The organism is Streptococcus sanguinis (assembly GCF_020729765.1).
Lineage (GTDB): Bacteria > Bacillota > Bacilli > Lactobacillales > Streptococcaceae > Streptococcus > Streptococcus sanguinis_Q.
In genome coordinates this window covers 1-45,105 of record NZ_JAJEPD010000011.1, presented here as the reverse complement: position 1 = coordinate 45,105, position 45,105 = coordinate 1, and the positions used below count along the sequence as shown (strand labels likewise).

Sequence of the window (45,105 nt, the reverse complement as noted above, 5' to 3'; positions counted from 1 at the left end):
TCCGATAAAGATCAAGGGATTGAAACTTCAAATGTTCCAATGGTTGTATGGAAAAATTCTAAACATCCAGAAGTTGCAAAAGCATTTTTAGAATATCTGTATGAACAAGACAACTATGTTGGTTTCTTAGATTCTACTCCAGTTGGTATGTTGCCAACGATTAGTGGTATTTCTGATTTACCAGCTTATAAGGAAAATGAAACACGCCAAAAATTCCAACATGCTGAACAAGTAATCAACGAGGCTGTTCAAAAAGGTACTGCTATTGGTTATGAAAATGGCCCAAGTGTTGAAGCTGGTATGTTGACAAACCAACACATTATTGAACAAATGTTCCAAGATATTATCACAAATGGGAAAGACCCTATGGCTGCAGCAAAAGATGCTGAAAAGCAATTAAACGATTTATTTGAAACGGTTGCAGTTGATGTGAAATAATACCTAGATTATTAGGGCTATGGTGCAGTAGCGCTATAGCCTCTTATTTTAAAGAAAGGGGTAAGAGATGGTCAGAGATCGTAATTTGACGCGTTGGATATTTGTACTACCAGCGGTGATTATCGTAGGATTACTCTTTGTTTATCCATTTTTTTCAAGCATCTTTTATAGCTTTACCAATAAGAATTTAATTATGCCCAACTATCGTTTTGTTGGTTTGGATAATTATAAAGCAGTATTGTCAGACCCTAACTTTTTTAGTGCATTTTTTAATTCAATAAAATGGACTGTCCTTTCCTTAGCTGGACAAGTTATCATTGGATTTATTCTGGCTCTTGCTTTGCATAGAGTGCGACGATTTAAAAAACTTTATCGGACGCTGCTAATCGTACCGTGGGCCTTTCCTACAATTGTTATTGCTTTTTCATGGCAATGGATTCTAAATGGTGTCTATGGGTATCTGCCAAATATCATTGTTAAGCTTGGTTTAATGGAGCATGCTCCAGCTTTTCTGACTGATAGCACGTGGGCCTTTATTTGCTTGGTGTTTATCAATATCTGGTTTGGAGCTCCAATGATTATGGTTAATGTTTTATCTGCACTTCAAACAGTTCCTCAGGAGCAGTTTGAGGCAGCTAAAATTGATGGTGCGACAAGTTGGCAAGTGTTCAGACATATTACTTTTCCGCATATTAAGGTCGTTGTAGGATTGCTAGTTGTACTGAGAACGGTTTGGATCTTTAACAATTTTGATATTATCTACCTCATTACTGGTGGTGGTCCGTCTAATGCGACTATGACCTTGCCGATTTTCGCTTACAACTTAGGTTGGGGAACGAAGTTATTAGGACGAGCTTCAGCAGTCACAGTATTGCTCTTTATCTTCCTATTGACAGTTTGCTTCATTTACTTCTCTGTAATTAGTAAATGGGAAAAGGAGGGTAGAAAATAATGAAGAAAAAATCAAATTTCTACTTAGATATCGGAGCTCATTTAGTTTTGATAATTGCAACAATTGTTGCAATCTTCCCGCTTGTATGGATTATTATATCTTCGATTAAAGGAAAAGGGGAGTTGACACAATTCCCAACTCGCTTCTGGCCTCAGACTTTTACGCTAGACTACTTTACGCATGTTATTAATGATTTGCATTTCGTTGATAATATCCGAAATAGTTTAGTAATTTCTTTGTCCACAACAGTTATTGCAACGATTATTTCTTCCATGGCTGCTTATGGTATTGTTCGTTTCTTCCCTAAACTAGGAGCAATAATGTCACGGCTTTTGGTAACAACTTATATTTTCCCACCTATTTTGCTAGCAATACCTTATTCTATTGCAATTGCAAAAGCAGGTTTGGGAAATAGCATCATTGGCCTTATCATCATTTATTTGTCATTTAGTGTACCTTATGCGGTATGGCTGCTGGTTGGCTTCTTCCAAACGGTTCCAATTGGGATTGAAGAGGCAGCCCGTATTGATGGAGCAAATAAATTTGTTACTTTTTATAAAGTGGTATTACCAATCGTTGCTCCGGGAATTGTTGCAACAGCGATTTATACCTTTATTAATGCGTGGAATGAATTCTTATATGCATTGATACTGATTAACGATACAAGTAAAATGACCGTTGCAGTAGCACTTCGTTCATTGAATGGGTCAGAGGTGCTAGACTGGGGAGATATGATGGCGGCATCTGTGATTGTTGTATTGCCTTCTATCATCTTCTTCTCAATCATTCAAAATAAGATTGCAAGTGGTCTTTCAGAAGGGTCTGTAAAATAGACATTTCGAAACAATATTTAAAAATAGGATATTGTATTAAACAACAGGAGAATAAAAATGGTTAAATATGGCGTCGTAGGAACAGGATATTTTGGAGCTGAATTGGCTCGTTATATGCAAAAAAATGATGGTGCAGAGATTACGATTGTTTATGATCCAGAAAACGCGGAAGCAGTAGCTGAAGAGTTAGGAGCGAAAGTTGCAGCTTCGATAGATGAGTTAGTGGCTAGCGATGAAGTTGACTGTGTTATTGTAGCTTCTCCAAATAATCTTCATAAAGAGCCGGTTATCAAAGCAGCTCAGCATGGAAAAAATGTTTTTTGTGAAAAACCAATTGCTCTTTCCTATGAGGATTGTCGCGAAATGGTAGACGCTTGTAAAGAAAATAATGTGACCTTTATGGCGGGGCATATCATGAACTTCTTTAATGGTGTTCATCATGCCAAAGAATTAATCAATCAAGGTGTGATTGGGGACGTTCTATATTGTCATACAGCTCGTAATGGATGGGAGGAGCAACAACCATCAGTATCTTGGAAGAAAATCCGCGAAAAATCTGGTGGTCACTTATATCACCATATCCATGAATTGGACTGTGTTCAATTTCTTATGGGTGGGATGCCTGAAACTGTTACAATGACTGGCGGCAATGTAGCTCATGAGGGAGAAAACTTTGGGGATGAAGATGACATGATTTTTGTTAATATGGAATTTTCAAACAAGCGTTTTGCTTTGCTAGAATGGGGTTCTGCTTATCGCTGGGGTGAACACTATGTCTTGATTCAAGGGACAAAAGGTGCGATTCGTCTGGACTTGTTCAACTGTAAAGGAACTCTCAAATTAGATGGCCAAGAAAGTTACTTCCTAATTCACGAGTCACAGGAAGAAGATGATGATCGTACTCGTATTTACCATAGTACCGAAATGGATGGAGCGATTGCTTACGGAAAACCTGGTAAACGTACCCCATTGTGGTTATCATCTGTTATTGACAAGGAAATGCGTTATCTTCATGAAATCATGCAGGGAGCACCGGTAACAGAAGAATTCAAAAAATTATTGACAGGAGAAGCAGCTCTGGAGGCTATTGCAACAGCAGATGCATGTACTCAGTCTATGTTTGAAGATCGTAAAGTTAAATTATCGGAAATTGTAAAATAAAAGATGTGGGGATGAAACAATAATTTTCATCCCTCTCATTTCTAAAACATTAGGAGAAAACTATGTCAGATTTAAAAAAATACCAAGGTGTCATTCCTGCTTTCTACGCTTGCTATGACGAGGAGGGTGAAATCAGCCCGGAGCGGACTCGCGCTTTAGTGGAATATTTCATCGCCAAGGGCGTGCAAGGTCTTTATGTCAACGGTTCTTCGGGCGAGTGTATCTATCTGAGTGTAGAAGACCGAAAACGGGTTTTAGAAGAAGTGATGAAAGTTGCTAAGGGGCGTCTGACTATCATTTCCCATGTGGCTTGCAACAATACTAAGGACAGCGTGGAGCTGGCTCGTCATGCGGAAAGTTTGGGAGTCGATGCTATTGCAGCTATTCCGCCGATTTATTTCCGTTTGCCAGAGTATTCGGTTGCCCAGTATTGGAATGACATTAGTGCGGCAGCGCCTAATACTGATTTCGTGATTTACAATATCCCTCAGCTGGCTGGTGTAGCCTTGACTCCTAGCCTTTATAAGGAAATGCTCAAGAATGAGCGCGTGATTGGTGTGAAGAACTCTTCAATGCCGGTACAGGATATTCAAACCTTTGTAGCTCTTGGGGGAGAAGATCATGTAGTCTTTAATGGTCCAGATGAGCAATTCTTAGGTGGCCGTCTTATGGGTGCTGCAGCCGGTATCGGTGGTACATACGGGGCTATGCCAGAGCTCTTCCTCAAACTCAATCAACTGATTGCTGACAAGGAATTGGAACGTGCTAAAGAGTTGCAATATGCGATAAATGCTATCATCGGAAAATTAACCAGTGCCCGCGGCAATATGTACGCTGTTATTAAGGGTGTTTTGGAAATTAACGAAGGCTTGGCCATCGGATCTGTCCGCTCTCCTCTGACACCGCTACAGGAAAGTGATCGGCCAATTGTGGAAGAAGCTGCTCAATTGATTAGACAAACCAAGGAGCAATTTTTATAAGCAACAGGATAAACACTAGAGAGAAGGTGTGCTATGAAACACTATGTTGCTATTGATATTGGCGGTACCAATATCAAGTATGGCTTAATCAACGAGGCGGAAACCTTGGTGGAAGCACATGAAATGCCGACGGAGGCCCACAAAGGCGGTCCGGGAATTATGCAAAAGGTTGAAGGAATTGTTGCAGCCTATTTAGAAAAAGGACCTCTGGCTGGGATTTGTATTTCTTCGGCTGGTATGGTGGATCCAGACAAGGGTGAAATTTTCTATGCTGGGCCACAGATTCCTAATTACGCTGGCACCCAGTTCAAAAAAGTGCTGGAAGAAAAATTCTCCCTGCCTTGTGAGATTGAAAATGATGTCAACTGTGCTGGTCTGGCTGAGGCTATGTCAGGCAGTGGCAAGGGAGCCAAGATTGCTCTTTGTTTGACAATTGGTACAGGTATCGGAGGCTGTCTGGTCGTAGATGGTCAGGTCTTCCATGGCTTTAGTAACTCTGCCTGTGAGGTCGGTTACCTGCATCTACCAGACGGAGCCTTTCAGGATGTGGCATCTACAACCGCTTTAGTCAACTATGTGGCTGAGCTACACGGAGAAGACGCAGAACATTGGAATGGCCGGCGGATTTTCAAAGAAGCAACCGAGGGCAATAAACTCTGTATCGAGGGCATCGATTGCATGGTTGGCTATCTAGGTCAAGGAATTGCCAATATCTGCTATGTCGTTAATCCGGAAGTTGTTATCTTAGGAGGCGGAATTATGGGACAAGAAGCAATTCTTAGACCGCGTATTCAGGCGGCTTTGCAGGATGCTTTGGTTCCAAGCATTGCTGACAAAACCAAACTAGCCTTTGCTCATCATCAAAATACTGCAGGTATGTTTGGAGCCTACTATCATTTCAAAAATAGACAAGCTTAACCTGAGATTTTTCTCAGGTTCCTTGTCTTTCAAGAGGAAAATCAAATGGCAGAAAGAAGTTTCATTCAGGAAGCTGCTCAGCTTCTAGGTTCTTTGATGGAAGATTTTCAAAAGAAGACAATTCAATCAAGTGATGAAATCCGCTTTTACGAGTGCTTGGCAGAAGTTTTAAGGAGTTTGGAGAAAACCAAAGCTCTGGATAACCGTCTCCTCATTGCTCTTGAAAGATTTCATAAAAGTGCTAGTTTTTTAATTGGTCTTAGTAGCCTCAAACTGGATCAGTCTACTTATCAAAAGTGGCGTGCCTACGATGCTTTTCATATGGAGAAAGTTCAGCCCCAATTAGAAATCTACGGGCCAATCCTTCCCTTGTAAAAGAAAGAGGAAAAAGTTAGACCAAAAAAGAAAACGAGTCAGAAAATCCTGATTCGTTTTTATCGTTTGTGGGTATTGCGACGGTAGTAGCCATTCAATTTCTGGTTTTCCCAATAGCTGTTAAAGATTCTTTCTTTCTTTTCACGGTTAATCTCTAGGAAAAAGGCATAGATGAGGTCAATCATGAGAAGCATGGGGAATTGTGCGGAAATTCGCAGGATAAACTCAGGCTTGCTTTGAAGGGCAACAGGAACGACTTCAGTGAAGTCTACTTGAATCTTTTCGGGCTGTCCTGTTACCAAGATGGTTTTTGCTCCCATATTTTTAGCGTCAATCAAGCTGTCAATGATGGACTGGGTCTGTCCGGATAGAGAAAATCCGATAACGAGGCAGTTCTTGTCCAGAATACTAGTTGTCCAAGCGAAGCCATCTTGGTCAGTTAGGGCTTCACAAACGACTCCCAGTCTCATGAAGCGCAGCTTCATATCACGTGCTACTAAGCCTGAGCTCCCTGTTCCAAAGAAATAAACTCGATCTGCCTCTTCTATGATTTGAGCCACTCGCTCCAGCTTTTCCTCATCTATCAGTTCTTTTGTCTGCTGGTGGATTTGATTGTAGTTGTACAAGACATGACGTGATAAGCTGCTTTGCATATTATCCGAATCGGTTTGCGCCTTTTGTAGGTCCTGTAAATATTGAAAGCTAAATTCCCGATAACCTTTAAAGCCGCATTTTTTGGCGAAACGGGTCAAGGCTGCTTGAGAAATGTGCAAGGTTTGAGCGACTTGCAAAGAGGATAAATCCTCTTGAATACTATTTGGATCCAAAAAATAGTGACCAATCCTCTGTTCCAAGTCGGTCATCTTGTCAAGATGGCTTTCAATGATGGCCAAGATATTCTGCTGACTCATAAAATCACTTTCTTCATGGGTGTAATATTTATTAAAAGTTTAAGGGCTGTTCTGGCTGGAAAGTACATTTGAAACCACTTTTACTTTTCTGCTATTCTATATTTGTCTTAGAATTTGTTTATATTATAACATAGTTATAGACAAATAAACCGTTTGCAAGACTGAAACTTATCAAGAGTGTACAGCTGAGACTGATTTGTAAGTATTGAAATGAATCAAATCTATATTGACTTTTCTTATCAGTTTGAGATGGCTGTTTAGCAATCTCTGACTGTTTTTCTGAAAATATGTTATAATTTATGCAAGTACGAAGCTGTATTCCTGAAGATAACCTTGCCAGATGGTTGGACAGTCAGCCAGGAATGCAGATTTTAAAATCCGTTTTCGAAAGTTTTTGAAAACGAGGGGGTGAATAGATGGCCAATGAAACACTTGAAAAAATGCAGGAAATTGAAACTGCTGCAGAAGAAGTTTTGATGGGCTACAGGACGCAGGCTCAGGAGCTGCGACAGCAAGTAGATGAAAATCTCAGGCAACTGGGGCTGAAGTATGACGATGAAACGCAGAAGCTGGCAGAGGAATTAACCGCGACTTCCCAGCAAAAGTTGGTGCTCCTGCAGCAAGACTTGGAGCAGACAACCCAGCAAAATGAGGACAAGGTTGCGGCTGCGCTGACAGATAAAAAAGCAGACTTGGCGCGAGCCATTGTAGAGAAGGTGGTAGAAGCCTATGGCCATTAGTCAAATGCGGCAGCTGTCTCTGCTTTTGCCCAAGGAACTGCTGGATCAGCTTCTCTTTTACCTACAGGGGTTAGAGTCAGTTCAGATTCATGACTTACGGCAGGAAGAGGACTGGCAGGCAGCCTTTGAGCAGGCTTTAGTCGGCCAGCCGAATCAGCAGTTATCTCAGCAGGATTTGCTCCGTCGTCAAGAAAAGCTCGAGAGGCTAATTGCAGAGCTGGAGCCTTTTATGCCCAAAAAGAAACTGCTGGAATCCTTAAAAGAAGAACCTTTGGAATTATCCTTTGCTGCTTTAGAGCAGGCAGGGAAGGCTCGCGATGAGGTGGCGCTGTTAGAAGGAATCAGCAAGCAGCTCAAGGTCTTGCAAGAAGCCAAAGCTCAGATAGAAGCTGACCGCTTGGAAGTGGCTGCGCTGGAGAAGTGGGAGCCTTTGGAGCTAACACCGCAAGCAGCTGCGACTTTCAGTCATCTGGGAGCTTTGATCGGGACGATTCCCAATACAGACGACGATGCTCTGCGCCTGACTCTAGGAGCACATCCCGATCTGAAGTTTCAGGAAGTCTTTACCGATGATACTGAGCATGGGGTTCTTATTTTTTACAAGACAGGCTCTCTGGAAGAAGTACGCAAAATCTTGAAAGAGTATGGCTTTAAGCCTTTTGAGTATGACCGTGAGAAGCTACCTGCTGAGCGGGTAGCCCAGCTCAAGGCCAACATTCGACAGCAGGAGGCAGTGGCAGAAGCTATGACCAAGAGTCTGGCAGCTTCCAAGAATGAACTGGATCAGCTCAAAGTTCAGCTGGACTATCTCTGCAATCTCTCCTCTCGCCAAGAAAGTAAAAATCAGTTAGCCAGTACGCAAAATCTGGCAGCCTTGGAAGGTTGGATAGAAAGCAATCAAGTTCAAGCTCTTGAGGCTTGCTTGACAGAGCAGTTTGGCCAGAGCATTCTCATCCAGACCAGAGAGATTAGACAGGACGAGGAAGATAAGGTTCCGACCAAGCTTAAAAACAATGCCTTGGTGGAGCCCTTCGAGCTAGTGACGGAGATGTATTCCCTGCCTAAATATGGTGACAAGGATCCTACCCCTGTCGTTTCCCTCTTTTATTTTGTATTCTTTGGCATGATGGTTGCCGACATCGGCTACGGCCTCTTGCTCTTTGTAGGCACCAGCCTGGCGCTGCACTTTTTGCATGTCAAGTCGGGGTTGGCTAAGAATCTGCGATTCTTCCGCCTGCTGGGTGTGGCAGTCATCATCTGGGGACTGGTTTATGGCTCTTTCTTTGGCTTTGAACTGCCCATTGCTTTGATTAGCACCAGTTCCGACGCCATGACGATTCTGGTTATTTCGGTCGTCTTTGGCTTTGTTACAGTGCTAGCGGGCCTCTTCCTCAGCGGTCTGAAAAATATCCGCCTCAAGGATTATGCAGAAGCTTATAATGCAGGCTTTGCTTGGGTGCTGATTTTGCTGGGGCTGCTACTCTTGGCCTTGGGAAATTTCTTCCCGTCCTTGGCCTTTGCTGCAACGATTGGTCAGTGGCTGGCCATCATCAATGCTCTGGGTATACTGGCAGTATCCATTGTCAGTGCTAAGAGTTTGGCAGGCTTAGGGTCAGGTCTCTTTAATCTTTACAATGTCAGCGGTTACGTGGGAGATCTTGTCAGCTTTACGCGGCTGATGGCTCTGGGACTTTCGGGAGCCAGCATCGGCTCGGCCTTTAACCTGATTGTCAGCCTCTTTCCACCTGTCGCTCGCTTTAGCATCGGCATTCTGCTCTTTATTGCACTGCATTTAGTCAATATGTTTCTATCTTTTCTGTCCGGTTATGTACACGGAGCGCGTTTGATTTTTGTGGAATTCTTCGGGAAATTCTACGACGGTGGCGGCAAGCCTTTCACTCCGCTCAAGCCTAGTGAGAAATACGTTCAGCAAAGCAAGAAATAAAAATCAGAAAACTATGGTAAGAGATGAGGAGCTCATCTTTAGAAAAACACTTTCTACAACATCAAAACAAGTATTATTCATTCAACTAGCTGTTGGTTTTACGACGATTACAGCATTTTCATAGGAGTAAATCATGGAACATTTAGCATCATATTTTGGAACTTACGGCGGCGCCTTTTTTGCAGGTCTGGGAGTAGCTTTGGCGGTCTTTCTCAGTGGAATGGGCTCAGCGCTGGGTGTTGGAAGCACTGGTCAGGCAGCGGCAGCCCTCTTGAAAGAGCAGCCGGAAAAATTCGCTCAAGCTCTGATTCTTCAGCTTTTGCCAGGTACCCAAGGTCTCTACGGCTTTGTTATCGGGATTACCGTCTTCTTTAATATCAAGCCAGAATTGGCTCTGCAATCAGGCGTGGCTTATTTCTTAGCTGCTTTGCCAGTTGCGATTGTTGGTTACTTTTCAGCCAAGCATCAAGGACGAGTGGCGACAGCTGGTATTCAGATTTTGGCCAAGCGTCCAGAAGAGGTCATGAAAGGGGTTATCCTAGCGGCCATGGTTGAAACATACGCTATCTTGGCTTTCGTTGTTTCCTTCATCATGGTTCTGAATGTGAAGTAAGGAGGCTTTTATGTCTGACATATCAGATCTCAAAGCTTCTGTCTTGGAGCAGGCTCACGAAAAGGGGCGTCTGCTTTTGGCCGAGGCTACTGAGAAAATAGAACAGGAAGCCAAGGAACGTGAGACCCAACTGGTTCGGCAAAAGCTTGGACAGCGGGAGCAGCAGCTGAAAGAAATCAGCCGGCGCAGCCAGCGCGATATTCAGCAGCTGGAAAATCAAAAGCGCCAGTCTACTCTGGTCATCAAGCAGCGGGTTCTCAGAGAGCTTTTTGAGGAATCTTATGCTCAGATGGCGGCTTGGTCACCAGCTGAAGAAGAGCAGTTTCTAAAGAGTGTCCTGGCTAAATACCCAGAGGAAGAATTGACACTGGCTTTCGGTGCTCTGTCAGCTGAGAAATTCAGCTCCAGCCAGTTAGAAGACTTGAAAAAAGCCTTTCCGCAAGTACACTTTTCAGACCAGTCCATAGCCGGTCAGGCAGGCTTTGTGCTGAGCCAAGGACGGGTGGATGATAGTTATCTCTATCGTGACTTGCTGGACTCAGTCTGGCAGGAGGAAAGCTACCGTCTGGCTCAGGACATTTTCAAAGACCAGGCAGAATAGGAGGCGGACCATGAGTGAAACAAGCTTCTCTCAAGTCAATACAGCCATTAGTGTACAGGAGGCTTCCTTTTTGACACCCCAGCAATATGATCAGTTGCTGCAGGCTGACGATCCTGCCAGCCGTTCGGCTCTTCTGCAGGGAACGGTCTACTCCATGGATGCTGAAGCTATCAAGGATCTCAATGCCATTGAGCAAGTATTGATGAAGCATTTGTATTCCGTTTATAATTGGGCGCTTGAGATCAGTCCAAGTAAGGAGTTAGTGGAGATTTTCACGCTCCGCTATACCTACCACAATCTCAAGGTTTTTCTCAAGGGCCGGGCGACAGGTCAGTCCTTGGAGCATTTGCTGATGCCGGTGGGGACCTATTCGCTGGAGGTTTTAGAGCACTTGGTCATGGCTTTTTCGGCTGAGTATTGTCCAGATTTCATGCTGGAAGAGGTGCTTGCGACCTGGCAGGAATACCAGGATTATCAGGATGTGCGCGTCTTGGAGATTGGTATGGACATGGCTTATTTCCATCATCTCAAGCGTCTGACACAGGAGTTGGAAGATGAGCGTCTGCTGCAGTTGGTGAATCTGACTATTGATTTTTATAATGCCATCACTGTCAAGCGGGCTGTTGGTTTGGGGAAACCGCGCAGCTTTATGAGACAGCTCCTGTCTGATGAAGGAAGTCTTTCTGCTGCCAACTGGATTGCCATGGCGGAGCAGGGAGATTTCTTGACTTGGTTTAGCCAGGTCAATCCTTGTGGTTACGATCTGGATCTACGCGCCTATGAGGAAAAAATGCGGAACCAGACCTTGACGACAGTAGAGCTAGAATATCTAGCGGACCTCTTGCAGGCTAAGTTGCTGGCGGCTGGTCAGTTTGAGACAGATGGATCGCTTCCTCTGGCCCGCTATCTGCTGGGCAAGGAGCTGGAAGTCAAGAATCTACGGCTGATTTTGACCGGAATGGACAATCAGTTGCCAGTAGAGCTTATCAGAGAAAGGATGCGACCGATTTATGGACAAGACTAGCTACAAGATTGCTGTCGTGGGGAATCGCGACACCATTCTCCCATTTAAGCTGATTGGTTTTCAGACCTTTCCAGTGAAGGAAGCTCAGGAGACGGTCAATACCTTGCGAAGGCTCGCTCGTGAAGATTTCGGCATTATCTATCTGACGGAGGATATGGCTGCGGATATTCCAGAAACCCTGGCCTACTATGACCAGCTGGAGATTCCAGCTCTTGTGCTCATTCCTACTCATAAGGGGAGCACGGGACTGGCTCTTTCGCGGATTCATGAAAATGTCGAGAAGGCTGTAGGACAAGATATATTGTGAGGTTTTTATGCGAATCAATCAACTAGGCCAACCCATTGGGGATGCTCTGCCGGATTTTCAGCCGGGGGGCTTGCCCAATCTGGAGCGAATCGAAGGCCAGTATGTTATTATCGAGCGTTTGTCCAAGGATAAGCATGAGACGGATTTGTATGAAGTGTATGGTCCAGATTCTCCTGCGGATATGTGGACCTATCTCTTCCAAAATCCTGCCCCAAATCAGACAGAATGGTCCCAGAAGCTAGATCAGATGCTGGCAGCAAAGGATCGTTTCCACTATGCGATTGTGGACAAGGAGAACGGTAAGGCTCTAGGAACTTTTGCCTTGATGAGGATTGACCGAAATAACCGTGTCATTGAAGTGGGAGCTGTGACCTATTCGCCCAAGCTGAAGCGCACCAGACTGGCTACAGAAGCCCAGTACTTGCTGGCACGCTATGTCTTTGAAGAGTTGGAGTATCGCCGCTATGAATGGAAATGCGACTCCCTCAATCAGCCGTCAAGGCGGGCAGCAGAGCGGCTTGGTTTCACCTATGAAGGTAGGTTTCGTCAGGCTATTGTCTATAAGGGGCGCAACCGAGACACGGACTGGCTGTCTATGATTGACAGGGATTGGCCGGCCGTTAAGAGTCGTCTAGAAAAATGGCTAAGCCCAGACAATTTCGACGAAAACGGCCAGCAAATAAAAGCCTTATCTGATTTTTAAAATAAAAAAACAATAATACTCTTTGGAAATGAAATCCAAACTCTTGCTTAGTTTGCTCTTTGATTTTCATGGAGAAGCAAGAAAAATCTCCCAAGAATGGAGGAAGATTGTGAGTCAAGGAAAGATTATCAAAGTTTCTGGTCCTCTGGTGCTGGCATCAGGGATGCAGGAAGCGAATATTCAGGATATCTGCCGGGTTGGCGATTTGGGGCTGATCGGTGAAATTATTGAAATGCGGCGGGATCAAGCCTCTATTCAGGTTTATGAAGAAACTTCTGGCTTGGGTCCGGGGGAGCCGGTCATCACGACTGGAAGCCCTCTGTCTGTTGAACTGGGTCCAGGTCTGATTTCTCAGATGTTTGACGGAATTCAGCGGCCTTTGGAGCGTTTCCAGACCATCACGGAGAGCGACTTCCTCGTCCGCGGTGTCCAACTGCCAAATCTAGACCGAGAGACTAAGTGGGATTTTGTTCCAAGTCTGTCTGTCGGAGAGGCGGTTGAGGCTGGCGATATTCTGGGAACGGTGCAGGAGACCAATCTGGTAGAGCACCGCATCATGGTGCCAGTCGGCGTCAGTGGACGTTTGACCAATATCTCAGCTGGCAGTTTCACTGTTGAAGAGACTGTTTACGAGGTTGAGCAGGCGGACGGGTCTGTTTTTAAAGGGACTCTGATGCAAAAATGGCCTGTCCGTCGTGGGCGTCCTTTTGCTCAGAAGCTGATTCCGGTTGAGCCTTTGGTGACAGGTCAGCGGGTCATCGATACCTTCTTCCCAGTGACCAAGGGTGGGGCAGCTGCTGTACCAGGACCATTCGGAGCCGGTAAGACTGTCGTTCAGCACCAAGTAGCCAAGTTTGCCAATGTTGATATCGTTATCTATGTCGGCTGCGGTGAGCGTGGCAATGAGATGACCGACGTACTCAATGAATTTCCAGAACTGATTGACCCAACGACAGGCCAGTCCATCATGCAGCGGACGGTGCTGATTGCCAACACCTCCAATATGCCGGTGGCGGCTCGGGAAGCGTCGATTTACACAGGGATTACGATTGCAGAATACTTCCGTGACATGGGCTACTCCGTGGCCATCATGGCGGACTCCACCTCTCGCTGGGCAGAAGCCCTGCGGGAAATGTCCGGCCGTCTGGAAGAAATGCCGGGTGACGAAGGCTATCCAGCCTATCTCGGCAGCCGGATTGCTGAGTATTACGAGAGGGCAGGCCGGGTCAAGACACTTGGTTCAACTGCGCGTGAAGGCTCTATTACTGCTATCGGGGCCGTATCACCTCCGGGTGGAGATATTTCTGAGCCGGTGACGCAAAATACCCTGCGGATTGTCAAGGTTTTCTGGGGCTTGGATGCCCAGCTGGCTCAACGTCGGCACTTCCCTGCTATCAACTGGCTGAGCTCTTATTCGCTCTACCTAGACGAAGTGGGAGCCTATATCGACCAGCATGAGAAGATTGCTTGGGCAGAAAAGGTGACCAAGGCCATGAATATCTTGCAAAAGGAAAGCGAACTGCAGGAAATCGTGCGTTTGGTGGGCTTGGATTCCTTGTCTGAGAAGGACCGCCTGACCATGAATGCAGCCAAGATGATTCGTGAGGACTACCTGCAGCAGAATGCTTTTGATGATGTTGACACCTATACTTCTTTCAAAAAACAGGTAGCTTTATTGAGCAATATCCTGACCTTTGATGCGGAGGCCAATCGGGCCTTGGAGCTTGGAGCTTATTTCCGGGAAATCATGGAAGGAACGGTGGAGCTGCGTGACCGAATCGCCCGCAGCAAATTTATCCATGAAGATCAGTTGGAAAAAATTCAGGGTCTCAGTCAGACTATCGAGGAAACCCTGCACCAGATTCTTGCCCAAGGAGGACTAGACAATGAGCGTCATTAAAGAATACCGCACCGTCAGTGAAGTTGTCGGCCCTCTGATGATTGTCGATCAGGTTGCTGGTGTGCATTTCAATGAATTGGTAGAAATCCAGCTGCATGACGGCAGCAAGCGTCAGGGCCAGGTTCTGGAAGTCCAAGAAGACAAGGCTATGGTCCAGCTTTTTGAGGGATCAAGCGGTATCAATCTGGAAAAAGCCAAGGTCCGCTTTACTGGCCGTCCGTTAGAGTTGCCAGTGTCAGAAGACATGGTGGGACGGATTTTCAATGGGATGGGCAAGCCGATTGATGGTGGCCCAGCTATCTTGCCAGAAAAATATCTGGATATTGACGGTCAAGCCATCAATCCAGTAGCTCGCGATTATCCGGATGAGTTTATCCAGACCGGTATTTCAGCCATCGACCACCTCAATACCTTGGTTCGGGGGCAAAAACTGCCAGTGTTTTCCGGCTCTGGTCTGCCCCACAAGGAATTAGCTGCTCAAATCGCCCGTCAGGCTACCGTGCTTAACTCTGATGAAAACTTCGCCGTGGTATTTGCGGCCATGGGGATTACCTTTGAAGAAGCCGAGTTCTTCATGAATGATCTCCGGGAGACAGGAGCCATTGACCGCTCGGTGCTCTTTATCAATCTGGCTAATGATCCGGCTATCGAGCGGATTGCAACGCCGCGGATTGCCCTGACAGCAGCCGAGTACCTGGCTTATGAAAAGGACATGCACGTTCTGGTCATCATGACTGACATGACCAACTACTGTGAGGCCCTGCGGGAAGTTTCCGCAGCTCGTCGTGAAGTGCCGGGCCGCCGTGGGTATCCGGGTTACCTCTATACTAACCTATCCACCCTTTATGAGCGGGCTGGACGTCTGGTCGGCAAGAAAGGCTCTGTGACGCAGATTCCGATCCTGTCCATGCCAGAGGATGACATTACCCATCCGATTCCAGACTTGACAGGTTATATTACGGAAGGTCAGATTATCCTTTCGCGCGACCTTTACAACAGTGGCTATCGTCCGCCCATTAATGTCCTCCCATCTCTGTCTCGTCTCAAGGACAAGGGTTCAGGTGAGGGCAAGACCAGAGGAGACCATGCTGCAACCATGAACCAGCTATTTGCCGCCTATGCGCAAGGCAAGCAGGCCAAGGAGCTGGCTGTCGTTCTGGGGGAATCCGCCCTGTCCGAAACGGACAAGCTTTATGTGCGCTTTACCGACCGCTTTGAGCAGGAATACATCAATCAAGGCTTCCAGACCAATCGAACCATTGTGGAAAGCTTGGATCTGGGCTGGGAACTCTTATCCATCTTACCAAGAACAGAGCTTAAGCGGATCAAGGACGATATGATTGACCAATACCTGCCGCAGACCAAGGAGGAAGAAAGATGACGCGACTCAATGTCAAGCCGACTCGGATGGAGCTGAATAACTTAAAAGCCCGTCTCAAAACGGCTGTCCGTGGGCATAAGCTACTCAAGGACAAGCGGGATGAGCTGATGCGGCGCTTCATTGAGTCTGTCCGTGAGAACAATCAGCTTCGCCAAAAGGTCGAATCCGCTCTGGTCGGTCATCTGCAGGATTTTGTCATGGCCAAGGCGCTGGAGAGCGACCTCATGGTCGAGGAGATTTTTGCCGTCCCTACGCGGGAGGTCAATCTGCATGTGGAGACTGAGAATATCATGAGTGTGCGCGTGCCCAAGATGTACGCCCATATTGACAATCCGCATACTGATGACGAGGGAGACGTGGTTTATAGCTATGTGGCGTCTAACAGCCAGATGGATGAAACCATTGAAAGCATGAGCGATCTGCTTCCTGACCTGCTGCGACTGGCAGAGATTGAGAAAAGCTGCCAGCTCATGGCGGATGAAATCGAGAAAACCCGCCGCCGGGTCAACGGACTAGAGTATGCTACCATCCCTGACCTCAAAGAAACCATCTACTACATCGAGATGAAGCTGGAAGAAGCCGAACGGGCCAGCCTTGTCCGAATGATGAAGGTGAAGTAAGATGCGTAGGCGTTAAAAAACGACTGAAAAATAGGAACTGGACGATGGATTCGATGAATCTGACTCTAGTTCTTTTTTTACACTCTCTTTCTCACCCTATCTCTTGTATGGTATAATGGGACAAGACGAATGCTGTTAGTTTCAATAAATATACCGATGGCCGACAGGACTATAGACTGGTAGAATGATGAGGGAAGCGATGAAGAATAAGAAAACATTGATATGGGGCGCTGGGCTTCTCCTTGTGTTAGCTTTGGGCTTGTTTAGTTTTTTCTATTTCAATGGAAGCGCCCATAAAGAGAAAAAAACTTATCGTACTTTTGAAGCAATAACCTCTCGTGATATTATTGTATTTGGAGAAAATAAGCAATTTGTGGCTATAACGAGAGGGGGGGCTGCAGGGAAACGATATACCATTAGCGAGGAGGGACATATTCTTGATAAAGTAGATGGGAAACGTGTACCAGACCATCCTCAACGAAAGGAAGAATACTGGAATGTGGTTATCTTTGACTTGGATCAGGAGGGGTATCCTTCCCAAAAGGTAGACTTCTATCAGGCTGTTCGGTCATATAATCCATCTTATTTTCCAATCATGTCAAACTATCTCGTCCATTATCAAGAAGTGGACTATCTTACTGTGACGATTCGTCCTAAAGGGGAAAAGGATTCGGACAAGGATAAGAAAGTGTTTCTGAATTTAGAGACGCATGAAATCAGTGATATACCGAATGGTTTGAGCAAGGATAATTCATTTGATAATTGGTCCTCTACACAAGGTCTAGATTTATATAGTGATACTAACCGTACGACCTTGGCAAAGGTAGCAGATGAGAATGGTTTCTTATTGAGCAACACATTGCATAGTACATCTTCCAAGAATGAAGCTAAAATAAATTTATCCAAAGAGTACCCTGAAGTGATGAAGATATTAGATGCWAAAGGAACCATCTATCCACGATTTACTATGGTAAGCTCAGARGATTGGTTTAATCATATGCTTCATTGGCTAGCGCCAGAAGGTGAAGAAGTATTGACAGTTTATCCTGTTGAGAATAGCTATAACAAGAATAGCCAACCCTTAACAGACTATCCTATACAAAGCTATCAGGATTACCTTAACTGGAAAGAGCAACAAGAGAAAAAGGAGTAACTTATGGGACAAAAAGATATTAGTCCGACACGTCTAACCTCGGCTCGTACAAGTTTTAAAGCGATGGAGGCGGCACTTATAAACTCTGCAGGCTCCTTAAATATACAGATGGCCTTCAGGACTATAAAATGGTAGAATGATGAGGGTGACGATGAAGAATAAGAAAACGTTGGTGTGGGGCGCTGGGATCCTCCTTGTGTTAGCTTTGGGATTGTTCAGTTTTCTCTACTTCAATGGACGAACTTCGAATAAGAAAGAAACATATAATACTTTCAAATCAATTACAGCAAGTGATATCATAGCATTCGGAGAAAACAAACAATTTGTAGCGATGGCAGGAGGCTGGGGGCCAGGGAAGCGATATACGGTCAGCCAAGAAGGTCACCTTCTTCACAAAGTAGATGGCGAGTATGTGCCAAGCCATCCTCAACGAAAAGGCGAGTATTTTAACTTGGTCATTTTTGACTTGGATCAGGAAGGGTATCCTTCCCAAAAGGTGGATCTTTATCAGGCTGTTCGGTCATATAATCCATCTTATTTTCCAGTTAATTCTGACTATATTACCCATTACCAAGGAACAGATTATCTAGTTTTGATTATCAGGCCTAAAGGGGCAAAGGATTCAGACAAGGATAAGAAAGTATTTCTGAATTTAGAGACGCATGAAATCAATGAGATTCCAGAAGGATACAAAAAAATCAATCCAAAAAATCACTGGGCTGATCCTTCCAATCCTACTTTATCTAGAGATGTCAACGCGACAACTTTAGATGCTATTGCTCAAGAAAATGGTTACGCCCTGTTAGATCACTTGATAAGGGATACCTCCAAGAAAGGCAGCAGGATTAATTTAACAAGCGAAAATCCTCAGGTTAAAGAAATTCTAGACAGAGGAGGTACAGTGTATGGTCGTCAGGGTGTCGTAACGTCAGAAGACTGGTTTAACCATATGCTTCATTGGCTGGCGCCAGAGGGGGAAAGTGATTTAACGGTCTATCCAGTTGACAGACCCTATGCAAGCAATGCGAAACCCTTAACGGACTATCCTATACAAAGTTATCAGGACTACCTCAACTGGAAAGAGCAGCAAGAGAAAAAGGAGTAACTTTGTTAAGTTCTAGAAGCCCAAAAGAAGAAACAGAACCTCTCCAAACGGGGTTCTTTTGTTTGTTGCCTGTTTTTATATGTTACAAACAAATCTCCATATTACAGGGGGCAGACAGTTCTGTTAAATAGGTCGAAAAAGGCTTTTTTCTTAGAAAAATTATGGTAAGATGGTTTTCGTATCATGAATGATTAGGAAGGTGCATTTTGCATATGAAAATGAATAAGAAATTACTTTTGGCTTCAACTGTTGCTTTGTCAGCATTGCCTTTGTTGACAACGCGAGCTGAGGAGCAGCCACAAAACTGGACTGCTAGAACAGTTGAGCAAATTAAAGCGGATATTACGAGCAATGAAAACCAACAAACGTACACTGTTCAATATGGAGACACTTTGGGAAATATCGCTCAAGCGATGAACATTGACCTTGTTGACTTGGCTAAAATCAACCAAATTGCCAATGCTGACTTGATTTTCCCAGGTACTGTTTTGACCATTACAACAAATGGCCACAATGAAATTGCCTCTGTAGAAATCCAAAGCTACCAAGCAGGAAATAATGCAGGATTGGTAACGGAAGATTATACGGCTAACGAGATTTTTGGTACTGAACAAGCCGCACCAGCGGCACCGGCTCAAGCAGCAGAAACTCCAGCTCCGGCTGCTGAGGAAACTGTTGCAGCACCAGCAGACCAAGCACCAGCGCCTGCTGAAGAAGCTCCTGCCCCAGTAGCAGAAGTTGCAAGTGAAGCAGCCCCAGCTGCGGAAGCAAATGCAGCCGCTCCTGTAGAAGCAGCGCCACAGCCAGTAGTTGCAACAAGTCCAGAAGCTCCAGCAGAGGCGGCTCCAGAAGCTACTGAATTAGGCCAAGACCAAGTCAGTCAAGCAACTGCCGCTGTTGAGCCAACAACTTACAATGCTCCAGCTGTAACAGATGCTGCTAGCGTGACAACTAACAATCCTGCTAATGAAGGTCTTCAGCCACAGACTGCTGCTCTGAAAGAAGAGATAGCAGCTAAATATGGCATTACAGAATTTAGTCTCTACCGCCCAGGTGATAGTGGTGACCATGGTAAAGGCTTGGCGGCTGACTTTATCGTTGGTGAGAATACTGAATTAGGAAACCAGGTCGCAGCAGATGTTACTTCTAACATGACTGAAAGAGGCATCTCTTACGTTATTTGGCAGCAGCAGTTCTATGCACCATTTGAAAGCATTTATGGACCAGCTAATACTTGGAACCAAATGCCAGACCGTGGCAGCGTAACTGAAAACCACTACGACCACGTTCACGTATCTATGAATGAATAAGATGAATACAAGCCCAGAAATGGGCTTTTTCTGATATTCTCTGTGAAAAAGCGAGAATTTTCTGATAAATTTTGGTATAATAAAGCGAACTACAGATAAAGGATGAGAGAGAATGACCTTAGTTTATCAATCAACACGCGACGAAAAGAATAGAGTAACAGCCAGCCAGGCGATTCTGCAAGGCTTGGCGACAGATGGTGGGCTCTTTACGCCCATTACCTATCCGCAGGTCGATTTGGACTTTGCCAAGCTCAAAGACGCTTCTTATCAGGAAGTAGCCAAGCTGGTTTTGTCTGCATTTTTGGATGATTTTTCTGAAGAAGAGCTGGACTACTGTATCAACCATGCCTACGACAGCAAGTTTGATGATGCGGCGATTGCTCCCTTGGTCAAGCTGGATGGTCAGTATAATCTAGAACTTTTCCACGGAGCGACCATTGCCTTCAAGGACATGGCTCTGTCCATCCTGCCTCACTTGATGACAACTGCAGCCAAAAAGCACGGCTTGGAAAACAAAATTGTCATTTTGACGGCGACTTCTGGCGACACAGGTAAGGCAGCTATGGCAGGATTTGCGGATGTTCCAGGAACTGAGATTATCGTCTTTTATCCGAAAGATGGTGTCAGCAAGGTCCAAGAGCTGCAAATGACGACGCAGACAGGTGCCAATACGCATGTGGTGGCCATTGATGGCAACTTTGACGATGCCCAGACCAATGTCAAGCACATGTTCAATGACACAGACCTACGAGCTCGTCTCTTGGAGCACAAACTCCAGTTTTCATCAGCTAATTCCATGAATATCGGCCGTTTGGTGCCTCAGATTGTTTACTATGTCTATGCTTATGCTCAGCTAGTAAAGACGGGAGAAATAACAGCAGGAGACAAGGTCAACTTTACCGTTCCGACTGGTAATTTTGGTAATATCCTGGCGGCCTACTATGCCAAGCAAATCGGTCTTCCAGTTGGCAAGCTGATCTGTGCATCTAATGAAAACAATGTCCTGACTGACTTCTTCAAGACTCAAGTTTATGATAAGAAGCGGAGCTTTAAGGTGACATCTAGTCCGTCCATGGATATTCTGGTGTCATCTAACTTGGAGCGTTTGATTTTCCATCTGTCTGGTAACAGCGCTGAGAAAACAGCTGCCCTGATGGCGGCTCTGAATGAGCATGGACAGTATGAACTGACGGACTTTGATGCTGAGATTTTAGAACTCTTTGCGGCTGACTATGCGACAGAGGAAGAAACAGCTGCTGAAATCAAGCGGGTCTATCAAACCTCTAACTACATCGAAGACCCTCACACAGCTGTTGCGTCTGCTGTCTATCAAAAATATCTTGCAGAGACTGGCGATCAGCGCAAGACGGTTATCGCATCTACCGCTAGTCCATATAAATTCCCAGTCGTGGCTGTTGAGGCTGTGACTGGTCAAACAGGACTCAGTGACTTCGAGGCTTTGGACCAACTGCACGAACTTTCTGGTGTAGCCCTTCCACCAGCTGTGGATGGTTTAGAAACAGCCCCAGTGCGTCATAAAACGACGGTCGCTGCAGATCAAATGCAGGCAGCGGTTGAGGATTATTTGGGGTTGTAAAAAACAAAAACATCAGCTTATTCATTGGCTGATGTTTTATAATCTATTTCAATACAATCAACTGCTTCCCAGCTAGGCTGTAACTGTCAGCTAGCGGTGCGATTGGTTTTTGGGCATCAATGGCTGGGTATTGGAGGTGTAGCTTCTGCTTGTTTTTGTTTTCGTAGACAGCCTCTTGGTTGCCAAAGTTGATGACGATTGTCATACTTTCTTTGCTGTCTTGAATCTTGTACTCCAATAAACTGTCTGATAGCCAGTTGACCTGACAGGCTTGCTTGATGGCGGTGCTGGTCTTTAGATGCAGCAGCGGATGTGCCCTGCGAAAGGCAATCAGCTTTTTAACAAAAGCGATGTCTTCTGTGTAATGCAGGGAGCGCAGCCAGTCTAGTTTATTGATTTCGTCAGGCATATTGTAGGTGTTGTCAATCAGATTTTTAGTCCGGAAAAATTCCTGACCGCTGTGGATAAAGGGCACACCTTGAGCCAGCAGGACGAGATGGAGAGCCAGCCGCGAATTGGACAGCCGGTCCCGCAGGGTGATAGCGGGATTGACGATATCAAAATAGTCAAAAACCGTTGCATTGTCATGGCACTCCACATAATTAATAGCTTGCTGGGGCGCTATGAAGTGAGCCTTGCCTTTTAGACCGATATTGGCTGTCAGGACATTCTCAAGCTGACTGGCAGGAGTCTCGCTCTCGATTTGCCGGCCTTGAGCGATGGTCTGCTTGAGACTGTCACGGAAATGATCGCTGAAAAACCCATAATCCGGAAGCTGGGCAGCATTGTACTGATGAGCCAAACGTTCACTTGCCAGCCCAGTATCCATTTGCCAGCCTTCACCGTAGAGATAGATGTTAGGATAGAGTGCCTTGAGCTCGTCAGCTATTTGCTGCATGGTTTGGATATCTAAAATCCCCATCAGATCAAAGCGGAAGCCGTCAAAGCCATAGAGGCTGACCCATTGCTTGACCGACTGCTTGATATAGCGGCGGACCATGGCCTTCTCACTGGCTACATCATTACCGCAGAAGGTTCCGTTGGTCCGGTAGCCCATGTCATTGAGCCGGAAAAAATAGCCGGGCACAATTTTTTCAAAAGCATAGCTGTTGGCGTCATAGACATGATTGTAGACCACATCCATGATGACGCTGATATCAGCATTGTGGTAGGCAGTAATGGCCGCCTGCAGCTCTAAGATGCGGGCATAGGGGTCTCGTGGGTCGCTGGCAAAACTGCCATCTGGGACATTGTACTGGACAGGATCGTAGCCCCAGTTGTAGACAAGCTCTGGATGCTTTTCATCAACGCTGCCAAAATCGTAGACAGGCATAAGCTGCACATGGCTGATACCTAGCTCTTTAAGATAGTCCAGACCGAACTTCTGACCGTGGACGACTGGAGATTCGCTTAGCGAGGCAAACTTCCCAGGATAGGAGAAGCCAGCTTCTTTCTGCATAGAGAAATCTCGGACGCTCATTTCATAAATGACGGCTTCTGTCGGATTCAGCTGTGTTTTTGCTCGTTTGATAGGCTTTTTAATCTTGTCTAGATTGATGACATAGCTGTTGCCCGAATTGACATCTGAGGATAGGGCGTAGGGATCATGGACTTCCACCCACTTGCCATTGATCTTATGGAGATAAGAATAGGAGGCTCCCTCTAAATCTCCCTCAATCTGAGTATGCCAGACTCCCTTATCCAGACGTTTGAGATGGTGAACCTGATCTTTCAGATGCAGGAGGACTTTTTCGGAAATAGGTGCCCAGAGTTTGAAATCGGTGGCTTGGGGACTGTATTGAGCTCCCAAATCGTCGCCTGCATAGTCAAAAATCTCATCGAAAATAGGCTTTTTCACGATATGGCGGTACTGCAGGTCGGTATGGTTGCGGTCTTGGTCATAGACCTTGTAGGACTGCGTCAGGTCAATGGGCTCATTAGCCGACACGGTGTAGATAATCCGATTTTCCTGATTGTTGATATTTTTGATAGTTAAAGGGCTGGAGCTGTGCTTGTCTTCCAGTGTAAAGTGGATGGAGTAGGCATCAAAGCTCTTTTCCAGTTCGATGGTGATGATATTTTCGTCATCTAAATAGGCTTGAAAAATACGAAAGGCCATGTTTTTCCTCTTTCTTTGTCGGTTTCTCTTCGGGTAATTGCTTTGAGTTTAGGGCTTTGCCCTGGGTTGGGACAAGGCCGTTCTGTGAAGCGTTGATAAATGAGCAAAAGCACTCGGATTAGTGAGTGCCGATGCTATGCGGAATCAGCTGGCGATAGCAGATTTGCTTGTCTTCTTTATTGTCCTTGATGATTTGGAAGAGGGTCCGGAAGGACTCTTTCCCAAGCTCGAGGGCATTGATATCGATATAGGCATCCACATCAATGCGTGGTTTGATAGAATCAAAGGTGATAATGGGAATCTGGTAGTCCTGATCTTTGAGATAGTGCAGGGCTCCTTCTGCTACCAGCGTATCAGATGTCACAATAGCTTCAATCTCATCCAGCGGTAACTCCTCCATAATCTTGTAACTGTTGTCTTCCAGAAGGAAACCGAAGGCAAATTTGATAATGCGTTCATCCAAAGGCCGGTCTGCTTCATTTAGGGCTTGCTTGTAGCCTGTGTAACGATCTTGGGAAACGACTAGCTCCTTATTCCCAGCTAGAAAGGCAATTTTTCGATAGCCCTTGTCTAAGAAATATCTGGTCGCATCATAGCCAGCCTTGATATTGTCGTTGTCCACCAGAGAGATGAAAGGTGAGACAGCTTTCCCAAGGATAAGGAAGGGGAAGTTGTTTCTGACTGCAAAGTCGACCAAAGGATCGTCCTGCTTAGAATAAAGGAAGATCAGTCCGTCTACTCGCTTTCCTAAGATCATCTGCTTCATATTTTCCAAGCGGTGCTGTTCATCTTGCCCGGTGCTAATCTGGATGGCATAGTCATAGTCAGAAGCAATCTGAGAAATCCCCCGCAACACAGTTGGGAAAAAAGGGTTTTGATAGAAGACATCTGAGTCGTCCGGCAGGACCAAGCCGATGACCTGGCTGGACTGGCTGACCAGACTTCTGGCATTGAGGTTGGGATGATAGTCCAGCTCCTTCATAGCAGCACGGACCCGTTTTTTAGTTTCTTCACTGATGGTTGATTTATTTTGCACGACGCGGGTCACGGTAGAGGGTGATACGCCTGCTAGTTTTGCGACTTCTTTGATAGTAACTCGCATAAAAACCTCCTAAAGGCCTGCATTTGCTGGAAATCCTTACGATAACATGAACAATTTTAAATCTACTAGTAGAAGCACTTGCTTTCTAAGAGTCATGCAAACCTGTGCCAAAAATAGCCATCGTAGCCAGTGATTTTGCTTAACTATTGTGGTCAAAAAAGCAAGTATGAAGCAGTTTCTCCGCAAACGCAAACGTTTTCTGTTTGTAAGAACATTTTAACACAAAAAGAGAACGCTTGCAAGAAGAGAAAAACGGTAAACAATTGGGGCAGTAGGAGAGTCCTAAAAGAGCATTATATCCATTAACCAATAAATTGAAAAAAATCTCAAAAACCCCTTGCACTAAAAAAAAAAATAGGTTATAATCAAGTCGACGCAAACGTTTGCATTAAGTAAAAATGAAAAGGCGTAGAGGAAAAATAACGAGGTGACAAAATGAAAAAACGTCAAAGCGGCGTGCTCATGCACATTTCATCCCTTCCGGGTAAGTACGGTATCGGATCTTTTGGCCAAAGTGCTTATGATTTTGTAGACTTCTTGGTTCGCACCAAGCAGCGCTATTGGCAGATTTTGCCACTGGGAACGACCAGTTATGGTGATTCTCCTTATCAGTCTTTCTCTGCTTTTGCGGGGAATACCTACTTTATCGATTTTGATATTCTGATAGAAGAAGGTTTGTTGAACGAGGCAGATGTTAAGGGAGCTGATTTCGGAGATGATCCTAGAAAAGTGGATTATGCAAAGATTTTTGATGCTCGCCGTCCAATTATGGAAAAAGCAGTGGCTCGCTTCTTGAAAGCAGACGATCTGTCTGACTATGAGAGCTTTGTGAAGCAAAATGCAGCTTGGTTGGAAGTTTTCGCTGAGTACATGGCTATCAAGGAGCATTTTGATAATCTAGCTTGGACAGAGTGGCCGGATGAAGCGATCCGTCGCCGTGACGCTGCTAGTCTCGCTTCTTATCGTGAGAAGCTGGCTGACAAGCTGACCTACCATCGTGTAACTCAGTATCTCTTCTTTAAGCAGTGGTTAAGATTAAAAGCCTATGCTAATGAACATCATATCGAGATTGTCGGTGATATGCCAATCTATGTGGCAGCTGACAGTGCTGATGTGTGGGCACAGCCTCACTTCTTTAAGACAGATGCTGTTGGCAAGCCAACTTGTGTGGCAGGATGTCCGCCAGATGAATTTTCAGAAACTGGCCAGCTTTGGGGCAATCCTATCTATGACTGGGAAGCTATGGATAAGGATGGCTATGCTTGGTGGATTGAGCGCCTGCGCGAAAGCTTCAAGATTTACGACATTGTCCGTATCGACCACTTCCGCGGCTTTGAGTCTTACTGGGAAGTACCAGCTGGATCAGAAACATCTGCTTCTGGTAAGTGGGTCAAAGGTCCAGACTATAAGCTCTTTGCAGCAGTTAAGGAAGCCTTGGGTGATTTGAATATCATCGCAGAAGATCTAGGCTTTATGACGGACGAAGTGATCGAGCTGCGCGAGCGCACTGGTTTCCCAGGAATGAAGATCTTGCAATTTGCCTTCAATCCTGATGATGAAAGCATCGACAGTCCGCATCTGGCGCCAAACAACTCAGTCATGTATACAGGAACCCATGATAACAATACTGTTTTGGGCTGGTACAAGGATGAGATTGACGACGCTACTCGCCAGTACATGGCACAGTACACTAACCGTAAGGAGTACGAAACAGTACCCCATGCAATGCTACGCACAATCTTTGCTTCAGTCAGCTTTATGGCCGTTGCGACCATGCAAGACCTACTGGAATTAGACGGTGCAGCACGGATGAACTATCCATCCACAATTGGTGGCAACTGGACTTGGCGGATGACAGCTGAAGAGCTGAATCCAATTGTCGAAGGTGAGCTTTACAGCTTGACCAAGACTTACCGTCGTATGAATACCGATTTAATTAACAAATAAAGAATAGCTAACTAGGCTTGAAGGGATTAATCATGTCAAACTTACAAACTTATATCAAAAATACTTATGCAAAAAATCTTGCTGATTGCAGCAATGAAGAACTCTACCTGGCTCTTTTGAACTACACTAAATTAGCCAGCGCTCAAAAGCCAGTCAACACTGGTAAGAAAAAACTCTACTACATCTCAGCTGAATTCCTAATTGGTAAACTTTTGTCTAACAACTTGATCAACCTTGGACTTTATGACGATGTGAAGCAAGAACTGGCAGATGCTGGCAAGGACTTGATCGAAGTAGAAGAAGTTGAGTTGGAGCCGTCTCTGGGTAACGGAGGCTTGGGCCGTCTGGCTGCCTGCTTCCTGGACTCTATTGCGACACTTGGTCTCAATGGTGATGGTGTAGGACTGAACTACCACTTTGGTCTTTTCCAACAGGTTTTGAAAAACAACGAACAGACAACAATTCCTAACTTCTGGTTGACTGAGCAAAACTGGTTGGTTCGCTCTAGCCGCAGCTACCAAGTGCCATTTGCTCACTTCACTCTGACATCTACTCTTTATGATATTGATGTGCCAGGTTACAAGACAGAAACTAAGAACCGTCTTCGTCTCTTTGATTTGGACTCAGTGGATGCGGATATCATCACAGACGGTATTGACTTTGATAAGACAGACATCGCTCGCAACTTGACCCTCTTCCTCTATCCAGATGATAGTGACAAGCAAGGTGAGCTGCTCCGTATCTTCCAGCAATACTTCATGGTTTCAAATGGTGCTCAGCTGATTATTGACGAAGCGATTGAAAAAGGCAGCAACCTGCACGACTTGGCAGACTATGCTGTCATCCAAATCAATGATACCCACCCATCTCTGGTTATCCCAGAAATGATTCGTCTCTTGACTGAGCGTGGTTTGGATCTGGATGAAGCAATTGCTATCGTACAGAAGATGACTGCTTATACAAATCACACGATTCTGGCAGAAGCTCTTGAAAAATGGCCTCTGGAATTCTTGAAAGAAGTAGTACCGCATCTGGTACCAATCATCAAAGAGCTTGACAAGCGCGTTAAAGCTAAATACGCAGATCCAGCAGTGCAAATCATTGATGAAGACGATCGTGTGCACATGGCTCATATGGATATCCACTACGGATACAGTGTCAATGGTGTTGCTGCTCTGCATACAGAAATCCTGAAAAACTCTGAGCTTAAAGCCTTCTACGATATCTACCCTGAAAAATTCAATAACAAGACCAACGGTATTACTTTCCGTCGCTGGCTCATGCATGCCAACCCACGTCTGTCTCATTATCTAGATGAGTTGCTGGGCCGCGACTGGCACCATGATGCAACTAAGCTCGAAGGCTTGTTGGAATTCACTGGCGCTGCAAATGTTAAAGAAAAATTGGAAGGTATCAAGGCTCACAACAAACGTAAATTGGCTCGTCACTTGAAGGAAGCCCAAGGTGTGGAAATCAATCCAGAATCTATCTTTGATATCCAAATCAAGCGTCTGCATGAGTACAAGCGCCAACAAATGAACGCTCTGTATGTTATCCACAAGTATCTGGACATCAAGGCTGGCAACATCCCTGCTCGTCCAATCACTGTCTTCTTCGGTGGTAAGGCTGCCCCTGCTTACACGATTGCACAGGACATTATCCACCTCATCCTTTGCTTGTCAGAAGTGATTGCTAATGACCCTCAAGTGGCTCCACACCTGCAAGTAGTTATGGTAGAAAACTACAATGTTACAGCGTCTAGCTTCTTGATTGCGGCTGGTGATATTTCTGAGCAGATTTCCCTGGCTTCTAAGGAAGCATCTGGTACTGGTAACATGAAGTTCATGCTTAACGGTGCTTTGACTCTTGGTACTATGGACGGAGCGAACGTTGAGATTGCAGAGTTGGTCGGCGAAGACAACATCTACATCTTCGGTGAAGATTCTGAGACTGTTATTGACCTCTACGCAAAATCTGCTTACAAGTCTAGTGAGTACTATGCGCGCGAAGCTATCAAGCCATTGGTTGACTTTATCGTCAGCGATGAAGTATTGGCAGTCGGTAAAGCTGAACGCTTGGAACGTCTTTACAATGAACTGATCAGCAAGGACTGGTTCATGACCCTGCTGGATTTGGAAGACTATATCCAAGTCAAAGAGCGCATGCTGGCGGACTACGAAGACCGTGATGCTTGGATGGACAAAGTCATTGTCAATATCGCTAAAGCTGGCTTCTTCTCATCTGACCGTACTATCGCTCAATACGAAGAAGAAGTATGGCACTTGAACAGCTAATATAATTTGAATCAAAACAAAAGCCGAGACATCAGTGTTTCGGCTTTGATTTTTTAGTCGAAGAAATGAATAAGGATTTAGCTATTGTGTGGGCTTCTGAAAAGGTGTAAGTCAATCGGCCTTGTCAGCTTTTTCTTTTCGGTGTATAATAAGTGAAAATATTTCTTTACAGGAGGCGTTCATGAAAAAGAAACCAATTTATCTTTATGTTTTGCTGGGATTGTCAGCAATCGGAACTTTACTGGSAGTATGGAGCCGTTTTTTCTCCGAGTTTTCTGAGGTAGATTATACACAAATCGGTTTCTCAAAAGAGTTGAGTGATCAGACAAATCAGTTTAATAAACTTTATTTTGAATTTCTTCGCAATGGAATGAATATGCTGATTTTTTTCGTTATGACGGCTCTGTTAATAGCATCTATCGTCTTTTTGGTTAGAAAAAATCTGCAGATGGCTAATATTAGCTATATCGTTTATATACTAATCAGTTTGTTATCTCAAGTTTACGTCTATATTTCATCGAAAGGGATTGTTGGCAAGGTATTTACAAGCCCTGAGAACATTGCAACGCATTCAAACAGTCTTCTTTTAGGAACAGTGCTGGGCTTTATTATCAGTTTAATTTATCTTTCCATCGTCGTCTTTAAGCTAATCCAGCAGCAAAAAGAGGCTGAAAAAGCAGAACTAGCTGCGAGCGAATAAAATTTGACAAATAACAGATAAGTGCTTACAATTTTAAGAAGCAATATCTGTTATTTTTTAGAATGGAGAATAAAATGACAAAGGTTTCCTTGGTTTACATCAGCTTGAGCGGCAATACAGAGAGTTTTGTCCGTCGGCTGACAGACTATTTGTTGGAGCAGCATCCAAGCCTAGAGGTAGAGAAGATTCATATCAAAGACCTAGTAAAGGAAGGAATCCCCTTTTTTGAAATGGGCAATCCTTTCATCGCTTTTCTGCCAACTTATCTGGAGGGTGGCAATGGTGTGGACAATGGCGATGTAGAAATTCTGACAACTGATGTGGGGGACTTTATCGCCTATGGTCAGAATGCCAGCAAGTGTCTGGGTGTCATTGGCAGTGGCAATCGTAACTTTAATAACCAATACTGTCTGACAGCCAAGCAATATTCAGAGCGCTTCGGATTTCCGGTTTTGGCCGATTTTGAAATGCGTGGCATGTTGGGAGACATTAAGAAGGTAGCAGGCATTATTGAAGAACTTTATCATATTGAAAAAAACGAAAACCAGTGAGGTTTTCGTTTTTTGATGTTCTAAATCAAGCTTACATCTTTTCTGGGGCTTCTACTCCCAGCAAACGCAGAGCTTCTTTGAGGACAACAGCTGTTGAGTAGCTGAGAGCCAGACGGCTGTCGCGCTCAGGGCTTTCATCCAGAATCCGAGTGTGCGCATAGTATTTGTTAAAGGCTTGAGCCAGACTGATAGCGTATTTGGCAATCAGAGATGGCTCATAGTTATCAGCAGCACGCTTGACAACACGGCCGAAGTCTTGGAGCAGCTTGATAATTTCCCAGCTTTCTGAATCGTTCAGGCTGTATGTAGCCGCTACATCTGGCTGGAAGTTCGCCTTGCGCAGGATAGACTGGATACGAGCATAGGCATACTGGATGTAAGGGCCTGTTTCTCCCTCGAAGGAAACCATAGCTTCCAGATCAAAGTCGTAACCATTGCGGCGGTCAGTTTTGAGGTCGTAGAACTTAACTGCTCCTACCCCAACTGCACGAGCAACAGCTTCCTTGTTTTCCAAATCTGGGTTTTTAGCTTCAATCTGGCTCTTAGCACGGCTGATAGCTTCTAGCAGAGTTGGTTCGAGGAGGATAATATTTCCTTTACGTGTAGACAGTTTTTGACGGTTCTTAGTCACCAGACCAAAGTCAACGTGAATCATGTCATCGCTCCAGTCAAAGCCCATCTTTTTCAGAACGGCCTTGAGCTGTCTGAAGTGGTTGGCCTGTTCTTGACCTACAACATAGACATTTTTGACAAAGTTGTAAGTGCGAGCCCGGTAGATGGCTGTTGCGATATCACGTGTGATGTAGAGGGTGGCACCGTCTGATTTTTTAATCATAGCAGGCGGAAGGTTAAAGTCTTCCAAGTCTACAATGCTAGCTCCTTTGGATTCCTGCAGGAGACCCTTGTCTTCGAGGATTTGAATCCCTTCGTCCATCTTATCGTTGTAGAAGGCTTCACCATTTAGACTGTCAAATTCGACACCTAGGAGTTCGTAGATACGGTTGAATTCTGTCAGACTTTCGTCTCGGAACCATTGCCAGAGCTCAGTTGCTTCTGGGTCACCGTCTTCCAGCTTCTTGAACCAAAGGCGGCCTTCTTCATCCAGAGATGGGTCGTTTTCAATCTCGGCATTGATACGCACGTAGAGTTTGAGGAGCTCGTCGATTGGGTTGGCTTCAACAGCTTCCTGGCTTCCCCACTTCTTATAAGCTACCATCAAGAGACCAAACTGTTTGCCCCAGTCTCCCAAGTGGTTGATTTTGATGGTGTTGTAGCCAATCTTGCGGAAGATGTTGGAAAGAGCATCACCGATAACAGTAGAGCGCAAGTGACCGACTGAGAAAGGCTTGGCAATGTTTGGACTGGACAGGTCAATGGTGATATTCTGATTATTTCCTTCATTCTGTTGGCCGTAGTCAGCTCCGTCTTTGATGACTTCTTTGATAACTTGTCCAGAAATTTCAGCCTTGCTGAGGAAAAAGTTGACATAAGGACCAGTCGCAACGACTTTGTCAAAATGCGCTGTATTAATCTTTTCAGCGATGTCAGCAGCGATGATTTGAGGAGCTTTGCGCTCAGTCTTTGCCAGAGAAAAGGCTGGGAAGGCGATATCGCCAAGTTCAGAGCTCTTTGGCTGCTCCAATAAATTTAAAATAGTGTCTTGATCAAGGCTGTCAATAACCTTGGCCAATTCGCCGGCAATCAACTGTTTGTTATCCATATTTGCTCCTTTGTGTCTTTTGTTATTATTTTATCACATTTTTCAAGGAATCTTCAATTTTTTTGGGAATAATTTTTGGGCTAATAGGAATTTTTCTGATATAATAAGAGGGATAAGAACCTGTATTTATAGATGAGTTTTCCATCTAAATGCTTCCTTCTCTGACACTCTTGGTTAAAGTTTTTTGTTTATTCTCAGTATTCCTGCAAATCTTTGCCTAGATTGATGGAGAAGCAGTTTTTCATCGGATGGAGTATTCTTCATGAATGCAGCTTCTAAATATTCAATAATGAGGTAAAAATGAGAAAGAATGACCGTCATCAGTTAGTCAAAACGATGATTAAGGAGGAAAAGCTAGGAACGCAAAAGGAGATTCAGGATCGTCTGGAAGCGCAAGGGATTTATGTAACGCAGACTACCCTGTCGCGTGACCTTCGTGAAATCGGCCTGACTAAAGTTAAGAAGAAGGGGCTGACTTATTATGTTTTGGCGCATGAGACTGAAGAAATTGATTTTATAGAGTTTTTAGCCAAGCATGTGGAGAGTGTGGCCAGGGCAGAGTTTAGTCTGGTTCTTCGCACTGGCCTGGGAGAGGCAACAGTGCTAGCCAATGTCGTGGACAATTCGTTCGATAGCCGTATTCTGGGGACTGTTGCGGGTGCCAATACTCTTTTAGTGGTTTGCCGGGATCAGGCAGCGGCTCAGGAGATTGAAGAGCAAATACAGGAAGTGATGTAAGAGTCACAGTTTTTTCAGGAAAAATGGAGAGGTTTGAGACAGAAGTCCTGACCTCGTTTGTTTTTAGAAAGGATAGAGATGGCAGTAGAAAAGTTATCGCCAGGCATGCAGCAGTATTTGGATATCAAAAAGGACTATCCAGATGCTTTCTTGCTCTTTCGGATGGGGGATTTCTATGAGTTGTTTTATGATGATGCGGTCAATGCCGCCCAGATTTTAGAGATTTCTCTCACCAGCCGCAATAAAAATGCAGAAAATCCCATTCCCATGGCTGGAGTTCCCTATCATTCGGCTCAGCAGTATATTGATGTTTTGGTCGAATCAGGCTATAAGGTAGCGATTGCGGAGCAGATGGAAGATCCCAAGGAAGCCAAGGGAGTTGTTAAGCGGGAGGTCGTTCAGGTTATCACACCGGGAACGGTAGTGGACTCCAGTAAGCCGGACTCTGCGAATAACTTTCTGGTGGCTCTGGATTACTCAGCCGGCCTCTATGGTCTGGCTTATATGGACTTGGTGACCGGTGAGTTTCAGGTGACCAGTTTAGAGGACTTTAGCCTGGTCTGCGGGGAAATCCGCAATTTGAAAGCTAGGGAAGTGGTGCTGGGCTATACCTTGCCAGAATCTGAGGAGCAGGTCTTGGCTGGGCAGATGAACCTTTTACTGTCCTATGTACAGACGGCCTTGGACGATGTCCAGCTGCTGGGCGAGGAGCTGTCTCCGATGGAACGTCAGGCAGCAGGGAAATTGCTGGAGTATGTGCACCGGACCCAGATGAGGGAGCTCAGCCATTTGAAGAAGGCCCAGCATTATGAAATCAGGGACTTTCTGCAAATGGATTATGCCACTAAGGCGAGTCTGGATTTGACAGAAAATGCTCGCTCGGGCAAGAAGCACGGCAGTCTTTATTGGCTGATGGACGAGACCAAGACGGCCATGGGCGGCCGTATGATGCGCTCTTGGATCCAGCGGCCGCTGATTGATGAAGCGCGAATTAGCCAGCGACAGAATGTCGTCGAGGTTTTTCTGGATCATTTCTTTGAGCGGAGTGATTTGACGGAGAGCCTCAAGGGAGTCTATGATATTGAGCGGTTGGCTAGTCGGGTTTCTTTTGGCAAGACTAATCCCAAGGATCTGCTGCAGCTGGCAGCAACATTGGGCAATGTGCCTCAGATTAAGGCTATATTGCAAGGAATCGGTAGCCCGCATCTAGCTCGTTTGATTGAGGGTTTGGATCCTATTCCAGAGTTGGCAGGTTTGATTAGCTCAGCCATTTCGCCGGATGCACCCCATATCATTACTGAGGGAAATATTATTCGGACCGGTTTTGATGAGACCTTGGATCAGTATCGGCTTGTGCTGAGGGAGGGGACCGGATGGATTGCAGAGCTGGAAGTCAAAGAACGTGCTAACAGCGGCATCAGCAATCTGAAGATTGATTATAACAAAAAAGATGGTTACTATTTCCATGTGACCAATTCTCAGTTGGCTCATGTGCCTAGTCATTTCTTCCGCAAGGCGACCCTGAAAAATTCTGAGCGTTTCGGAACGGAAGAGCTGGCCCGGATTGAGGGAGAGATGCTGGAGGCGCGTGAAAAATCTGCTAATTTGGAATACGAGATTTTCATGCGGATTCGCGAGGAAGCTGGCAAATACATCCAGCGCTTGCAGGCCTTGGCACAAACGCTGGCAGCTGTAGATGTCCTGCAGAGTTTTGCTGCGGTGGCTGAACAGCAGCATTTGGTGCGTCCCGTCTTTACTGCGGAGCGCCGTCTGCAGATTGAAAAAGGTCGGCATGCTGTTGTGGAAAAGGTCATGGGTGCCCAAAGCTACATTCCAAATAGTATTCTGCTGGACCAGGAAACAGACATTCAGCTGATTACCGGGCCTAATATGAGCGGGAAATCAACTTATATGCGCCAGCTGGCTATCATCGTTATTATGGCACAGATGGGCTCTTATGTGCCTGCTCAGTCTGCCAGTCTGCCGCTATTCGATGCGATTTTCACTCGCATCGGTGCGGCGGATGATCTGGTGTCCGGCCAGTCCACCTTTATGGTGGAGATGATGGAGGCCAATCGGGCCATTCGGCAGGCCAGCGAGCGTTCGCTCATCCTCTTTGATGAGCTGGGCCGTGGGACGGCTACTTACGATGGGATGGCGCTGGCTCAGGCTATTATCGAGCATATTCATCACTATACTGGGGCCAAGACCCTCTTTGCTACCCACTATCATGAGCTGACAGCCTTAGAGAATAGCTTGGAGCATTTGGAAAATGTCCATGTGGCAACCTTGGAAAAGGACGGACAGGTGACTTTCCTGCATAAAATTGAGCCAGGTCCGGCTGACAAGTCCTACGGAATTCATGTGGCGAAGATTGCCGGACTTCCTAAGAAATTGCTGGAGCGGGCGGATAGCATTTTGAGTCATTTGGAGAGTCAGGATACAGGACTAGGCTCAGAGCTTCCTACTGCATCCAGACCGAAGCAGTCGCAAGTGGCGGAGCAGATGTCTCTTTTTGCAGAAGGAACGGAAAATCCAGTCCTGACTGAACTCCGAGACTTGGACATCTACAATATGACCCCCCTGGAAGTCATGGCAGCAGTGGCCGAGCTCAAGAAGAAGTTGTAAAATAGACAAATCAGAGCCTGATACTAAATCAAGCTCTTTTTCGTTCTAATTAATTTTCTTGTAATCGCTTAGAAGCTTGTTACTGAGGCGATAATTCATATTTACATGGTGGTGGGAATGCTGTATAATAAAGTTGTATAACTTCAAATATAAAAAAGGAGAATGGAGAAAAAGGGGAATGGGATTTTGTATAAACTGTGGGCAAACCCTTGCTGAGGGAGCTCATTTTTGTAGTAATTGCGGCGTTGCAGTAGGAGAAACGAATACAGGGACGTCACAACGAAAAACAGTCTATGATGGGGAATTATATAAATGTCCGAATTGTGCTGAGAGGCTGGATTCTTTTATGACCGTTTGTCCCACTTGCGGATATGAATTGAGAGGAGCGAAGGGAGCTTCTGTCGTGAAAGAGTTTGCTGAAAAACTTGAACAAATTGAAAGTGTACGCACAGATACGAATAAAGTATACTCATTTATAGGGGATATGTTTGGTAAGTTTAACAAAACTGATGAACAAAAAATAAACTTGATTCGTAGTTTTTCTATTCCCAATACTAAAGAAGATATTCTAGAATTTATGATTTTGGCAGCTTCAAATATCGATTTAAAATTATATGGGGCTGAAGGGAATAATGTATCTTCCCAAAGAGCTATCTCGGATGCCTGGTTGGCTAAGTTTGAACAGGCTTATGAAAAAGCCCGTTTCAGTTTCCCTAATTCTCCAGACTTTATTAAAATTAAAGAACTTTATGGACAAAAGATGAAACAATTGAATAAAGTAAAATGGGGGAAAAAACTAGTCTTTGTCAGTATCATTTTAGCATATATTTTCTTAATGATTTTTGTAGGTATTATGGCATATTTAGATCGATGATTAATTAAATTTAGAAAGGTTATTATTATGGAATTGTTTGCTAAAAACAGCCGCACAGGCGGTTTCATGGATGAAATTCGTTGCGATGAAGTGTCCTATTTGATATGGAAGTGGCACCCTGTAGGAGTGAAACAGGGTGTAGGTAAGAGAGAAAATGCCATTCGTTGGGGCTCTTCTTTGCGGGTCAAAGATGGAGAGGTTGCTGTCTTTGTCTATAAACAAAAAGATGGTACACTGCAGGACTTAATTGTAGGTCCATATGATCAGACTATTAAGACCTCTAACTTTCCTGTGCTGGCAAGCATAGTTGGTCTGGCTTATGAAGGTGGCACACCATTTCCGGCAGAAGTCTATTTCATAAATCTTGCGCAAATTATTCAAGTCAAGTTTGCAGTGCCGTTTTTTGACGTCTATGATCCAAGGTTTTTAGACTTTGGTGTTCCTGTTGCAGTTCGTGGTACGATTAATTTTAAAATTACTGATTATAAAGAATTTATCAAGTTACACAGGCTGAATACTTTTAATCTTGATGATTTTCAAAAGCAAATTCGGGATGCTGTAGCCCGATATGCTAAACATATTGTAACGAATGCTCCTACAGAGAATAACATTCCTGTCATTAATCTTGAAAGCAAAATTTCACAAATTAATGAAGCTCTTGAACATGATGTCGTGGAAAGATTAAGGGAGAATTTTGGTGTCACTGTTTCAAGTCTTGATATAGCTGCAATAGAGATTGATAAATCAAGTCAAGGCTATCAACAGCTTATGTTGGTTACCAAGGATGTTGCCACAGCTAAAATACAAGCAGAAACTACTGACTATGTTGAACGGATACGTATCCAACGTGAAGAAGGACAATATGCACAGCATAAGCAAACACAATCTGCAAACCTAGGTGCATTTCAAGTCGAAAAGCAGTCCGAAGTTGGTATTGCTGGCGCTGATGCATTGGACCAAATGGGCGCTAATGGTTCGGGAACAGTTTCTCTGGGAGGAGATGCAGGCTTCAACCCCGCTACTATGATGGCAGGAATGGCAGTAGGAGGCGCTGTAGGACAAAATATTGCTGGAGCTATGAATAATATGATGTCAGGCAACTCCCAACAACAGTCAGTTGATTCACCTCCTCCGATTCCAACAACTGCTTATCATATTGCTGTCAATGGACAAGCATCTGGACCTTATGATAGAAATACCCTAACACAAATGTCTCTATCAGGGCAATTCCTCTCTTCAACCTTAGTCTGGAAACCAGGAATGCCAGAATGGATGAGAGCAGATACAGTTGATGATTTGAAAGAGCTGTTTATGCCTCCAGTTCCGCCAGTAGAATAAAAACAGTTCAAATTTGAACTGTTTTTTGTTTCTCATGATTCTCCAGATAAACCACTGTTAATTTTTTGAATTTTACGGTAGGTGTGGCAGCTATTTGTGTCTATCTGGTTTGGTTTGCGAGCAGAGTGGTTGAGAAAAGGCTGCCTTCTGATAGAAAGAGCCCAATGTGTTATAATAGATAGCAGAACAAATACGGAGAAAAAGATGTCAAAAATTATCGAACTTCCAGAAATTCTAGCCAATCAGATTGCGGCTGGTGAAGTCATTGAGCGGCCTAGCAGCGTGGTCAAGGAGTTGGTGGAAAATTCAATTGATGCGGGTGCCAGCCAGATTACCATCGAAATCGAGGAGGCCGGACTCAAGACTATCCAGGTAACGGATGATGGCGAAGGCATAGACCACGAAGATGTTCCTCTGGCCCTTCGACGCCATGCTACCAGTAAAATCAAGAAACAGGCGGATCTCTTTCGGATTCGGACACTGGGTTTCCGTGGCGAGGCCATTCCTTCCATTGCTTCTGTCTCGCGTTTTACCATTGAGACAGCGACAGAAACTGGCCAGCACGGGACTCTGCTGGTTGCCCAAGGCGGTGAGATTGAAGAGCATGAGCCTACTAGCAGTCCGGTAGGAACGAAAATCAAGATAGAAGATCTCTTCTTCAATACTCCGGCCCGGCTCAAGTATATGAAGAGCCAGCAGGCTGAGCTTTCCCATATCGTTGATGTGATTAATCGGCTCAGTCTGGCCCATCCGGAAGTGGCTTTCACCCTTATCAGCGACGGCCGCGAAATGACACGGACTGCCGGCAGCGGCAATCTTCGGCAGGCTATTGCAGGAATCTATGGTTTGGCAACAGCTAAGAAAATGGTGGAAATCTCTGCTTCAGATTTGGACTTTGAGGTGAGCGGCTATGTCAGCCTGCCTGAGTTGACTCGTGCGAATCGGAATTATATTACGATTCTCATCAATGGCCGCTATATCAAGAATTTCCTGCTCAATCGTGCTATTTTGGATGGCTACGGCAGCAAGCTGATGGTAGGCCGCTTTCCACTAGCGGTCATCAATATTCAGATTGACCCCTATCTGGCCGATGTCAATGTCCATCCGACCAAGCAAGAGGTGCGAATTTCTAAAGAGCGGGAACTCATGGCCTTGATTTCGCAAGCTATTGCAACCAGTCTCAAGGAGCAGGATCTTATCCCGGATGCTTTGGAAAATCTAGCCAAATCAACTGTTAAGCGTGCGACTAAGCCCGAACAGACCAGCCTCCCGCTGAAAGAAAATCGCCTCTACTATGATAAGGAGCAGAATGACTTCTTCCTCAAGCCACAGGTGGCCGAGCAGCAGCTATCCTTTGAAGAATCAGTAGGACCTGTTCAGGCAAATACTGACGAAAAAGCAGAGCCACAACCGACTTCGGTCAAATTTGCAGAGAGGAAGCCGGCCAGCTATGACCAGCTAGACCATCCAGAGCTAGATCAAGCCAGTCTGGAGCGGGCTGTGGATAAGTTGAAGCAGGAAGAGAAGTCAAGCTTCCCAGAGTTAGAATATTTTGGACAGATGCATGGCACCTATCTCTTTGCTCAGGGCAAGGGTGGTCTTTACATTATTGACCAGCATGCTGCCCAAGAGCGGGTCAAGTATGAGTATTATCGAGAGAAGATAGGAGATGTGGACAATAGCCAGCAGCAGCTCTTAGTGCCCTATATCTTTGAATTTCCAGCGGACGATATGTTGCGAATCAAGCAGCGGATGGAGCTCTTAGAAGATGCTGGCATCTTTTTAGAAGAGTATGGAGCCAACCAGTTTATCCTCCGTGAGCATCCCATTTGGTTTAAGGAAGAGGAGATTGAAGCAGGCATCTATGAGATGTGTGACATGCTTCTCCTGACCAAGGAAGTTTCTATCAAGAAATATCGAGCAGAGCTGGCCATTATGATGAGCTGCAAACGATCCATCAAGGCCAACCACAGTCTGGATGACTACTCTGCGCGTGACTTGCTCTTTCAGCTATCCCAGTGTGACAATCCTTACAACTGCCCACACGGCCGGCCGGTCTTGGTTAACTTTACCAAGTCGGATATGGAAAAAATGTTCCGCCGCATTCAGGAAAATCATACTAGCCTGCGGGAGTTAGGGAAATACTAAACCTTATAGAAAATCAAACAGCCCTAGTTATAGAACTAGAGCTGTTTTGAATTTTTGAGCTGAACTTGCGTTCCAGCAAGTAAATCAGCTGGATGGCATTTGTCCTTGCGAAGCAGTCCCATTAGCAGAAAGGCCAAGAAGAGAATCCCTGCTGAAGTTGACAAGAAAATTGACAGGGCATCTGCTTGATAAGCACTACGGATAGCTCCTATATGTCCCAGCTGCCAAGGGAAAAACTTGATAGCAGATCGCAAAAGGCTGTGGGAAAGATTCCTGTGCTTGTAAACCAACTGTAAACCTGCCCAACGCTTGCCAAAACTTCCTTTTCGATAGTCTAGCCAAGCAAAGATGATAGTTAGAGGCAGGACGGAGCTAGAAAAAGCCAGAAGCTGGCTCTGAGCTTCAGTAAATGCAGGAATGCCTCCTAGAACCAGATTGTAAAAGCCCATAGCTAGTAAAAAAAGAGAAATGAGATAGAATGAGATGAAGAGCCAGTCTCCAAGCAGCTCTTTCAGACGAGTTTTGACAGGTATGGGATTGTCAGTTTTTAGTTTCATCTTGAGCACCTTCTTTCTTAGAATCCTCATCGAGGCCTATAACCTTGTCCAGATACTTTTTCTTAATCTTTAGCGCCTTGTTAATAGCTATTGCTGATGCGATTAAGAGGAAGAAGGTCAACCAGACCAGCGCAGTGAATTTTGCTGGAAAGCTAGAACCTGCAAAGAAGAGAAAGATAGCCAGAGCTGATACAAAAATATACAAAACCTGCCAGAAGCCATAAGATTTTACTTCCTTGTAGTAGCGGTTCTTTTCGTCTTCTGAGAGGACGGGTTTTATTTCAGGCTTGTCGCTTTCTTCTAAAAGTAGATAATCCGTCGTCACTTGGAAAATCTTGCTCAGCTCTACAATTTTTTCCAGCTCTGGCAGCGCTTGGCCAGACTCCCACTTGGAAATGCTTTGGCGAGAGACATTGATTTGTTCAGACAGTTTTTCTTGTGACCAGCCTTTTTCTTTTCTTAGTTCAAATAATTTATCAGCGAGTTTCATAATCGCAGCCTCCTTTTCTTTGCTAACTCTATCCTAACAGCTTTTAGTTATCTTGAGAATACAGCTTCCTGTACATTTTGTCAACCAATGGTTGCACTTCTGTTTGCAGTTTCCAGACAGAAAATATGATATACTAGATAGGCAAAATGATACAACAAGAAGGAAGATTATGTACGAATATTTTAAAGGAATCATCAGTAAAATCACAGCCAAGTACATTGTATTGGAAGTCAACTCTATCGGCTATATTCTTCATGTGGCCAACCCCTATGCTTACTCAGGTCATCTCCATCAGGAAGCCAAGGTCTATGTCCACCAGGTGGTGAGAGAAGACGCGGAGCTCCTGTACGGTTTTGCGACCGAGGAGGAGAAGCAGCTCTTTCTCAGCTTGATTTCAGTCTCAGGTATTGGCCCAGTGTCTGCCCTAGCTATTATTGCGGCGGATGATAATGTTGGCTTAGTGCAAGCTATTGAGCAAAAAAATATCACCTATCTGACCAAGTTTCCTAAGATTGGCAAGAAGACGGCCCAGCAGATGGTGCTGGACTTAGAAGGCAAGGTAGTGGCGGCAGATGGTCAAGCAGAAAGCAAGGCGCCCGTCCAGACTGCGGATAATCAAGAGCTTGAAGAAGCTATGGAAGCTATGCTGGCTCTGGGATACAAGGCTACTGAGCTCAAGAAAATCAAGAAATTCTTTGAAGGAACGACGGATACAGCAGAGAACTACATCAAGTCAGCTCTCAAGATGTTGGTGAAATAATGGGGATTGCTCGAATTAGTTATGCTGAAAGCAAAAATGTTAACAATAATATAGCCCTAAGATTTAGGAATGGTAAGATAGAAGATGTCTGGCTAGACTGTAAAACTTTTCCTTTGTATTGTAAATATTGTGAACAAACTCAAACGGAATTATTTTTACATATGTCGTCTCGATATGGTCAAGTAGGACCGATTCCTTGTGAATTTTGTAATCGTGATGTAACGGTTGTAGATAGTGATACTTATGTTGATGGAATAGAGGTGAGTGGTGAGCCCTGTTCCTTTCAACAACTCTATTTGTTAAGTGCAGACTACATTGGATGGTTTGAAGAATGGTATGGTATAACTCTGGCCTCAGAAAGTTTATTTGAAAGTTGGACTGATTGGATGTCTGTAGATCAGCTTCGAGAACAGATTGAAACATTAACTGGAATAGAAACAGATAGTCAAACAAGTTATCAAACAGATGAGAAATTTAACCCTCTGCCACCAGATATTAATCGTTGGATTAATTTATTAGACAGGTCTACGGTTCCCTTGCCTAGCTATGTTTCAAAGATTGGAGAATAGAATATGACCAAACGCTGCGGCTGGGTAAAAATGAACAACCCCTTATATGTGGCCTATCATGATGAGGAGTGGGGCAAGCCTCTCCATGATGATCAGAAATTATTTGAATTGCTCTGCATGGAGACTTATCAGGCTGGACTTTCTTGGGAGACCATTCTGAATAAACGTCAGGCTTTTCGGGAAGCTTTTCATTTCTATGATGCCCAGAAAATTGCTCAGATGACGGATGCGGATCTGGATGATTTGTTGGGCAATCCCGACATCATCCGTAACAAGATGAAAATTTATGCAACTAGGGCTAATGCCCAAGCTTTTTTGGCTGTTCAAAAGCAGTTTGGCTCTTTTAATGACTATATCTGGTCCTTTGTAGATTTCAAAACGATTGACAATGAAATTTTGGACTACGAGGAAGCCCCAACTAAGACCGAGCTTTCAGAAACTATGTCCAAGGCGCTGAAAAAGCAAGGCTTCAAATTTGTCGGTCCAGTTTGTGTCTATTCATTCTTAGAAGCAGCTGGCCTTATCAATGACCATGAAAATGATTGTGATTGGAAGTAGAACAATGAAAACAAGAAAAATTCTCCTCATTTTTATCACCCTCTATACTATTTTGTTTCTAGGTAGAGGCTTGCAGCTGATTGGAATAAATTGGCTAATTTATCCAGTTTATTTCCTTTTATTTATCTTGGGAATCTTAGCTTATCGTGAAGAATTAAAGGAGCAGTTGGCCTTGATTCTGACTAAGAAGAAGGAATTTTTAAAAACGATCTCCTTGTATATGGTCTTCGTTTTCCTCCTGTCTATTGCCTGCAACCAGCTTTCAGCCTTGATTAAGCAGAGTCTGGGCTTGCCGCTGCAGGGGCAGAATGATGCCAATATTCAAGGTGCCTTGTTGAAAAATCCCTTTCTAATCTTGGTTTTCGGTTGCTTTATCGGGCCGTTCGTTGAAGAGTTTTTCTTCCGCCGCTTTTTCCTAGGCACTTTCTTGGCAAAATTCTCTGACTGGCTAGGTATTGTGTTGACAACCATTCTATTTGCCACTCTTCATATGCACAGCTGGGCCTTATCAGAGTGGGTGACAGCTATTTCCTATATTGCCGCAGGTCTTCTTTTCTCGCTCTTGTATCTGAGAAAGGACAAAAATATCTGGTATCCAATTACCCTTCATTGTTGCAACAATATCATTGCTTTTATTATTTCATTTATTTTAAGATAGAAAGATGAAAGTAATGTATAATCAGCTAATTTATCTTTAGAGAGTAGAGAGAATGTAAATCATTTAAAATAGTGATTCCTTTTGTTTAATAAGAGACTGTAAAAGTATTTTGACACCTTGTCAAAGATTTCAATTTATCGGTTCCGTTTGTGTCTATTCATTCCTAGAAGCAGCTTGCCTTATCAATGATCATGAAAATGATTGTGACTTTAATCCACATAAAAATACCGTTTGAGAAAGATTCTCAACGGTATTTTTCAATTTCTTCTTTTAGAGATTTTACTAGCTCTTTTTCATCGGCAAGTTGTAGTAGAGCAATCCCTTTTTTTATTAATTCGCTATCATTTTTGCAAATTCCAAGTCGAATCTGTGAAAGCCCGAGGGAATCATAACGTTTTTCTTTTTTTGACAAATCGTAAATGTACGTAGTAATTTCAGCGCATTCTCTCTTTAATCCATTATAAAGATAGATGGTAGAAAGGTTGACTAAGAGTCCGATTTGTAGATTATTCCCATTGCGAAATGATTGGTATTTTTTTATGCTATTTAAAATCTTTTGGGTAAATTGTTTGATATTTTCTAAAGGGAAGAAATAAAGGATAGTAGAAAGAAGTCGAAAATCACTTTCATACCAAGTGTCCTGTTTTTCTAAATACGCCCAAATTTTATTGGTAGTAGCATTAATTTCTTTTGTCTCAGAAATTCCATTTTGTCTCAGATGAATAGTAATATTGATGATATCTAAAGCATGTTTAATCGTAATATCGGAATGTTTATATAGATATGCCTCGCATTCTCTCTTTAATTGTAACAAACCTTTCGTCCCTACAATAGTCTCACCTTGGTTATAAAGAGAATTTAAAATTTTCTGTCTCTGACTAGGTTGATAATAATCACAAATGTATTTAAATTCTTCTAGTGTCATATCTATCTGGCGAAGTAAAAAAATCATGGTATCGAACTTTGGCACGACTTGCCCGCTTTCAATTCGTGCCAAAGTTGAGCGAGCTAAAAAATCCCCACAAATTTCTTCTTGAGTCAACCCTTTTGATTTCCTAATTTCTTTATAGATTTTTCCATAATCCCAGCGCATAAGAACCCTCTTTGAAAATGTTACTAAAAGCTACGTTTTGAGAAAGCGTTTTAAAATAGTATATCATGAAATAAAAAGGAGGGCAAAAATGAAGAAAGTGAAATACAATTCTATTTTATTGGCAATGACGCTAATAATGCTTGTAAATGCACTCCCATGGAGGTGGCCGTGGAGATAAGGTGGATAGGATAGAAGGGGAGTGAGTTCAATGTTCTAAATATTTCAAAAAAGTAGGCAAAGATTAAATATATATATATTTAAAAATTAGAATCTATAAAATTATTAGCTTTATTAGTTACAGTTTCTTTAGGTTTTGGGCTAACTACTATGACTAGTATCGTTAGTGCAGAAGTAGCATATCCAGCCCCATATCCGATTATTGATGAATGGAATTATGGTGTGAATGATAACTATGGTTATTCTAATTACTATGTTAAATCTCCGAATAATATTGGTTCAAAATCTTCGATAACTAATCTTTGGGGAACTGTTAAGTCATCTGATTCTCAAAAATATGGATGGGCAATTAAGCAAAAAAAGAGTCCTAAAACACCTAATTTTAATTTCATAAGCTCCTACCTATATTATAAAAGACCCTATAATATTATTGGGTCTTCCAACTTTCATAAACTATTGTTAAAATTTAAAGTAGTTCCAATGTGAATGTGCATTTAATCGAACATCATTCCAACTT

40 protein-coding genes and 3 pseudogenes are annotated in these 45,105 nt (G+C 44.2%); 36 read left to right on the top strand and 7 right to left on the bottom strand.

Annotation, left to right across the window (positions count from 1 at the left end; translation table 11 throughout):
- The 7 genes and pseudogenes from K4H96_RS00475 to K4H96_RS00445 form a co-directional block, all read left to right on the top strand.
- Nucleotides 1-438: pseudogene (locus K4H96_RS00475) on the top strand (ABC transporter substrate-binding protein); the annotation flags it as partial.
- Nucleotides 439-505: 67 nt separating this feature from the next.
- Nucleotides 506-1,390: a carbohydrate ABC transporter permease gene (locus tag K4H96_RS00470; RefSeq protein WP_002894433.1), complete on the top strand. Its 885-nt coding sequence runs from the start codon at nucleotides 506-508 to the stop codon at nucleotides 1,388-1,390.
- Nucleotides 1,390-2,223, top strand: a complete 834-nt coding sequence (locus tag K4H96_RS00465; RefSeq protein WP_002898776.1) for a carbohydrate ABC transporter permease — start codon at nucleotides 1,390-1,392, stop codon at nucleotides 2,221-2,223. The genes K4H96_RS00470 and K4H96_RS00465 overlap by 1 nt, the downstream gene beginning before the upstream one ends.
- Nucleotides 2,224-2,280: 57 nt before the next feature.
- Nucleotides 2,281-3,384, top strand: a complete 1,104-nt coding sequence (locus K4H96_RS00460) for a Gfo/Idh/MocA family protein (RefSeq protein ID WP_002894435.1) — start codon at nucleotides 2,281-2,283, stop codon at nucleotides 3,382-3,384.
- Between the two features lie 62 nt (nucleotides 3,385-3,446).
- Nucleotides 3,447-4,364 carry an N-acetylneuraminate lyase gene (locus K4H96_RS00455; protein WP_223337832.1) on the top strand — a complete coding sequence of 306 codons (918 nt, stop codon included), beginning with the start codon at nucleotides 3,447-3,449 and terminating at the stop codon, nucleotides 4,362-4,364.
- Between the two features lie 33 nt (nucleotides 4,365-4,397).
- On the top strand, nucleotides 4,398-5,282 hold the full coding sequence (locus K4H96_RS00450) for an ROK family protein (RefSeq protein ID WP_223337831.1): 885 nt from the start codon (nucleotides 4,398-4,400) through the stop codon (nucleotides 5,280-5,282).
- A 45-nt stretch (nucleotides 5,283-5,327) separates the two neighbouring features.
- Entirely contained in the window at nucleotides 5,328-5,657 is a 330-nt protein-coding gene (locus K4H96_RS00445) for a DNA helicase (protein ID WP_223337830.1), read from the top strand.
- Between the two features lie 59 nt (nucleotides 5,658-5,716).
- Here K4H96_RS00445 and K4H96_RS00440 read toward each other — a convergent pair whose 3' ends face one another.
- Nucleotides 5,717-6,568 (bottom strand): MurR/RpiR family transcriptional regulator, encoded by an 852-nt coding sequence (locus K4H96_RS00440; RefSeq protein ID WP_223337829.1) that lies wholly within the window; start codon nucleotides 6,566-6,568, stop codon nucleotides 5,717-5,719.
- 416 nt (nucleotides 6,569-6,984) lie between these two features.
- On the opposite strand from K4H96_RS00440, the gene K4H96_RS00435 reads away from it, so the two are divergent.
- From K4H96_RS00435 to thrC, 14 genes are all read left to right on the top strand, one after another.
- On the top strand, nucleotides 6,985-7,308 hold the full coding sequence (locus K4H96_RS00435; RefSeq protein ID WP_223337828.1) for a hypothetical protein: 324 nt from the start codon (nucleotides 6,985-6,987) through the stop codon (nucleotides 7,306-7,308).
- Entirely contained in the window at nucleotides 7,298-9,253 is a 1,956-nt protein-coding gene (locus K4H96_RS00430) for a V-type ATP synthase subunit I (RefSeq protein ID WP_223337827.1), read from the top strand. The genes K4H96_RS00435 and K4H96_RS00430 overlap by 11 nt, the downstream gene beginning before the upstream one ends.
- 133 nt (nucleotides 9,254-9,386) lie before the next feature.
- A complete protein-coding gene (locus K4H96_RS00425) occupies nucleotides 9,387-9,866 on the top strand; it encodes a V-type ATP synthase subunit K (RefSeq protein WP_002898768.1) in 480 nt (159 codons plus the stop codon).
- Nucleotides 9,867-9,876: 10 nt separating this feature from the next.
- Nucleotides 9,877-10,467 carry a hypothetical protein gene (locus K4H96_RS00420; protein WP_125356381.1) on the top strand — a complete coding sequence of 197 codons (591 nt, stop codon included), beginning with the start codon at nucleotides 9,877-9,879 and terminating at the stop codon, nucleotides 10,465-10,467.
- Nucleotides 10,468-10,477: 10 nt separating this feature from the next.
- The gene (locus K4H96_RS00415) at nucleotides 10,478-11,491 is read left to right on the top strand and encodes a V-type ATPase subunit (protein WP_223337826.1); all 1,014 of its coding nucleotides are present in this window, start codon (nucleotides 10,478-10,480) and stop codon (nucleotides 11,489-11,491) included.
- A complete protein-coding gene (locus tag K4H96_RS00410; RefSeq protein ID WP_002894448.1) occupies nucleotides 11,478-11,798 on the top strand; it encodes a V-type ATP synthase subunit F in 321 nt (106 codons plus the stop codon). Before K4H96_RS00415 ends, K4H96_RS00410 begins: the two co-directional genes overlap by 14 nt.
- Before the next feature lie 7 nt (nucleotides 11,799-11,805).
- Entirely contained in the window at nucleotides 11,806-12,501 is a 696-nt protein-coding gene (locus K4H96_RS00405) for a GNAT family N-acetyltransferase (RefSeq protein WP_223337825.1), read from the top strand.
- Nucleotides 12,502-12,610: 109 nt separating this feature from the next.
- Nucleotides 12,611-14,401: a V-type ATP synthase subunit A gene (locus K4H96_RS00400; protein WP_223337824.1), complete on the top strand. Its 1,791-nt coding sequence runs from the start codon at nucleotides 12,611-12,613 to the stop codon at nucleotides 14,399-14,401.
- Entirely contained in the window at nucleotides 14,388-15,782 is a 1,395-nt protein-coding gene (locus K4H96_RS00395; protein WP_009660199.1) for a V-type ATP synthase subunit B, read from the top strand. Before K4H96_RS00400 ends, K4H96_RS00395 begins: the two co-directional genes overlap by 14 nt.
- Complete coding sequence (locus K4H96_RS00390; RefSeq protein ID WP_002902008.1) at nucleotides 15,779-16,402, top strand: V-type ATP synthase subunit D; 624 nt, start codon at nucleotides 15,779-15,781, stop codon at nucleotides 16,400-16,402. Before K4H96_RS00395 ends, K4H96_RS00390 begins: the two co-directional genes overlap by 4 nt.
- A gap of 199 nt (nucleotides 16,403-16,601) precedes the next feature.
- Nucleotides 16,602-17,555: a hypothetical protein gene (locus tag K4H96_RS00385; protein ID WP_223337823.1), complete on the top strand. Its 954-nt coding sequence runs from the start codon at nucleotides 16,602-16,604 to the stop codon at nucleotides 17,553-17,555.
- A gap of 151 nt (nucleotides 17,556-17,706) precedes the next feature.
- A complete protein-coding gene (locus tag K4H96_RS00380) occupies nucleotides 17,707-18,660 on the top strand; it encodes a hypothetical protein (protein ID WP_223337822.1) in 954 nt (317 codons plus the stop codon).
- Between the two features lie 212 nt (nucleotides 18,661-18,872).
- A complete protein-coding gene (locus K4H96_RS00375) occupies nucleotides 18,873-19,970 on the top strand; it encodes a LysM peptidoglycan-binding domain-containing protein (protein WP_223337821.1) in 1,098 nt (365 codons plus the stop codon).
- Between the two features lie 112 nt (nucleotides 19,971-20,082).
- A complete protein-coding gene (gene thrC, locus K4H96_RS00370; protein WP_223337820.1) occupies nucleotides 20,083-21,567 on the top strand; it encodes a threonine synthase in 1,485 nt (494 codons plus the stop codon).
- Between the two features lie 43 nt (nucleotides 21,568-21,610).
- On the opposite strand, the gene pulA is transcribed toward thrC, so the two are convergent.
- Nucleotides 21,611-23,686: a type I pullulanase gene (pulA, locus tag K4H96_RS00365; RefSeq protein WP_223337819.1), complete on the bottom strand. Its 2,076-nt coding sequence runs from the start codon at nucleotides 23,684-23,686 to the stop codon at nucleotides 21,611-21,613.
- A 118-nt stretch (nucleotides 23,687-23,804) separates the two neighbouring features.
- Nucleotides 23,805-24,788, bottom strand: coding sequence for a LacI family DNA-binding transcriptional regulator (locus K4H96_RS00360; RefSeq protein WP_223337818.1), 984 nt, complete (start codon nucleotides 24,786-24,788; stop codon nucleotides 23,805-23,807).
- A gap of 435 nt (nucleotides 24,789-25,223) precedes the next feature.
- Between K4H96_RS00360 and malQ the strand changes: the two genes are divergently transcribed.
- The 4 genes from malQ (at nucleotide 25,224) to nrdI (ending at nucleotide 30,280) form a co-directional block, all read left to right on the top strand.
- Nucleotides 25,224-26,735, top strand: a complete 1,512-nt coding sequence (malQ, locus tag K4H96_RS00355) for a 4-alpha-glucanotransferase (RefSeq protein WP_223337817.1) — start codon at nucleotides 25,224-25,226, stop codon at nucleotides 26,733-26,735.
- Nucleotides 26,736-26,767: 32 nt separating this feature from the next.
- A complete protein-coding gene (gene glgP, locus K4H96_RS00350) occupies nucleotides 26,768-29,029 on the top strand; it encodes a glycogen/starch/alpha-glucan family phosphorylase (RefSeq protein WP_223337816.1) in 2,262 nt (753 codons plus the stop codon).
- 181 nt (nucleotides 29,030-29,210) lie between these two features.
- The gene (locus K4H96_RS00345; RefSeq protein ID WP_227956301.1) at nucleotides 29,211-29,729 is read left to right on the top strand and encodes an ABC transporter permease; all 519 of its coding nucleotides are present in this window, start codon (nucleotides 29,211-29,213) and stop codon (nucleotides 29,727-29,729) included.
- Between the two features lie 62 nt (nucleotides 29,730-29,791).
- Nucleotides 29,792-30,280 carry a class Ib ribonucleoside-diphosphate reductase assembly flavoprotein NrdI gene (nrdI, locus tag K4H96_RS00340; RefSeq protein ID WP_223337814.1) on the top strand — a complete coding sequence of 163 codons (489 nt, stop codon included), beginning with the start codon at nucleotides 29,792-29,794 and terminating at the stop codon, nucleotides 30,278-30,280.
- A gap of 31 nt (nucleotides 30,281-30,311) precedes the next feature.
- Here nrdI and argS read toward each other — a convergent pair whose 3' ends face one another.
- A complete protein-coding gene (gene argS / locus K4H96_RS00335) occupies nucleotides 30,312-32,000 on the bottom strand; it encodes an arginine--tRNA ligase (RefSeq protein WP_223337813.1) in 1,689 nt (562 codons plus the stop codon).
- A 300-nt stretch (nucleotides 32,001-32,300) separates the two neighbouring features.
- Here argS and argR point away from each other — a divergent pair, with 300 nt between their 5' ends.
- The 5 genes from argR (at nucleotide 32,301) to mutL (ending at nucleotide 39,726) form a co-directional block, all read left to right on the top strand.
- Complete coding sequence (gene argR, locus K4H96_RS00330) at nucleotides 32,301-32,738, top strand: arginine repressor (RefSeq protein WP_002894105.1); 438 nt, start codon at nucleotides 32,301-32,303, stop codon at nucleotides 32,736-32,738.
- 78 nt (nucleotides 32,739-32,816) lie between these two features.
- Nucleotides 32,817-35,366 (top strand): DNA mismatch repair protein MutS, encoded by a 2,550-nt coding sequence (gene mutS, locus K4H96_RS00325; protein WP_223337812.1) that lies wholly within the window; start codon nucleotides 32,817-32,819, stop codon nucleotides 35,364-35,366.
- Between the two features lie 178 nt (nucleotides 35,367-35,544).
- Nucleotides 35,545-36,240 (top strand): zinc ribbon domain-containing protein, encoded by a 696-nt coding sequence (locus K4H96_RS00320; RefSeq protein WP_227956300.1) that lies wholly within the window; start codon nucleotides 35,545-35,547, stop codon nucleotides 36,238-36,240.
- Nucleotides 36,241-36,267: 27 nt separating this feature from the next.
- Complete coding sequence (locus K4H96_RS00315) at nucleotides 36,268-37,578, top strand: SPFH domain-containing protein (protein ID WP_223337810.1); 1,311 nt, start codon at nucleotides 36,268-36,270, stop codon at nucleotides 37,576-37,578.
- A 204-nt stretch (nucleotides 37,579-37,782) separates the two neighbouring features.
- Entirely contained in the window at nucleotides 37,783-39,726 is a 1,944-nt protein-coding gene (gene mutL / locus K4H96_RS00310; protein WP_223337809.1) for a DNA mismatch repair endonuclease MutL, read from the top strand.
- 35 nt (nucleotides 39,727-39,761) lie between these two features.
- On the opposite strand, the gene K4H96_RS00305 is transcribed toward mutL, so the two are convergent.
- Nucleotides 39,762-40,283: an RDD family protein gene (locus K4H96_RS00305; RefSeq protein ID WP_223337808.1), complete on the bottom strand. Its 522-nt coding sequence runs from the start codon at nucleotides 40,281-40,283 to the stop codon at nucleotides 39,762-39,764.
- Nucleotides 40,267-40,773: a helix-turn-helix domain-containing protein gene (locus tag K4H96_RS00300; protein ID WP_223337807.1), complete on the bottom strand. Its 507-nt coding sequence runs from the start codon at nucleotides 40,771-40,773 to the stop codon at nucleotides 40,267-40,269. Before K4H96_RS00300 ends, K4H96_RS00305 begins: the two co-directional genes overlap by 17 nt.
- Before the next feature lie 169 nt (nucleotides 40,774-40,942).
- On the opposite strand from K4H96_RS00300, the gene ruvA reads away from it, so the two are divergent.
- From ruvA to K4H96_RS00275, 5 genes and pseudogenes are all read left to right on the top strand, one after another.
- The gene (gene ruvA, locus K4H96_RS00295; protein WP_223337806.1) at nucleotides 40,943-41,533 is read left to right on the top strand and encodes a Holliday junction branch migration protein RuvA; all 591 of its coding nucleotides are present in this window, start codon (nucleotides 40,943-40,945) and stop codon (nucleotides 41,531-41,533) included.
- A complete protein-coding gene (locus K4H96_RS00290) occupies nucleotides 41,533-42,102 on the top strand; it encodes a hypothetical protein (RefSeq protein ID WP_227956298.1) in 570 nt (189 codons plus the stop codon). Before ruvA ends, K4H96_RS00290 begins: the two co-directional genes overlap by 1 nt.
- Before the next feature lie 3 nt (nucleotides 42,103-42,105).
- Nucleotides 42,106-42,660, top strand: coding sequence for a DNA-3-methyladenine glycosylase I (locus K4H96_RS00285; protein ID WP_223337804.1), 555 nt, complete (start codon nucleotides 42,106-42,108; stop codon nucleotides 42,658-42,660).
- A gap of 4 nt (nucleotides 42,661-42,664) precedes the next feature.
- Nucleotides 42,665-43,318, top strand: a complete 654-nt coding sequence (locus K4H96_RS00280; protein WP_223337802.1) for a CPBP family intramembrane glutamic endopeptidase — start codon at nucleotides 42,665-42,667, stop codon at nucleotides 43,316-43,318.
- A gap of 121 nt (nucleotides 43,319-43,439) precedes the next feature.
- Nucleotides 43,440-43,553: pseudogene (locus tag K4H96_RS00275) on the top strand (DNA-3-methyladenine glycosylase I); the annotation flags it as partial.
- Between the two features lie 9 nt (nucleotides 43,554-43,562).
- Here K4H96_RS00275 and K4H96_RS00270 read toward each other — a convergent pair.
- The gene (locus K4H96_RS00270) at nucleotides 43,563-44,411 is read right to left on the bottom strand and encodes a helix-turn-helix domain-containing protein (protein WP_223337799.1); all 849 of its coding nucleotides are present in this window, start codon (nucleotides 44,409-44,411) and stop codon (nucleotides 43,563-43,565) included.
- Between the two features lie 327 nt (nucleotides 44,412-44,738).
- On the opposite strand from K4H96_RS00270, the pseudogene K4H96_RS12305 reads away from it, so the two are divergent.
- Nucleotides 44,739-44,936 (top strand): annotated as a pseudogene (locus tag K4H96_RS12305) (hypothetical protein); the annotation flags it as partial.
- Between the last annotated feature and the right edge of the window lie 169 nt (nucleotides 44,937-45,105).

Excerpts from the sequence above, each read along its gene's own strand:
- argS (WP_223337813.1), bottom strand. The coding sequence starts at position 32,000 with ATGGATAACAAACAGTTGATTGCCGGCGAATTGGCCAAGGTTATTGAC.
- K4H96_RS00420 (WP_125356381.1), top strand. The coding sequence starts at position 9,877 with ATGTCTGACATATCAGATCTCAAAGCTTCTGTCTTGGAGCAGGCTCAC.
- K4H96_RS00375 (WP_223337821.1), top strand. The coding sequence starts at position 18,873 with ATGAAAATGAATAAGAAATTACTTTTGGCTTCAACTGTTGCTTTGTCA.
- K4H96_RS00285 (WP_223337804.1), top strand. The coding sequence starts at position 42,106 with ATGACCAAACGCTGCGGCTGGGTAAAAATGAACAACCCCTTATATGTG.
- argR (WP_002894105.1), top strand. The coding sequence starts at position 32,301 with ATGAGAAAGAATGACCGTCATCAGTTAGTCAAAACGATGATTAAGGAG.
- K4H96_RS00430 (WP_223337827.1), top strand. The coding sequence starts at position 7,298 with ATGGCCATTAGTCAAATGCGGCAGCTGTCTCTGCTTTTGCCCAAGGAA.
- K4H96_RS00360 (WP_223337818.1), bottom strand. The coding sequence starts at position 24,788 with ATGCGAGTTACTATCAAAGAAGTCGCAAAACTAGCAGGCGTATCACCC.
- K4H96_RS00315 (WP_223337810.1), top strand. The coding sequence starts at position 36,268 with ATGGAATTGTTTGCTAAAAACAGCCGCACAGGCGGTTTCATGGATGAA.
- mutS (WP_223337812.1), top strand. The coding sequence starts at position 32,817 with ATGGCAGTAGAAAAGTTATCGCCAGGCATGCAGCAGTATTTGGATATC.
- K4H96_RS00280 (WP_223337802.1), top strand. The coding sequence starts at position 42,665 with ATGAAAACAAGAAAAATTCTCCTCATTTTTATCACCCTCTATACTATT.
- K4H96_RS00445 (WP_223337830.1), top strand. The coding sequence starts at position 5,328 with ATGGCAGAAAGAAGTTTCATTCAGGAAGCTGCTCAGCTTCTAGGTTCT.
- K4H96_RS00440 (WP_223337829.1), bottom strand. The coding sequence starts at position 6,568 with ATGAGTCAGCAGAATATCTTGGCCATCATTGAAAGCCATCTTGACAAG.
- K4H96_RS00465 (WP_002898776.1), top strand. The coding sequence starts at position 1,390 with ATGAAGAAAAAATCAAATTTCTACTTAGATATCGGAGCTCATTTAGTT.
- K4H96_RS00270 (WP_223337799.1), bottom strand. The coding sequence starts at position 44,411 with ATGCGCTGGGATTATGGAAAAATCTATAAAGAAATTAGGAAATCAAAA.
- K4H96_RS00435 (WP_223337828.1), top strand. The coding sequence starts at position 6,985 with ATGGCCAATGAAACACTTGAAAAAATGCAGGAAATTGAAACTGCTGCA.
- K4H96_RS00390 (WP_002902008.1), top strand. The coding sequence starts at position 15,779 with ATGACGCGACTCAATGTCAAGCCGACTCGGATGGAGCTGAATAACTTA.
- nrdI (WP_223337814.1), top strand. The coding sequence starts at position 29,792 with ATGGAGAATAAAATGACAAAGGTTTCCTTGGTTTACATCAGCTTGAGC.
- ruvA (WP_223337806.1), top strand. The coding sequence starts at position 40,943 with ATGTACGAATATTTTAAAGGAATCATCAGTAAAATCACAGCCAAGTAC.
- K4H96_RS00305 (WP_223337808.1), bottom strand. The coding sequence starts at position 40,283 with ATGAAACTAAAAACTGACAATCCCATACCTGTCAAAACTCGTCTGAAA.
- K4H96_RS00470 (WP_002894433.1), top strand. The coding sequence starts at position 506 with ATGGTCAGAGATCGTAATTTGACGCGTTGGATATTTGTACTACCAGCG.
- K4H96_RS00425 (WP_002898768.1), top strand. The coding sequence starts at position 9,387 with ATGGAACATTTAGCATCATATTTTGGAACTTACGGCGGCGCCTTTTTT.
- pulA (WP_223337819.1), bottom strand. The coding sequence starts at position 23,686 with ATGGCCTTTCGTATTTTTCAAGCCTATTTAGATGACGAAAATATCATC.
- K4H96_RS00455 (WP_223337832.1), top strand. The coding sequence starts at position 3,447 with ATGTCAGATTTAAAAAAATACCAAGGTGTCATTCCTGCTTTCTACGCT.
- K4H96_RS00395 (WP_009660199.1), top strand. The coding sequence starts at position 14,388 with ATGAGCGTCATTAAAGAATACCGCACCGTCAGTGAAGTTGTCGGCCCT.
- K4H96_RS00290 (WP_227956298.1), top strand. The coding sequence starts at position 41,533 with ATGGGGATTGCTCGAATTAGTTATGCTGAAAGCAAAAATGTTAACAAT.
- K4H96_RS00415 (WP_223337826.1), top strand. The coding sequence starts at position 10,478 with ATGAGTGAAACAAGCTTCTCTCAAGTCAATACAGCCATTAGTGTACAG.
- K4H96_RS00380 (WP_223337822.1), top strand. The coding sequence starts at position 17,707 with ATGAAGAATAAGAAAACGTTGGTGTGGGGCGCTGGGATCCTCCTTGTG.
- K4H96_RS00405 (WP_223337825.1), top strand. The coding sequence starts at position 11,806 with ATGCGAATCAATCAACTAGGCCAACCCATTGGGGATGCTCTGCCGGAT.
- K4H96_RS00320 (WP_227956300.1), top strand. The coding sequence starts at position 35,545 with ATGGGATTTTGTATAAACTGTGGGCAAACCCTTGCTGAGGGAGCTCAT.
- K4H96_RS00300 (WP_223337807.1), bottom strand. The coding sequence starts at position 40,773 with ATGAAACTCGCTGATAAATTATTTGAACTAAGAAAAGAAAAAGGCTGG.
- malQ (WP_223337817.1), top strand. The coding sequence starts at position 25,224 with ATGAAAAAACGTCAAAGCGGCGTGCTCATGCACATTTCATCCCTTCCG.
- thrC (WP_223337820.1), top strand. The coding sequence starts at position 20,083 with ATGACCTTAGTTTATCAATCAACACGCGACGAAAAGAATAGAGTAACA.
- K4H96_RS00410 (WP_002894448.1), top strand. The coding sequence starts at position 11,478 with ATGGACAAGACTAGCTACAAGATTGCTGTCGTGGGGAATCGCGACACC.
- K4H96_RS00460 (WP_002894435.1), top strand. The coding sequence starts at position 2,281 with ATGGTTAAATATGGCGTCGTAGGAACAGGATATTTTGGAGCTGAATTG.
- mutL (WP_223337809.1), top strand. The coding sequence starts at position 37,783 with ATGTCAAAAATTATCGAACTTCCAGAAATTCTAGCCAATCAGATTGCG.
- K4H96_RS00450 (WP_223337831.1), top strand. The coding sequence starts at position 4,398 with ATGAAACACTATGTTGCTATTGATATTGGCGGTACCAATATCAAGTAT.
- glgP (WP_223337816.1), top strand. The coding sequence starts at position 26,768 with ATGTCAAACTTACAAACTTATATCAAAAATACTTATGCAAAAAATCTT.